General features: G+C 72.3%; 53 protein-coding genes, 2 pseudogenes and 1 riboswitch (1 of these 56 running past the window's edge). Of the genes and pseudogenes, 23 read left to right on the forward strand and 32 right to left on the reverse strand.

Annotation, left to right across the window (positions count from 1 at the left end; genetic code table 11):
• From ACO1BR_RS12305 to ACO1BR_RS12315, 3 genes are all read left to right on the forward strand, one after another.
• Positions 1-561: DUF5134 domain-containing protein (locus ACO1BR_RS12305; protein WP_426795088.1), on the forward strand; the 561-nt coding region annotated here is incomplete at its 5' end.
• Positions 562-717: 156 nt separating this feature from the next.
• Entirely contained in the window at positions 718-1653 is a 936-nt protein-coding gene (locus tag ACO1BR_RS12310; RefSeq protein WP_426795089.1) for a M56 family metallopeptidase, read from the forward strand.
• Positions 1654-1685: 32 nt separating this feature from the next.
• Positions 1686-2459: an HAD family hydrolase gene (locus ACO1BR_RS12315; RefSeq protein WP_426795090.1), complete on the forward strand. Its 774-nt coding sequence runs from the start codon at positions 1686-1688 to the stop codon at positions 2457-2459.
• A gap of 67 nt (positions 2460-2526) precedes the next feature.
• Here the strand turns inward: ACO1BR_RS12315 and ACO1BR_RS12320 are convergent, their stop codons facing one another.
• Positions 2527-3051, reverse strand: a complete 525-nt coding sequence (locus ACO1BR_RS12320; RefSeq protein ID WP_426795091.1) for an HAD domain-containing protein — start codon at positions 3049-3051, stop codon at positions 2527-2529.
• A 189-nt stretch (positions 3052-3240) separates the two neighbouring features.
• On the opposite strand from ACO1BR_RS12320, the gene ACO1BR_RS12325 reads away from it, so the two are divergent.
• The 6 genes from ACO1BR_RS12325 to ACO1BR_RS12350 all read left to right on the forward strand — a co-directional run bounded on the left by ACO1BR_RS12325 (position 3241) and on the right by ACO1BR_RS12350 (position 12009).
• Positions 3241-4017 (forward strand): SDR family NAD(P)-dependent oxidoreductase, encoded by a 777-nt coding sequence (locus tag ACO1BR_RS12325; protein WP_426795092.1) that lies wholly within the window; start codon positions 3241-3243, stop codon positions 4015-4017.
• 385 nt (positions 4018-4402) lie between these two features.
• Positions 4403-5686 (forward strand): phenylacetate--CoA ligase family protein, encoded by a 1284-nt coding sequence (locus ACO1BR_RS12330; RefSeq protein ID WP_426795093.1) that lies wholly within the window; start codon positions 4403-4405, stop codon positions 5684-5686.
• Positions 5683-6999: an MFS transporter gene (locus ACO1BR_RS12335; protein ID WP_426795094.1), complete on the forward strand. Its 1317-nt coding sequence runs from the start codon at positions 5683-5685 to the stop codon at positions 6997-6999. The genes ACO1BR_RS12330 and ACO1BR_RS12335 overlap by 4 nt, the downstream gene beginning before the upstream one ends.
• The gene (locus ACO1BR_RS12340; RefSeq protein ID WP_426795095.1) at positions 6996-8201 is read left to right on the forward strand and encodes a GNAT family N-acetyltransferase; all 1206 of its coding nucleotides are present in this window, start codon (positions 6996-6998) and stop codon (positions 8199-8201) included. The genes ACO1BR_RS12335 and ACO1BR_RS12340 overlap by 4 nt, the downstream gene beginning before the upstream one ends.
• Complete coding sequence (locus ACO1BR_RS12345) at positions 8198-9364, forward strand: acyl-protein synthase (protein ID WP_426795096.1); 1167 nt, start codon at positions 8198-8200, stop codon at positions 9362-9364. The genes ACO1BR_RS12340 and ACO1BR_RS12345 overlap by 4 nt, the downstream gene beginning before the upstream one ends.
• Positions 9361-12009, forward strand: coding sequence for an acyl-CoA reductase (locus ACO1BR_RS12350; RefSeq protein ID WP_426795097.1), 2649 nt, complete (start codon positions 9361-9363; stop codon positions 12007-12009). Before ACO1BR_RS12345 ends, ACO1BR_RS12350 begins: the two co-directional genes overlap by 4 nt.
• An 83-nt stretch (positions 12010-12092) precedes the next feature.
• Here ACO1BR_RS12350 and ACO1BR_RS12355 read toward each other — a convergent pair.
• A pseudogene (locus ACO1BR_RS12355) lies at positions 12093-12596 on the reverse strand (NlpC/P60 family protein); the annotation flags it as partial.
• Between the two features lie 355 nt (positions 12597-12951).
• Between ACO1BR_RS12355 and ACO1BR_RS12360 the strand changes: the two are divergent.
• Together ACO1BR_RS12360 and ACO1BR_RS12365 are read left to right on the forward strand one after the other, a co-directional pair.
• Positions 12952-14169 carry an MDR family MFS transporter gene (locus ACO1BR_RS12360; RefSeq protein ID WP_426795098.1) on the forward strand — a complete coding sequence of 406 codons (1218 nt, stop codon included), beginning with the start codon at positions 12952-12954 and terminating at the stop codon, positions 14167-14169.
• 31 nt (positions 14170-14200) lie between these two features.
• Entirely contained in the window at positions 14201-14410 is a 210-nt protein-coding gene (locus tag ACO1BR_RS12365; RefSeq protein WP_426795099.1) for an MbtH family protein, read from the forward strand.
• A 190-nt stretch (positions 14411-14600) separates the two neighbouring features.
• Here ACO1BR_RS12365 and ACO1BR_RS12370 read toward each other — a convergent pair whose 3' ends face one another.
• The 5 genes and pseudogenes from ACO1BR_RS12370 to ACO1BR_RS12390 all read right to left on the reverse strand — a co-directional run bounded on the left by ACO1BR_RS12370 (position 14601) and on the right by ACO1BR_RS12390 (position 18571).
• On the reverse strand, positions 14601-15659 hold the full coding sequence (locus tag ACO1BR_RS12370) for a threonine aldolase family protein (RefSeq protein ID WP_426795100.1): 1059 nt from the start codon (positions 15657-15659) through the stop codon (positions 14601-14603).
• A gap of 40 nt (positions 15660-15699) precedes the next feature.
• Complete coding sequence (locus tag ACO1BR_RS12375; RefSeq protein WP_426795101.1) at positions 15700-16005, reverse strand: hypothetical protein; 306 nt, start codon at positions 16003-16005, stop codon at positions 15700-15702.
• Positions 16006-16120: 115 nt separating this feature from the next.
• Positions 16121-16368 (reverse strand): annotated as a pseudogene (locus tag ACO1BR_RS12380) (NAD(P)-binding domain-containing protein); the annotation flags it as partial.
• Positions 16369-16452: 84 nt separating this feature from the next.
• Positions 16453-17682 (reverse strand): MFS transporter, encoded by a 1230-nt coding sequence (locus ACO1BR_RS12385; RefSeq protein WP_426795102.1) that lies wholly within the window; start codon positions 17680-17682, stop codon positions 16453-16455.
• An 88-nt stretch (positions 17683-17770) separates the two neighbouring features.
• Positions 17771-18571 carry an ABC transporter ATP-binding protein gene (locus ACO1BR_RS12390; RefSeq protein ID WP_426795103.1) on the reverse strand — a complete coding sequence of 267 codons (801 nt, stop codon included), beginning with the start codon at positions 18569-18571 and terminating at the stop codon, positions 17771-17773.
• 509 nt (positions 18572-19080) lie between these two features.
• Here ACO1BR_RS12390 and ACO1BR_RS12395 point away from each other — a divergent pair.
• Positions 19081-19770, forward strand: a complete 690-nt coding sequence (locus tag ACO1BR_RS12395) for a FadR/GntR family transcriptional regulator (protein WP_426795104.1) — start codon at positions 19081-19083, stop codon at positions 19768-19770.
• Positions 19771-19837: 67 nt separating this feature from the next.
• Here ACO1BR_RS12395 and ACO1BR_RS12400 read toward each other — a convergent pair whose 3' ends face one another.
• Together ACO1BR_RS12400 and ACO1BR_RS12405 are read right to left on the reverse strand one after the other, a co-directional pair.
• Positions 19838-20617: a pyridoxal-phosphate dependent enzyme gene (locus tag ACO1BR_RS12400; protein WP_426795105.1), complete on the reverse strand. Its 780-nt coding sequence runs from the start codon at positions 20615-20617 to the stop codon at positions 19838-19840.
• Between the two features lie 53 nt (positions 20618-20670).
• Positions 20671-22065, reverse strand: a complete 1395-nt coding sequence (locus tag ACO1BR_RS12405) for a peptidase C39 family protein (RefSeq protein WP_426795106.1) — start codon at positions 22063-22065, stop codon at positions 20671-20673.
• A 177-nt stretch (positions 22066-22242) separates the two neighbouring features.
• Here ACO1BR_RS12405 and ACO1BR_RS12410 point away from each other — a divergent pair, with 177 nt between their 5' ends.
• Positions 22243-22827, forward strand: coding sequence for a uridine kinase family protein (locus ACO1BR_RS12410; protein WP_426795107.1), 585 nt, complete (start codon positions 22243-22245; stop codon positions 22825-22827).
• Between the two features lie 497 nt (positions 22828-23324).
• Entirely contained in the window at positions 23325-25226 is a 1902-nt protein-coding gene (locus ACO1BR_RS12415) for an AAA family ATPase (protein ID WP_426795108.1), read from the forward strand.
• Positions 25227-25281: 55 nt separating this feature from the next.
• Here the strand turns inward: ACO1BR_RS12415 and ACO1BR_RS12420 are convergent, their stop codons facing one another.
• The 10 genes from ACO1BR_RS12420 to ribD form a co-directional block, all read right to left on the reverse strand.
• Positions 25282-26406 (reverse strand): hemolysin family protein, encoded by a 1125-nt coding sequence (locus tag ACO1BR_RS12420; RefSeq protein WP_426795109.1) that lies wholly within the window; start codon positions 26404-26406, stop codon positions 25282-25284.
• Positions 26403-27761, reverse strand: a complete 1359-nt coding sequence (locus tag ACO1BR_RS12425; protein WP_426795110.1) for a hemolysin family protein — start codon at positions 27759-27761, stop codon at positions 26403-26405. Before ACO1BR_RS12425 ends, ACO1BR_RS12420 begins: the two co-directional genes overlap by 4 nt.
• A gap of 174 nt (positions 27762-27935) precedes the next feature.
• Positions 27936-28406 carry a PH domain-containing protein gene (locus ACO1BR_RS12430; RefSeq protein WP_426795111.1) on the reverse strand — a complete coding sequence of 157 codons (471 nt, stop codon included), beginning with the start codon at positions 28404-28406 and terminating at the stop codon, positions 27936-27938.
• A 57-nt stretch (positions 28407-28463) separates the two neighbouring features.
• Positions 28464-29312 carry an ATP phosphoribosyltransferase gene (gene hisG / locus ACO1BR_RS12435; RefSeq protein ID WP_426795112.1) on the reverse strand — a complete coding sequence of 283 codons (849 nt, stop codon included), beginning with the start codon at positions 29310-29312 and terminating at the stop codon, positions 28464-28466.
• Between the two features lie 54 nt (positions 29313-29366).
• Positions 29367-29639 (reverse strand): phosphoribosyl-ATP diphosphatase, encoded by a 273-nt coding sequence (locus tag ACO1BR_RS12440; RefSeq protein WP_159504879.1) that lies wholly within the window; start codon positions 29637-29639, stop codon positions 29367-29369.
• Between the two features lie 129 nt (positions 29640-29768).
• A complete protein-coding gene (ribH, locus tag ACO1BR_RS12445; protein ID WP_159504878.1) occupies positions 29769-30254 on the reverse strand; it encodes a 6,7-dimethyl-8-ribityllumazine synthase in 486 nt (161 codons plus the stop codon).
• A 45-nt stretch (positions 30255-30299) separates the two neighbouring features.
• The gene (locus ACO1BR_RS12450; RefSeq protein ID WP_426795113.1) at positions 30300-31628 is read right to left on the reverse strand and encodes a bifunctional 3,4-dihydroxy-2-butanone-4-phosphate synthase/GTP cyclohydrolase II; all 1329 of its coding nucleotides are present in this window, start codon (positions 31626-31628) and stop codon (positions 30300-30302) included.
• Positions 31625-32281 (reverse strand): nicotinamide mononucleotide transporter family protein, encoded by a 657-nt coding sequence (locus tag ACO1BR_RS12455; protein WP_426795114.1) that lies wholly within the window; start codon positions 32279-32281, stop codon positions 31625-31627. The genes ACO1BR_RS12450 and ACO1BR_RS12455 overlap by 4 nt, the downstream gene beginning before the upstream one ends.
• Entirely contained in the window at positions 32278-32913 is a 636-nt protein-coding gene (locus ACO1BR_RS12460) for a riboflavin synthase (RefSeq protein ID WP_426795115.1), read from the reverse strand. Before ACO1BR_RS12460 ends, ACO1BR_RS12455 begins: the two co-directional genes overlap by 4 nt.
• A 1-nt stretch (position 32914) precedes the next feature.
• Complete coding sequence (gene ribD, locus ACO1BR_RS12465) at positions 32915-34042, reverse strand: bifunctional diaminohydroxyphosphoribosylaminopyrimidine deaminase/5-amino-6-(5-phosphoribosylamino)uracil reductase RibD (RefSeq protein ID WP_426795116.1); 1128 nt, start codon at positions 34040-34042, stop codon at positions 32915-32917.
• Positions 34043-34193: 151 nt separating this feature from the next.
• Positions 34194-34324, reverse strand: a riboswitch (FMN riboswitch).
• Positions 34325-34515: 191 nt separating this feature from the next.
• Here ribD and ACO1BR_RS12470 point away from each other — a divergent pair.
• Together ACO1BR_RS12470 and ACO1BR_RS12475 are read left to right on the forward strand one after the other, a co-directional pair.
• Complete coding sequence (locus ACO1BR_RS12470) at positions 34516-35292, forward strand: SDR family oxidoreductase (protein ID WP_426795117.1); 777 nt, start codon at positions 34516-34518, stop codon at positions 35290-35292.
• Positions 35293-35410: 118 nt separating this feature from the next.
• Complete coding sequence (locus tag ACO1BR_RS12475; RefSeq protein WP_426795118.1) at positions 35411-36637, forward strand: MFS transporter; 1227 nt, start codon at positions 35411-35413, stop codon at positions 36635-36637.
• Between the two features lie 10 nt (positions 36638-36647).
• Here ACO1BR_RS12475 and ACO1BR_RS12480 read toward each other — a convergent pair whose 3' ends face one another.
• Positions 36648-37145 carry an acyl-CoA thioesterase gene (locus tag ACO1BR_RS12480; protein ID WP_426795119.1) on the reverse strand — a complete coding sequence of 166 codons (498 nt, stop codon included), beginning with the start codon at positions 37143-37145 and terminating at the stop codon, positions 36648-36650.
• Positions 37146-37447: 302 nt separating this feature from the next.
• On the opposite strand from ACO1BR_RS12480, the gene ACO1BR_RS12485 reads away from it, so the two are divergent.
• Positions 37448-37681, forward strand: a complete 234-nt coding sequence (locus tag ACO1BR_RS12485) for a hypothetical protein (protein ID WP_426795120.1) — start codon at positions 37448-37450, stop codon at positions 37679-37681.
• A gap of 280 nt (positions 37682-37961) precedes the next feature.
• On the opposite strand, the gene ACO1BR_RS12490 is transcribed toward ACO1BR_RS12485, so the two are convergent.
• Positions 37962-38309, reverse strand: a complete 348-nt coding sequence (locus tag ACO1BR_RS12490; RefSeq protein WP_426795121.1) for a hypothetical protein — start codon at positions 38307-38309, stop codon at positions 37962-37964.
• 553 nt (positions 38310-38862) lie between these two features.
• Here ACO1BR_RS12490 and ACO1BR_RS12495 point away from each other — a divergent pair.
• The 3 genes from ACO1BR_RS12495 to ACO1BR_RS12505 are packed head-to-tail and all read left to right on the forward strand — an operon-like array spanning position 38863 to position 40219.
• Entirely contained in the window at positions 38863-39375 is a 513-nt protein-coding gene (locus tag ACO1BR_RS12495) for a hypothetical protein (RefSeq protein WP_426795122.1), read from the forward strand.
• A 37-nt stretch (positions 39376-39412) separates the two neighbouring features.
• Entirely contained in the window at positions 39413-39922 is a 510-nt protein-coding gene (locus ACO1BR_RS12500) for a hypothetical protein (protein ID WP_426795123.1), read from the forward strand.
• A gap of 45 nt (positions 39923-39967) precedes the next feature.
• Positions 39968-40219 carry a hypothetical protein gene (locus ACO1BR_RS12505; protein ID WP_426795124.1) on the forward strand — a complete coding sequence of 84 codons (252 nt, stop codon included), beginning with the start codon at positions 39968-39970 and terminating at the stop codon, positions 40217-40219.
• Positions 40220-40249: 30 nt separating this feature from the next.
• Here ACO1BR_RS12505 and ACO1BR_RS12510 read toward each other — a convergent pair whose 3' ends face one another.
• Positions 40250-41641 (reverse strand): uracil-xanthine permease family protein, encoded by a 1392-nt coding sequence (locus ACO1BR_RS12510; protein ID WP_426795125.1) that lies wholly within the window; start codon positions 41639-41641, stop codon positions 40250-40252.
• 157 nt (positions 41642-41798) lie between these two features.
• The gene (locus ACO1BR_RS12515; protein WP_426795126.1) at positions 41799-41999 is read right to left on the reverse strand and encodes a hypothetical protein; all 201 of its coding nucleotides are present in this window, start codon (positions 41997-41999) and stop codon (positions 41799-41801) included.
• 238 nt (positions 42000-42237) lie between these two features.
• Here ACO1BR_RS12515 and ACO1BR_RS12520 point away from each other — a divergent pair, with 238 nt between their 5' ends.
• The gene (locus tag ACO1BR_RS12520; RefSeq protein WP_426795127.1) at positions 42238-42993 is read left to right on the forward strand and encodes a DUF5995 family protein; all 756 of its coding nucleotides are present in this window, start codon (positions 42238-42240) and stop codon (positions 42991-42993) included.
• A 137-nt stretch (positions 42994-43130) separates the two neighbouring features.
• Here ACO1BR_RS12520 and ACO1BR_RS12525 read toward each other — a convergent pair whose 3' ends face one another.
• The 3 genes from ACO1BR_RS12525 to ACO1BR_RS12535 form a co-directional block, all read right to left on the reverse strand.
• On the reverse strand, positions 43131-44837 hold the full coding sequence (locus tag ACO1BR_RS12525; RefSeq protein ID WP_426795128.1) for a flavin monoamine oxidase family protein: 1707 nt from the start codon (positions 44835-44837) through the stop codon (positions 43131-43133).
• Positions 44838-45103: 266 nt separating this feature from the next.
• Positions 45104-45934 carry a carbon-nitrogen hydrolase family protein gene (locus ACO1BR_RS12530; RefSeq protein WP_426795129.1) on the reverse strand — a complete coding sequence of 277 codons (831 nt, stop codon included), beginning with the start codon at positions 45932-45934 and terminating at the stop codon, positions 45104-45106.
• 519 nt (positions 45935-46453) lie between these two features.
• The gene (locus ACO1BR_RS12535; protein WP_426795130.1) at positions 46454-47368 is read right to left on the reverse strand and encodes a LysR family transcriptional regulator; all 915 of its coding nucleotides are present in this window, start codon (positions 47366-47368) and stop codon (positions 46454-46456) included.
• A 54-nt stretch (positions 47369-47422) separates the two neighbouring features.
• Here ACO1BR_RS12535 and ACO1BR_RS12540 point away from each other — a divergent pair, with 54 nt between their 5' ends.
• Positions 47423-49018, forward strand: coding sequence for an MFS transporter (locus ACO1BR_RS12540; RefSeq protein ID WP_426795131.1), 1596 nt, complete (start codon positions 47423-47425; stop codon positions 49016-49018).
• A gap of 60 nt (positions 49019-49078) precedes the next feature.
• A complete protein-coding gene (locus tag ACO1BR_RS12545; protein WP_426795132.1) occupies positions 49079-49774 on the forward strand; it encodes a nuclear transport factor 2 family protein in 696 nt (231 codons plus the stop codon).
• Between the two features lie 112 nt (positions 49775-49886).
• Here the strand turns inward: ACO1BR_RS12545 and ACO1BR_RS12550 are convergent, their stop codons facing one another.
• From ACO1BR_RS12550 to ACO1BR_RS12575, 6 genes are all read right to left on the reverse strand, one after another.
• Positions 49887-50342: an Lrp/AsnC family transcriptional regulator gene (locus ACO1BR_RS12550; protein WP_043263468.1), complete on the reverse strand. Its 456-nt coding sequence runs from the start codon at positions 50340-50342 to the stop codon at positions 49887-49889.
• A 10-nt stretch (positions 50343-50352) separates the two neighbouring features.
• On the reverse strand, positions 50353-51840 hold the full coding sequence (locus ACO1BR_RS12555) for an amino acid permease (RefSeq protein ID WP_426795133.1): 1488 nt from the start codon (positions 51838-51840) through the stop codon (positions 50353-50355).
• A 354-nt stretch (positions 51841-52194) separates the two neighbouring features.
• On the reverse strand, positions 52195-53658 hold the full coding sequence (locus tag ACO1BR_RS12560; protein ID WP_426795134.1) for a GuaB1 family IMP dehydrogenase-related protein: 1464 nt from the start codon (positions 53656-53658) through the stop codon (positions 52195-52197).
• 164 nt (positions 53659-53822) lie between these two features.
• Complete coding sequence (locus tag ACO1BR_RS12565; protein WP_426795135.1) at positions 53823-54266, reverse strand: barstar family protein; 444 nt, start codon at positions 54264-54266, stop codon at positions 53823-53825.
• Positions 54267-54375: 109 nt separating this feature from the next.
• Positions 54376-54849: a ribonuclease domain-containing protein gene (locus tag ACO1BR_RS12570; RefSeq protein ID WP_426795136.1), complete on the reverse strand. Its 474-nt coding sequence runs from the start codon at positions 54847-54849 to the stop codon at positions 54376-54378.
• Positions 54850-54977: 128 nt separating this feature from the next.
• Positions 54978-55923, reverse strand: partial view of a sugar-binding transcriptional regulator gene (locus tag ACO1BR_RS12575; RefSeq protein ID WP_159509932.1) — the 3' portion only. It continues 44 nt past the right edge of the window; only the last 946 of its 990 coding nucleotides appear in the window; its start codon lies beyond the right edge, outside the window; the stop codon is at positions 54978-54980.

Consider the following 55923-nt stretch of genomic DNA (forward strand, 5'->3'; position numbering starts at 1 on the left):
GGCGCGTACTGCCTGTCTCGTATGCGTACCGGTCCGGCCGCGGTGCGCAGGACGGCGCGCGGCGAGGGCCTGATGGCGGTGGGCATGGCGGTGATGGCGCTGCCCGCGTCCGCCGTGGCGCCGCCCGCGTGGTCGCCCTGGCTGTTCACCGCGGTCTTCGGCCCGGCCGGGCTGTGGGCGCTGGCCCGCCGCCATCTGCACCATGCCGTGGGCATGGCGGCGATGGTCTACATGGCGCTCGCGATGGCCGGTATGAGCGGGACGCACGGCGCCGGCGGCATGGCCGGGATGGCCGGAATGGCGGGCGCGGGCGGCATGGACGGTATGAGCGGAGGGGCGCATGCGGCCCCGGCCGGGGTGCCGCTGCTGACCGGAATGCTGCTGGCGTACTACACGGTGTACGTGATCGCCGCCGGGATCCGGCTGGTCCCGGCCGCCGGAACGGCCGCCGGAACGGCCACCGGTCCGGCGGCCGGAGCGGCGGCCGGACCGCCCGTCGTGCTGCGGGCCTGCCAGGTGGCCATGGGCATCGGCATGCTCGCCATGCTGCTGGCGCTGTGAACGCCCGGGCGGAGCCGGGGCATGCCGTCCTCGTCGGACCGTGGAGGCCGCACCGCTCCGAATCGGCCACGCGCGACACCTCCGCCACGCGTGGCGTGCGTCACATCCTCGGTGCGACCGTACCAACCGGTAGCGGGCCGCTCATAGGGTGACGGCATGATGGTCCCCCTCGCGCTGATGGTTCTCGGCGTGCTGGCCGCGGCCACCGCGCCCCGGCTGATGGCCCGTTCGGACTGGCCCGACCGCGAGCCGGTACTCGCCCTGTGGGTGTGGCAGTGCGTGGTCGCCGGAGTCCTGCTGTGCTGTGTGCTGGCCATGGCGCTGACCGCCGCCGCCGCGTGGGAGCAGGTCCGCAGCCCGGTGTTCGGACCGGCCCCGCGGGCGGTCGTCGAGGCGTACGCCCTCAACACGTACGGGCCCTGGGCCGGGGTGCTGGCCGTCCTGCTGGCGGGCGGCGGCGCGTGGACGGCGTTCGCGCTGACCCGCGAGGTGGGGGCGGCCCGCGCCCGCCGCAGGCAGCGCCGGGCCGATCTGCTGCGGCGCTCGCCGCTGCTGCCCGGCGAGGGCCCCCGCGACGGCCGACTGGTGGTACTGGAGGACGGCCGCCCGGGCGCCTGGTGGCTGCACCACTCCTCGCCCCAACTGGTCATCACCACCTCGGCGTTGCAGCGCCTGAGGGGGCGTCAGCTCGATGCGCTGATCGCTCACGAGCAGGGTCATGCCCGGGCCCGGCACGACGTACTGCTGCACTGCGCGTCGGCGCTGGCCGTCGGCTTCCCGCAGATCCCGGTCTTCGCCGCCTTCCGCGACCAGGTGCACCGGCTGGTCGAGATGGCCGCCGACGATGTCGCCTCACGCCGGTTCGGCCGGGTCACGATAGCGCTCGCCCTGGTCCAACTGAACGAGGACCGCGGGGTGTTCGGCCCCTGCCCGGACCAGCAGGCGCAGGTCCCGCAGCGGGTCGACCGGCTGCTGGCCCCGGCCGCCCGCTTCACCCCGGCGCGGCGGCTGCGGATGACCGCGTGCGCGCTGCTGGTCCCCGCGATCCCGCTGCTGGTGACGTTCATGCCGGGCCTGCGCGCGCTGACCTGACCGACCGCCGCCGACCCGCGAGGATGGCGACCATGACGACGAGCGAGGACGACGGCACCCCCGGGACCGCAGGCCGGATCCGGGGTGTGCTCTTCGACTTCTCCGGCACCCTGCTGCGTATCGAGTCGGCCGAGTCCTGGCTGCGCGCGGCCCTGGCTGCGTCCTGTGCGGCCGGTGCGTCCGGTGCCGCTGTGCTGGACGACGCCGAGATCGCCCGGCTGGCCGCCGCACTGGAGCGCGCCGGCGCCCTCCCCGGTGGCGCCTCCCCCTCCCTGGCCGAGCTGCCCGCCGGGCTCCGCGCGCTGTGGGAGGTCCGGGACCGCGACGCCCGTTGCCACCGCGCGCTCTACACCGCGCTGGCCCGCCGGGTCCCGCTCCCCCGGCCCGAGTTGCCCGACTCCCTCTACGACGCGCTGTACGACCGCCACCGCACCCCGGACGCCTGGATCCCCTACCCCGACGCCGCCGGGGTGCTGGCGGAACTGCACCGCCGCGGTATCCGTACCGGCGTCGTCAGCAACATCGGCTGGGACCTGCGCCCGGTCCTGCGCGCCCACGGCCTCGACCGCTATCTGGACGCCTGCGTGCTCTCGTACGAACACGGCCGCCAGAAACCCGACCCGGCCCTCTTCGCCCTCGCCTGCCGGGAGCTGGGCCTCGCCCCCGCCGGCGTCCTGATGGTCGGCGACGACCGCACCGCGGACGGCGGCGCCACGGCCCTGGGCTGCGCCTACCTGCCGGTGGACCATCTGCCCGTGGACCGCCGCCCGGACGGTCTGCGGCCGGTGCTGGACCTGGTCGGCTGAGGCGGGGGCGGGCACCCGCGCGGCGGGGAGCGCCGTACGGGACCGGCCACGGCCCAGCGGACGGGCGCTACGCCCCCGCCGTCTGCCCCGCCGCCCACTCCCGCAGCGCCGCGAAGTCGTCCGGCCGCAGCCCGGTGGCCGGATCGACGCGGTAGGGGAGGGCGGCGCCCGGGTGGTGGCGGGCGATCCACGCCGTGTCCCGCCGACCGATCTCGTCGTCCACCCAGGCGAACGGCCGCCCGGCCGCCACGTCGACGAGGTGCCGGGTCTTCCAGTGCACGCCTTCCGGGTCCCGCTGGTGCAGCTGCGGCCAGTGCACCACGGGCAGTTCCGGCAGGCCCAGCACCGGCGCTATCCAGGCGTTCGCCTCCGCCTGCCAGGTCGTGGCCCAGACCAGCCGGCAGCCCAGCCCCATCAGCAGCGGACCGTGGTCCGGATTCAGCCATACCCGCAGCGGCGGGCGCGGCGGCTCCCAGCCGGTGGGACGCATCCGCAGCGCGGTGTACCCGTCGGGACGCCGGTGCGGCTTCGCCATCCACGGGTTGAGCGGTCCGTCGACGTCCAGGAAGAGGACCGGCAGCGTGGGCTCCATCGCGTGATGATGCCCCGCCGGGCGCGGAAGCACGTGTTCCGCCGGTCCCGATCGGCGTCGCGCGCCGGCGCCGGGACGCCGACCGCCCGGCGCGCGGCGGCTTCCGGCCGCCGGCAGGGTGTGTGATCGTCGGGGCACAAGCCGCCCCGGACACACCCTGTTCCGTACCCCGCAGGAGGTCAACTCCCCATGTCCGCCGCCTATCTTGACGCGCTCTTCTCCCTCACCGGCCGCCGGGCCCTGGTCACCGGAGGCAGTTCCGGGATCGGCCGGGCCATCGCCGAGGCCCTGGGCCGCGCCGGGGCCGAGGTGGTCCTGATGGCCCGCCGGGAAGGTCCGTTGCGCGCCGCCGCCGGGGAGTTGCGGGCGGCGGGCTGCGCGGTGGGCTGGGTCGCCGCCGACCTGGGCGACCGGGACGCGCTGCGGGAGGGCGCGGCGGAGGCGGTGCGGCGCTTCGGGGAGCCCGACATCCTGGTCCATGCCGCCGGCGTCAACCCCCGCCCGCCGATGGGCGAGTTGAGCACCGCCGACTGGGATCGCACGATGGCCGTCAACCTGGATGCCGCGTTCCTGCTCGGGCAGCGCTTCGGCCCCGGGATGGCGGACCGCGGCTGGGGGCGGATCCTGCACATCGCCTCCCAGCAGTCGGTCCGGGCGTTCGGCAACAGCGGTGCGTACGGGGTCTCCAAGGCGGGGCTCGCGGCCCTGACCCGCTCCCAGGCGGAGGCGTGGTCCCGGCACGGCGTGAGCGTCAACGCCCTGGCGCCCGGCTTCGTCCACACCCCGCTCAACGAGGCGGTCTTCGCCGACCCGGTGCGCGCCGCGGCGATGGCCGGCCGCACGATGGCCCAACGCAACGGCGAGCCGGCCGATTTCGCGGGCGCCGCGGTGTTCCTGGCCGGTCCGGGTGCGGCGTACGTGACCGGCCAGACGGTGTTCGTGGACGGCGGCTTCTCGGTCACCTGACGCGCCCCGGCGCATGGTTATGCAGGTCGCGAACTCTTTTTGCAGTTAACGGTGTTCGACATTCGGCCATTCAACGACACCCGGCCGACGCGCACTAAAGCCGCTTGGTGAGGTACGTCACCACGACCAAAGGAACCGGATGGATGCGTGGGGCATCCACTGTAATGCGTCTGGTATAAAAAACCCGTTGACGACGGAGTCGGTCGTCACCCGGAACATCGTTCATGACATAACATCACCGATCGAAGCGGTCGCCATCGAAAGCCGCTCCGGAGAAGCCCCGACCGGGATTTCCCGAGCGGCCCGCCGCTGACACCACGCCAAGAACTGGCGCCGCACACCCCGTGGCGCCAGTTGCTTCCGAATGCCAAAAAACAGGAAACCAATGCCCGTTCAACAATTAACGGAACTCATACGCTTCGTGCGGCGCAACTCGCCGTTCTACCGGGAGCTCTACGCGGGACTCCCCGACCGCGTGGACGAGTTGACCGCTCTGCCGGTCGTCCCCCAGGACGCATTCTGGCGGGCCAACACCCCGCGCGAGAACCGTCTTTTGACCGGACCGCTCGACGAGGCGGTGGTTTTCAAGAGCGGCGGCACCACCGGCTCCCCAAAGTTCTCCGTCTATACCCGTGAGGAATGGCGGGAATTCACCTCCGCGTTCGGTGGTGGACTCGTCGAGGCCGGGCTGCGCCCCGGCCACCGGGTCGCCGACCTCTTCTACGCCGGCGAACTCTATGCAAGCTTCACCTTCATCCTGGATTCCCTCCACCGCGCCCCCGTCGCCAACGTCCGGCTGCCGATAGGAGGCGCCGCACCGCTCGAATCAACGGTGCACACGCTCGAGGAATTCGACGTCGATGTGATCGCCGGCACGACAACGACGCTCTGCACCCTCGCCGACCATCTCGTACGGTCCCGGCGCCAACTTCCCGGCGTGCGGATCCTGTTCTTCGGCGGCGAGGGGCTGTACGAGGACCAGCGGCCGCTGCTCCGCAAGGCGTTCCCGCGGGCGCAGGCCCGCTCCATCGGCTACGCCGGCGTCGACTCCGGGCTTCTCGGCCAGGCCGTACCGGGCACCGACCCCCGCGTCCACCGGGCGTTCACGCCGCACACCGTCGTCGAGATCCTCGACGAGAACACCGGCGAGCCCCTCACCCGCGAGGGCGTCGCGGGCCGCGTCGTCGTCACCGACCTGCGCCGGCGGCTGATGCCCGTCATCCGCTACCCCGTGGGCGACCGGGCCGAATGGACCGACACCGCCGCCGGGCACTTCCGGATCCTCGGCCGGGCCGACGAAGGCGTCCGCATCGGCGCGGTGTCCCTCTACACCCAGGACGTGCACGACCTGGTGCGCGCCGCCGACCCGACCGGCCTGGTGATCGGCATCCAGCTCGTGGTACGCCGCTGGGACGGCCGGGACGGGCTGGTCCTTCGGCTGGCCGTCGACGGGGATCCGGCCGGCGGCGACGCGGAGGCGGCGGGGCTCGGGCATCTGGCCGGCGCCATCGCCAAGGAGATCCTCGCGGCCCGGCGGATGTACGCCGAGGAGGTCGAGGCGGCCCGTATCCACCCGCTGACCGTGGAGTGGGTCCGGCACGGCGAGCTGGCCGTCAACCCGCGTACCGGCAAGCTGAAGCGGGTCATCGACGAACGGCCGCACTCATGACGTCGGTTGCGGCCCCGCGCCGCCTCCCGGTCGTGCTGCGCAACCGGGCCTTCGGGGCCGTCTGGGCCGCGCAGGTGCTCACCCAGGCCGCGGGCCGGATGTTCCAGGTCGGCGTGGTGTGGTGGCTGGTCAGCCAGGCCGCCGGCGGCGAGGGCGGTCGCGGCCTCGCGTCGGGCGCGTTCCTCGCGGTGAGCACGCTGCCCGCGGTGGCGCTCGCCCCGCTGGTGGCCACCGTCATCACGCGCTGCCCGCACCGCACGGTGCTCGGTTCGGCCGCCGCCGTGGCGGGGCTGGTCGCCGCCGCCACCGCCGGATGGTCGTACGCCGCCTCGCCCCCGACGGTCGTCGCCTACGGGGCCGCGCTGCTGCTGGCCGGCTGCCAGGCCCTCTTCGACCCGTGCCTGACCACGTCGGTCCCCGAACTCGTCGACGACGCCGACATCGAGGCCGCGACCGGGTTCGAGCTCGCCACCCAGTCCCTGGCCGGCCTGGCCGGCGGACTGCTCGGACCGCTCGTCGTGGACGCCTGGGACCTGACCGGCATCGTCTCCGGATGCGCCGGCGCGTACCTCGCCGCCGCCGCGCTGGTGGCCCTCACCCGCTTCCCGCGCGGGACCGCGGTGGGGGACGCCGACGCCCCGTCCGACGGTGCGGCGCCCCGGCGGACGCTCCGTCAGATCCTGGCCGACCACCCGTTCATCCGGCGGGTGCTGCTCTGCTTCGCCGCGACGAACCTCTTCACCACCGCGATCTACGTTGTCATGCCGCTGTACACGCGGTCCGTGCTGCACGCGAACGGTTCCACCGTGGCCGCGCTGGAAGCGGCCCTGGGCGTCGGCACACTGCTCGGCTCGTTCACCGGCGCGCGGCTGCCGGGATCGGCCACCACGCTCGGCGGGGCCTGCCTGGCGCTGATGGCCGCGGCCCTCGGCACGCCCGGCCTGCTCGCCGACCGGACCGCGGCCGTCGCGGCCCTGGTCGTCGCGGGCTGGTGCGTGGGAGCCATCGGGGTGCGGTTCGTCGCGCTGTTCCAGCGGCTGGTCCCGGCGGAGGACAAGCCGGGCTTCTTCGCCATGATGCAGGCGCTGCTCGGCGCGACCTTCCCGCTGTCCTCACTGGTCTTCGGCGCGCTCGGCGACCACCTGTCACCGCGGACCCTGTGCCTCCTCCAGGCCGCCGGGCTGGTCCCGCTCGCCGCGGCGCTGTGGTGGTCCGGCAGGCGTACCGCGGGCCCGCCGGACACTTCCGCCGGCGCCCCCTCGGAGGCCCCCGGTGCCGCCGCCACCACCGCGCCGCTGGAGGACGCCCGATGACCGCCACGATCCTGCCGGCCGCGCCCCAGGACATCGCCGAACTCCGGCAGTTGTACTTCGACGTGTACGGCCACGGCTATCCGGTGGCCCTGGGCAGCGACCCCACCGAGATGCACCGCCTGATCACCGACCCGCACTGCCACTGGCTCACCGCGCGCCGGACCGACACCGGCGAACTGGCCGGGTCGGTGGTCGTCCAGACCGACCGGGGCAACCGCGTCGGCAAGCTCGTCGGCCTCGCGGTCCACCCGCGCCACCGCCAGCACGGGCTGGCGGGCCGGCTGACCGGTGCGGTCACCGCCGACGCCTTCGCGACCGGTGCGCTGGATTCCGTCCACACCACCGTCCGCATGGTCACCCAGGCCCCGCAGCGCGTCGTCGCCCGCAACGGGTACCGGCCGCTCGGCCTGCTGCCCAACGCCGCGGACGTGTCCGGCTGCGAGACCCTGGCCCTGTTCGCCTGCTACGCCCCCGGGGTCCTCGACCGCCGGGAGCCGGTCGCCGCCGTCCCCGGCGCGCTGCTGCCGCTGCTGGGCGCCGCCGAGGAGAGCACCGGGATCTCGTACGCGTGCGGGGAGCTCCCCCGCGCCACCGCGGAGCCGGCCGCACCGCTGAGCCCCAGCGGCGGCGGCACGGCCCCGGGGGCGCTGCTGGCCCCTCCCGCGGCCCCGCACACCAAGACCCGTACACCGATGGAAGTGATCACCGCGCCCGGCTTCGTCCGCCGCCGCTTCCACGAACGCTTCCCCGACCCCGCGGGCGCCTACTCCCCGCTGCGCACCCCGAACACCGTACTGACGCCGCCGGACGGCGAGTTCGAGATCTACGCCGACCTCGACCCGGCGGCGGGCAGCTGCGCCCTGGTCGCGGTGCAGCCGTCCGCGTCGGCCGCCACCGCGGCCCTCGATTCGGTCATGGCCGCGCTCGGCCGGGCCGGCGCCGACTACGTCGAGACGCTGGTGCCGCTGTCCGACACCGCCGGGCTGCACGCGTTCCTCTCCGCCGGTTTCGTGCCCAGCGCGGGCTACCCGGCCATGCGCCGGATCGGCGACCGCTTCCACGACTACGTCGTCCTGTCCCGTACCGACCGCCAGATCGACTTCCGGACCACGGCCGTCAGCCCGCTGCTCCAGCCCTACCTGAGCGCGTACCTGACCGCCTGGGCGTCGACCTACCTGCCCCACCACGAGGTTGTCCGATGAACCCGCATCTCGCTCCCGTCGAGGTCCCCGACCCGGTGGCCCTCGCCGCCGTCCAGCGCCTGTGCGACATCCCGTCGCCCTACACCAACGGCCCTGAGACGGACGCCCTGTTCGCCGCCGCGATGGCCGAGTCCCACGCCTGGCACGCCGAACGCTCCCCGCTCTACCGCTCGCTCCTCGCCGACACCCCGGAGGCCCCGGCCCCCACCGTCGGCGAGCGGACCCGCACCCCGCTGCTGCACGCCAACTTCTTCAAGCGGCACGAGGTGCTCTCCGTCCCGCGCGACGAGGTCTTCCTGCACCTCACCTCGTCCGGGACCACCGGGCAGAAGTCGCAGATGTTCTACGACCGGTGGACCATCCGCTCCGCACAGCGCATGGTGGCCCGGATCTTCGAGCACTACGGCTGGATCACCCCCGACCAGCCCGTCAACTACCTGCTCTACAGCTACGAGCCCGCCCCCGAGGTACGCCTGGGCACCTCGTTCACCGACAACTACCTGTGCGACTTCGCCCCCGCGCGGCACACCACGCACGCCCTGCGGCACACCGGCAGCGGCCATGAATTCGACGTGCACGGCTGCATCGCCGCCCTCCGGCGCTACGCCGACGACGGCCTGCCGGTGCGGATCCTGGGCTTCCCGGCGTTCCTGCACTTCACCCTGGAGCGGATGCGCGCCGCCGGCCTGCCGCCGCTCCAGCTCCCGGAAGGCTCGCTGGTCGTCCTCGGCGGCGGCTGGAAGGGCCACGCCGACCGGCAGATCGCCAAGGAGGACTTCTCCGCCGAGGTGACCCGGCAGCTCGGCATCCCCCCGGAGCGGATCCGGGACACCTACGGCTCCGTCGAGCACTGCGTGCCCTACATCGAGTGCGCACACCACCGCCTGCACGTACCGGTCTGGTCCCGTGCCGCCGTACGGGACACCCGCACCCTCCAGCCGCTGCCCTACGGACAGCCGGGCTACCTGCACCTGGTCTCCCCGTACATCACCTCGGTCCCGGCGCAGAGCGTCGTGATGGGCGACCTGGCCTCACTGCACCCGGGGGACGCCTGCGGCTGCCCCCTCACCACCCCGTGGTTCACGATCCACGGCCGCGCCGGGGTGAGCCGCAACCGCAGCTGCGCGGTGGCCGCCGCGGAACTCCTGAAGGGAATGGCATGACCTCCGAACTCCACTTCTGGCAGGGCGCGTTCATCGACGGCGCCGAGGCGGCCGGCCGGCTCGCGGAGCTGCCCGCCCTGGTTGTCCGCGCCCTGGCGGAGCCGCTGTCGACCGAGACGGTCCTGGCGGCCTGCGACACGCTCAGCCGCGCCCTGCGCACCCCGGACGGCGCGGTCCACACCCGGCTCATGGGCCACCTGACCGGCGCCGGGGACGCGACCGGTGCGGGGCGCGGCGTCCCGCCCACCGGCCACGAGGAAGCCGCCGCCACCCTCGCCGAGATCGCCGACGCCCTCGCCCGGCCGGCCCTCGAACGCAAGGTGCGCCGCGAACTCGGCGGACCGCGCCCCGAAAGGCTCACCCGCCCCGACGCGCGCGAGACGACCTACGAGGCATGGGCACCGGTCGGCCTGCTCGTCCACATCGCGCCCGGCAACGCCGCGGCGGTCGCCCCGCTGAGCGTCGTGGAGGGCCTCCTCGCGGGCAACGTGAACGTCCTCAAGACCAGCAGCGGCGACACCCCGCTCCCCCTGCACCTGCTCGCCGAACTCGCCGCCGCCGACCCCACCGGGGCGGTCGGCCGCCGGATCGTCGCGCTGCGGTTCCCCTCCAGCCGCCAGGACCTGATGCGGCTGATGTGCGCGCCGGCGGACGCGGTGGCCGTATGGGGCGGCGAGGGCGCCGTGGAGGGCGTCGCCTCCCTCGTTCCCCCCGGGTGCCGGCTCGTCGAATGGGGCCACAAGATCTCGTTCGCCTATCTGGCCCGCGACGCCTGGACGGACCGGGCCGCCCTGACCGCGCTCGCCGCCGACGTCTGCCGGTTCGAGCAGCAGGCGTGCTCCAGCCCCCAGGTCGTCTACCTCGACACCGGGGCCGACGAGACCGGGTCCGACGACACCACGACCGGCGACGCCGGCACCCCGGGGGCCTCCCCCTCCGCTGAACTCTTCGCCTTCGCCGAGGAGTTCGCCGCCGTACTGGACGAGGTCTCCGCGAAGTTCCCCGTACCGGCGGGCGTCACCGACAGAACCGACCGCGCTCAGGCAGCCGAGCAGGCCGAGATCACCACCACCGAAATGGTCGCCCGCGCCGAGCAGCACCTAGGGCTGACCAAGGTCATCACCGCCGGCGACGGCAGCTGGCGGGTCCTCGCCGACACCCGCCCGGCGCTCGCCGCCTCCCCCCTCCACCGCACCGTCTGGATCAAACCGCTGCCCCGCCGCGAGATCACCGCGACGCTGCGGCCGATGCGCCGCTACCTCCAGACCGCCTCCGTGGGCGGCAGCCGTACCGACATCGCCGCGCTGGCACGGACGCTGATCACCGCGGGCGTCCAGCGCGTCACCCCGCTCGGCGCCATGCTCGACAGCTACCACGGCGAGCCCCACGACGGCGTCTACGCCCTCCAGCGCTACAGCCGGCGGGTCAGCGTGCAGGCCACCGGCGCGGAGTTCGCCGCCACTCCGTGCCTCGACGACCTGATCGCCCCTGCCACCCCGCCCGCCGCACCCACCGGCTCGCTCATGGACAAGGCGGCGGCCCAGGACCAACTGCGCTCCCTCGCACCGGAACACGCCCAGCTGTACTTCCGCAGCGGCGGGACCACCGGCGCCCCCGCGCTGTCCGTCTTCACCTGCGACGACTACGACACGCAGATGCGCGCCTCGGCGCACGGCCTGCTCGCCGCGGGCTTCGACCCGGCCCACGACCGCGCCGCCAACCTCTTCTTCTGCGGCGGCATGTACGGCAGCTTCATCAGCTTCTTCTCCATCCTCGAACGCCTCGGCGCCACCCAGATCCCGATGGCCGCCGGCCCCGACCACGAGGCGATAGCGGAAGCCCTCGTCACCTACCGGGTCGACACCCTCTTCGGGATGCCGTCGTACCTGTGGCAGCTGTTCCACACCCAGGGCGAGCGGCTGCGCTCCTACGGCGGCATCCGCAAGGTGTTCTACGGCGGCGAGCACTTCACGAGCGAGCAACGCCGCATCCTCACCGAGACGTTCGGCGTGGAACTCATCCGCTCCGCCGCGTACGGAAGCACCGACCTGGGCCCGCTCGGCTACCAGTGCACCCACGCCCGCGGCACGGTGCACCACGTCCTGACCGACCTGCACACCCTGGAGATCCTCGACCCGCAGCAGGACCGCCCGGTCCCCGCCGGGCAGCCCGGGCGGCTGGTCTTCACCACCCGCACCAGAGCCGGCCAGCGCCTGGAGCGCTACGAGATCGGCGACCTGGGCCGGGCCGTCGACGGTGTGTGCCCCTGCGGCAGCCACACCCCCCGCATCGAACTCCTCGGCCGCTACGGCGATGTGTTCCGCATGGGCAGCTACCACTTCAACTACCGCCGCTTCACCCAGGTCGCCGAGGAACACCTCGGCTACCGCGGCGAGATGCAGCTCGTCCTGACCTCACAGGCCGACCGCGAACACCTCACCGTCCGCCTGGACAGCCGCTACGCACCGGACCCGGACGAGGCCCGTACGGCGCTGCTCGACCGGATCCCCGAACTCGGCGCGGCAGCCGGCACGGAGGCGCTGCTGACCTGCACGGTCGAGACCGCCCCCACCGGCGCCTTCGAACGCACCCCGACCAGCGGCAAGCTGCGCACCGTCATCGACCGCCGCGCAGCGACCGCCTGACGCCCCAGCACACCGGCACGGGTCGGGGGAGGCCGCGGCGGGGAGCCGCTGCCTCCCCCCTCCCCCACCCACCAGCCGTACCGTCAGGCCCGCTTGGCGTTGCGCGGCAACCGGGCATGGAACCCGTTGCCGTCGAGGCGTGACGCTCCGCCCTTGTCGTCGATGGTCGGTTCGTTGACCTCCTCGCGGCTGGAGAGGAAGACCTTGTGCCCTTCGGTGTCCGGGCCCAGGTACAGGCCGACGTGGTCGAGGCGGTCGCCCGTGCGGTGGTCCATCGTGAAGAACACCAGGTCTCCGGGCTGGAGCACGTCGATGTGCTGCGGGCGCTCGTACCACGGGGCGGGACCGGACAGCGGGATGACCTCGGCACCGAGGTGGGAGCGGCCCATGCCGTTGGTGGTGCGGGGCAGGCCGTCGCCTCTGCCGTCGCCGGAGGCCAGCAGGTAGCGGGTCCGGTAGCCGAACACCATCCCTATGAAGCCGGAGCAGTCGACGTCACGGCAGCGGACCGCCTCAGGCTGCTTGGTGGTGCCGTCGCGGAAGGTGTAAGGGATGCCCAAGTGGTCGAAGAAGTCGGACTGTTCGAGGACGACCCGGGTCGCGGTGTGCGCGGCCTCGTTGAAGATGCGGGCCGGTGAGCGGACGGACGGATCTATATCTGCCGTCCGTTGCGGTGGGCGAACCCGCGTCCCACACGAACGTGCCGGCCACGTCCTTCGAAGGCCCCGCGGTCGCGGCCGAGTTGCGCCGCCACGCGTCGTGATGCTGCCGGACTACATGATGCCCGCGGCCTATGTGCCCTGGACGCACTTCCGGGCCGTGTCGGAGCGGCCCCGGGGCGCAAGGAACAACTGGCCGTCCACCGACGGCCCTGGAAAGACGACCATGGACAAGGGGTGGCTCAATGAGATCCGTAACCGGGATTGATCGGCGGGTTCTGCGGTGAGGTGGAGGGGTTTTCCCGCCGCGTACTGGTGGGTCTGGGTCGGCAGCCTGATCAACCATGCCGGCTCGTTCGTCATTCCGTTCTTCGCGTACTACCTCACCGGTCAGCATCACTTCAGCCCCTTGCAGGTCGGCTTCGTCGCCACGCTCTACGGGGCCGGCGGAGTGGTGTCGACGGTGGTCGCGGGGGTGGCCGCGGACCGGTTGGGACGACGGCCGACCCTGCTGGTGTCCCAGCTGGTCGCCGCCGCCGCGATGCTCGGCCTGGGTTTCGCGGAAGAGACGTCGCTCATCTCCGTTCTCGCGTTCGTGCTGGGCTTCGCCTCCTACGCGGCCGGCCCGGTCTTCTCCGCGATCATCGCCGACGTGGTGCCGACACAGGACCGCAAGAGGGCGTACGCCATCCACTACTGGGCGGTCAACCTGGGCTTCGCCATCGCCCCCGTCCTGGCCGGCGTCATGGCGGAACACGGATACGTGTGGCTCTTCACCGGCGACGCGATCACCACGCTGGTCTGCGCCGTGCTGATCGCCTGGCGTGTGCCGGAGCACCGGCGGGTTCAGGAGTCCGGCGAGTCGGCCGACGAGACCTCCGCGGACCAGGGGCTGGGCAGCGTGCTGAAGGACCGGGTCTTCGTGGGACTGCTGTTCATCGTGGTCGGGGTCGTCGCGGTCTTTGCGCAGTTCCAGGTGACCCAGCCCATCGCCATGCGCGACATCGGCCTCTCTCCCCTGGTGTACGGACTGGTCAGCGCGGTCAACGGAGCACTCGTCGTGGTGATCCAGCCTCCGGTCACCCGGGTGATCGAGCGCTATGACGACAGCCGCCTGCTCGCCGCCGGAGCGCTCCTCCTGGGCGTGGGCATGGGACTGTCCGCCTTCGCCCACAGCGCCGCACTGTTCGCCGTCTCCATCGCGGTCTGGACGGTCGGTGAGGCGATAGCCATGCCCACCGGCAACGCCATCGCCTCCAAGCTGGCGCCCGATCACCTCCAGGGCCGGTACCAGGGCCTGTACGGGATGGCCTACGCGCTCGCGGTGGTGGTCGGCCCCCTGGGCGGCGGCTGGATGTTCGGCCACTACGGAGGCGTGCCCGTGTGGACGGGCTGCGTGCTGGTGGGCACCGCGTGCGCCATCGGTGCGCTGGCGATCGGCCGCGGAGTGCGTCGACGTGACGTGCCGGGCCACCAGGAACCCATGGCCGCCATCCGGTGATCATGCGACTCATCCCAGGAAGGACGGAACGGTGAGCAGCCCTTTCGAAGACGACAGCGCTCAGTACCGCGTGCTGGTCAATGACGAAGGCCAGCACTCGTTGTGGCCGGTGTTCGCAAAGACACCGGCCGGATGGACCGTGGTACACGGTCCCGCCACGAGGCAGGACTGCCTCGACCACGTCGAGCGGGTCTGGACCGACATGCGACCGGCGAGCCTCGTCCAGGCGATGAACGCGTAACTCCGGGACGGCTTCGCGCCCTCCGGGAAAGCCGTGAACGGGGCGTGTGCGGTGAAGGGCACGCCCCGTTCACGGATATCCGCCGCTCAGCGGCACGGAGGGCCAAGGGCCGCCGGCGGGGATGTTCCGCGGCGGTGTACCGCAGCCCCGTCGGAGCCGATGACATGTGCCGTGCCGTGGGGCCCGTGGCTCAGCCCGCCGTCAACTCCTCCTTGATCGCCACGGCGAAGGCATCCACGTCGGCCTCTGTGGTGTCGAACGACGTCATCCAGCGCACCTCGCCGACGCGCTCGTTCCAGGTGTAGAAGCGGAAGCGCTTCTGGAGGCGCTCGGTCGCGTCCGCGGGGAGGATCGCGAAGACCTGATTGGCCTGCACCGGGCGCGGGATCTCCAGACTCGGCAACTCGCGCACGGCCTCGTACAGGCGCTGTGCCATCGCGTTGGCATGGGCCGCGGAGCGCAGCCACAGGTCACCGCCGAGCAGGGCCTCGAACTGCACGGAGAGGAAGCGCATCTTCGACCCGAGCTGCATGGCGGACTTGCGGATGTGCGGGATCCCGTGCACCGCGGCCTCGTTGAGGACGGTGACCAACTCGCCGAAGAGCAGGCCGTTCTTGGTGCCGCCGTACGACAGCACGTCGACGCCCGCTTCCGTGGTCATCTCCCGCAGCGACACCCCCAGGGTGGCCGCCGCGTTGGCGAGGCGAGCGCCGTCCAGGTGCACCAGCATGCCCAGGCCGTGGGCGTGGTCGCAGATGGCGCGGATCTCGTCCGGGGTGTAGCAGGTCCCCACCTCTGTGGACTGGGCGATCGAGACGACCTTGGGGGTGGCCCGGTGCTCGTCGTCGAAGCCCCATGCCTGATGGTCTATCAGTTCGGGGCTGAGCTTGCCGTCCCGGGTGGGCACGGTCAGTAGCTTGATACCGGCGACCTTCTCGGGCGCGCCGCACTCGTCCACGTGGATGTGCGCGGTGTCGGCGCAGACCACGGCCTCCCAGCGGCCCAGCATGGCTTGGAGGGCGACCACGTTCGCACCCGTGCCGTTGAAGACCGGGAAGGTCCGGGCGGCCGGGCCGAAGTGACCGTGTATCACCTTCTGCAGACGCTCGGTGTAGACATCGGCGCCGTAGCTGATCTGGTGGCCACCGTTGGCCAGGGCGATCGCCTCCAGCACCTCGGGGTGGACGCCCGCGTAGTTGTCGCTGGCGAAGCCGCGTGCGTCCGGGTCGTGTCGTCGCTCTACCGTCATCGTGCTGTGCTCGTCCTTTCGGTCCGACGTTTCCACAGTGTCAGGAGTGGGCCCGGGCCCGGGACTTCTCCAGGCCCCGCACCAGCGGCGGTCCGGCCAGACCCAGCAGTGCGAACAGCACCGCGAGGACCACCCAGCCGGTCGGGGCGGCGCCGACGACGAGCGACGTCATCAGCCAGGGCCCGGCGAACTGCTGGAGACCGCGCCCGAGTGAGAACACCGCCTGGTACTCCCCGTGCCGGCCCTGCGGGGCCAGGCCGAACGACAGCCCCCACGCCGCCGATGCCTGGGACAGCTCGCCCAGGACCAGGATCAGTGCACCGCCGATCAGCACCGCGCTGTCCACGAGCCCGCCGTTCCCCGCGCTCAGCGCGAAGACCAGGCAGGACGCCCCCAGCGCCCAGGGTAATGGAGGGCCATCGTGAAGCTGGGGGTGTAGTCCCGCGTCAGGAAGGCGTCCCGGCGGCCTCTCCGCCGACCGTGATCGACAGTGTGCCGTCGACGGGGCACGCTTCGCCGCCCGCGACCGGAGCGTCCAGGACATGGATTCCCCGCTCGGCGGCCTGGCCGGCCGGCGCGATCGAGGTCTGTGGGGCGATGGTGGACATGTCGATCAACAGGGTTCCCGGCCGGGCATGGGCCAGAATTCCGTCCGGGCCGTAGGCGACCTCCTCGACCTGGGGGAATGCGGAAGCATGGTGATGACGACACAGCACTCCTTCGCAGTGGTGTACGCCCCGCAGCCGTCGGTGCGGGGGGGCTTGTCGTCTTCCTGCCGATGAATGTGTCTGCCCTACTGCGCCTTGTGGGTGGGTGCCGCTTCGGCCAGTGGCGGGGATTGCGGGTCGGGCGCGCTCGGGGTGCGGTCGGGGAGCCGGACGGCCATGACCACGGGCACGACGAAGACGGCGAGCAGTGCGTAGAAGACAGCGGGCAGGCCACTGGAATCGGCCAGCCATCCGAACGCGGGAGAGCACAGGCCGCCGGCTGCCATCGCCAGCCCCAGGGTCAGTCCGCTCGCCGTACCCGGACGATGGGGCAAATAGTCCTGGGCGAGGGTGACTTGCGCGGCGAACGGCAGGAACATCGCCACGCCGAACACCGCCGCACTCAGCACCAGGACCGGGTACGCCGGGGCCCAGGCGATACCCAGCAGGGCGGGCAGCGCCACGAGGTAGCCGACCCGCACCGAGGTCATGCGGCCGTGGCGGTCACCCACCCAGCCGCCCAGCAACGTACCGACCGCACCCGCCGCGGTGTAGGTGCTGAGCACGGCGGCGCCCGCGGCCGTGGACTGGCCCAGATCGCGCTGCGCGTGCAGCGACACCATCGACGTGACCGTGACGTACGGGATGGACCATCCGACGATGACGGCTACCAGGCGGGCGAAGGATCGCCAGTCGTCCGCCCGTCCCGTACCGCCGGTCCCTGTCCTGGCCGATGCGCCGGTGACCAGCGGAGCCGCCGCCATGTGGCCCCGCGCACGCATCCAGGGCCCCTTGAGGCCCCACAGGACGGCCATGACCAGGGCGGGGATCACCAGCAGATAGCTTCCGGCGAACCCCGCCGCCCCGATGACGAGGGTGATCAGCGTCGGAGCGAGAGCGCCGCCGACCGTTCCGCCGACGGAGAAGACGCTCATGGCCTTCTGCGAGGAACCGCCGGCGGCCCGGGCCTGACTGGTCGCGGGCGGGTGGTACGCCGCGATGCCGATCCCCGCCAGCGCCACACATAGCCAGGTGACCAGGTAGTTCCCGGACAGCCCCGCCGCGGCCACGCCGAAGGCCGCGGTGCAGAACCCGGTCGGCACCAGCCAGGACCGTGGCTTGCGGTCGGAGAGCGCACCGAACAGCGGCTGGAACAGGCTGGATATGCCGCTCGCCGCGAACGCCAGGCCGGAGACCGCCGCGTAGCTGTAGTGACGCTCGGACATCAGGAACGGCAGCATCGCGGGGATCGCGCCCTGATAGAGGTCGTTGACCATGTGTGTACCGGCCAGGAAGCCGAGTTGTCCTTTTTTCATGCGGAAACGTCCGCTCACTTTCTCCGTGGGGCTTCGCGGTTCTACGGGGTGGTGCCGGGTGGTTCGGGGTTCTTCGGGTTCGCGGGATCTACGGTCCGGTCGGGCGGTGTGTGCGCACGCTCCACCGCCCGTCGGTGCGCGTGAGGCGAATCGGGTGGTCGAAGCACTTGCTGATCTGGTCGCTGGTCAGGACCTCATCGGCCGGCCCGGAGGCCAGGCAGCGCCCGTCGCGCAGCAGCAGCACATGCGTCGTACCGGGAGGAAGCTCCTCCAAGTGATGGGTGACCAGGACCGATGCCAGCTCCGGGTAGGTGTGCTGGAGCGTGTCGATCCGTTCGATCAGCTGCTCCCGGCCCGCGACATCCAGTCCCGTTGCCGGTTCGTCGAGCAGCAGCAGCCGCGGACTGGGCATCAGCGCCCGCGCGATCAGCGTCCGACCCCGTTCGCCCTGGGACAGGGTCGGCCACCGTGCCGCGCGGCGGTCGCTGAGTCCGAGCAGACCGATGAGGCGGTCCGCCATCGCCACGTGCTCGTCCGTCGGGCTCCAGCGGGGAACGCGTTCGATGGTGTTGGTCAGCCCGGTCAGCACGACGTCCTGGACCTTCAGGGGCGAGCGCAGCGGATGCCGCGGGTCCACGTGGCCGACGTAGGAGCGGAGCTGGCGCATGTCCACCCGGCCCAGCTCGTGGCCCAAGACCTGGACGGTACCCCGGGTGGGATGCGCGAGTGCTCCCAAGAGGCTGAGCAGGCTGCTCTTGCCCGCGCCGTTGGCACCGAGCAGCGCCCAGTGCTCTCCGGGCCGTACGGTCAGCGAGATCTCCTGCAGGAGAGGATCACCGTCGCGGACGAGGTCCACGTTGTTCGCGTGGAGGACGGCAGTCGTGTTCACGGTCAGCTCCGTTCGGGGCGGTTGACGGCGGCCATGACGGCGTGAACCGAGGCGGCCGGAAGATCCCGCCTCGGCGCATCCGCCGGAACATCACCGGACGGGGTGCGCGATGTGGGGAACGTCGGGGTTTCACAGCACGCCACGTGGGAGAACTTCTCTCGGTCGGCCGTTGGACGACCAGCACAGCCTGATACCCCGCTGCGGGGTGCCGGTCGTGTCAGACCCCACAGCGGCAGCCGAGAAGGAGCGGCACGCGCAGCAACACGCCGCGTACGCTAGCCGCAATCAACTCCTCAGACAACCTGAGGGGCTGAGGAACGGGAGTCCGAGTGCCGGCAGGTGTCGTACCGTCAATCGCCTGGTGCGACTGCCTTTGCTCCACAGGCCGTTGGGGGTCCGAGCGAAAGGCTTCCACAGGGCTCGCGCGGCCGGCTCCCGCTTCACCTCGCCTCGGCTCACGCCGAGTACACTCACCAGAAATCATCAGACAACCTGAGAGGTGATTGCGGATGCCGCTCGATGCCCTCCGCCCCAGCCCTCTGATCGAGCAGGCCACCCAGCACCTTCGCGACCAGATCTCCCAGGGGCAGTGGCCGGTCGGGACCAAGCTCCCGGCCGAGACCGCCCTGGCCAAGGCCCTCGGTGTGGGCCGCTCCACCGTGCGCGAAGCCTTGCGCGCCCTGGCCGGCGCCGGTCTGCTGAAGGCCCGTCAGGGTGCCGGCGTCTTCGTCATCGCCACGGAGCCCGAGGAGGACTGGGCCACCCGGCTGCGGCATGCCGCGGTCACCGATGTCTACGAGGTCCGCATGCTGATCGAGGTGCAGGCCGCGCGCCTGTCCGCACAGCGGCGCACCAAAGTCGATCTCGCCGCCATGCGGGCGGCCTTGGAGGCCCGCCGCGCCGCGGCCGACGGCGACGACGCGGCCTTCGTCGATGCGGACATCGCGCTGCACGGGGCGGTGGTCGCCGGAGCGCACAACCCCGTCCTGACCGACCTGTTCGTCGAGTTCACCCCCGCGCTGCGACAGGGGCTGATCGATCTGCTGGACATTCTCGCCCTGCGGGTCCACGAGCCGAATCACGGGGACGAAGCCCATGACGCCCTGGTGCGGGCCATCGAGCGCGGTGACGCCGACACCGCCAGCAGCGTTCTCCAGACCGAGCTGGAACAGACCCTCACCCGCCTCCACCGCCTGTGAATCGCGGCGGAGGCGGGACGGCGCGTCAACCTCCCCGTGGCACGGCCGACTTCACCTCCCAGCGCGCTCACAGCAGGAAGGAGAACCACGGCGATCCCGGCGCGATCCGTTCGATCGTCAAGGGACTTTCCTGCATGCGCCGCAGCAGGCTGTCGAGGTCCTGGGGGCACTCCAACTCGATGCCCACGAGGGCCGGACCGGTCTCCCGGTTGTTCTTCTTGACGTACTCGAAGGCGACGATGTCCTCCCCCTTGCCGAGGACTCCATCGAGGAAGTGTCGCAGGGCACCCGGCTGTTGGGGGAACGTCACGAGGAAGTAGTGGCGCAGGCCCACATGCACCAGGGAGCGCTCCACCACCTCGGCATGGCGGCTCACGTCGTTGTTGCCGCCGGAGACGATGCACACCACCGTGCCCGGCCCCGTCCCCGGCAGGACCTTCCTGGCCGCCACGCTCGCCAGCGCTCCGGCGGGTTCGGCGATGATTCCGTCGCTCTGGCAGAGGTCGAGCACCTCGGTGCACAGCGCGCCCTCGTCGACCGTGACGATCTCGTCCACCAACTCCTTGACCAGCCAAAACGCAGGAGCGCCCACCTTGCCCACCGCCGCCCCGTCGGCAAACGAGTCGAGCGCGGGCAGGGCCACCGGGCCGCCGTGCTCCCAAGCGGCCCGCATGCCGGCGGCGCCGGCCGGTTCGGCGCCGACGATCCGGGTGTGCGGCGAGTGCGCGCGCAGCCAGACGGCGACGCCGCTGATCAGGCCACCACCCCCGACCGGCACCACCGCGGTGTCCAGAGCGCCGTCGGACTGCCGCGTGATCTCCCGGGCGACCGTGCCCTGACCCTCCATGGTCGGCGAACGCCGCCGTCAGGTCATCGAGGCCACCTTCGGGGTGCACATGCTCAGCGGATTCCCAGCTCCGCGAGTACCCGGCGCTGAGTTGGTGCTGGCTCAGCCGGGAAGTAGAGGTAGCAGACACCCCCGGAACCGCTCTTGACCTGGCCTTTCGCGTCGTGGCGCTTCGTCCTGAGCCAGATGGTTTCAAACTGCCGGCGTGGGTAGACGCGGCGGACGGCCGGGTCGTTCGGGGACGCCGGGTCGTTGGCGATGACGTCGCCGGCCTTGGTGAAGCCGATGACGGTCATCAGGTGGCCGGCGGTGCCGTAGCCCGCGCCGTCGAGTTCGGTCTTCAGGAAGGACTGCGAGGTGATGACCGGGATGCCCGCGTGGACCAGGCGCTCGATGTCGTTGAGGGAGGCGAGGCGGGTGACGACGGACTGCATGTCGCGGTAGGTGGCGGCGTAGGCGGCGTTGAAGGGCCAGTTGCCGCAGCCCTTGTACTGGTAGTCGAAGGTGTGGCGGGCGGCGTTGCAGACCTGGGGGTCGGCGTAGGCGGGGTCGACCCAGGCGAGCTGCTCGCGGGTGGGCCGGCGGCCCCAGTACTCGATGATCATCTCGGAGGAGGTGGGGCTGCACCACGCCTCTCCCCCGTTGTCGTACTCGGGGTACTGGCCCTTGTGGATCTCCTGCGAGTAGCGGGGGACGTGCAGCTCGCGGCCGACGGTGCCGGGCCGGGACGCCGGTACGTCGAAGCGGTCGGGGATGTCCGAGCCCATCGCGCCCATCCGCCAGACGGTGGGGGTGAGCAGGGTGGCGGGCCGGCGGTAGAGGGTGAGCCGGAGCTGGTACGCGGCCAGGCGCAGACCGCTCGACGGGGTGTCGATGGCGAGGGTGTCGGTGGAGATGCTGCTCTTGCCGTCCTTCTGGCCGTCGACGGAGGTGCGCCGGATGTCGGCCTCCCCGTCGCCGGCAGTCCAGCGGCCCATCACGTACCAGGGCGTGTGACCGCCGTCGCTGTAGGTGCCGCGCAGCTCCACGGCGATCCAGGTCCCGGCCGGGGTGTGCGCGTTCCAGGAGGCGACGACCTCGGTGGCGGGGACCGCGAGGCGGTGCACCGGCCCGGTCCAGGTGGCGTACTCCCAGGGGGCGGCCCTGCCGGTGTGCGGGTCGTGGTAGACGGCGATGCCGGCGGCACGGCCGATCCCGACGCCGGGGCGGGGCCCGCGCAGGACGGTGGCGCCCTCGCTCCGGCCGTGGTTCCAGTCGGCTGCGGTGGTCCAGGCGTGATAGTCCACGAGGCTCTTCGGTCGGTGCGGGGCGGCGGCTTCGGGCGTGGTGGCGGCGGTCGGGGCCGCCGGGCCGGGCTCGAAGGCGGCCAGCGCCAGGGGGGTGGCGGCGCCCGCCGCGGCGGCGAGCGCGGCGGCCAGGACGGTGCGCCGGGGCGCGGAGCTGGTCATGTGTGGTCCCCCAGTCGGATGCGTACGAGCGGATGGCGGCGTTCGGTACAGAGCGGCATTCGGGCACGTGCATGTCAGCAGGGGTCAACTATCTCCGTTCCACCCGGCCTTCGGAAGCCGGTCCGGCGCGCGTCGCGGCACGAATATTGGTGTGGACCATTGACGTACGCTGACGGCATGGACCCCGCGCTGACCTTGCTCGCCGCCCGACTGCACACCCTTCCGCCGTCCTGCGGACCGGTGCGGCTGATCGCGGTGGACGGGCACGCCGGGTCCGGCAAGACCACCTTCGCCGGCCGGCTGGCCGAGGCACTGGGCGGGGCGCCGGTGGTGCACACCGACGACCTGGCGACGCATGACGAGCTGTTCGCCTGGAGCGACCGGTTCCGCGAGCAGCTGCTGGCACCGCTGTCCCGGGGCGAGCCGGCGCACTACGGGGTCTACGACTGGGTGCGCGGGGAGTTCACCACCGTGCGGGAGCTGCCGCCGGCCCCGGTGGTGCTGGTGGAGGGCGTGGGCGCCGGGCGGCGGGCACTGCGGCCGCATCTGGCGTGCCTGCTGTGGATGGAACTGGCGAGCGAGCATTCATGGGAACGGGGTCAACTCCGCGACGGGCCCGGGCTGTCCGCGTTCTGGGATGGCTGGATCCCGGCGGAGCGGGCGCACTTCGCGGCGGACGCTTCGCGCCCGTACGCCGATCTGCTGGTGCACCAGGGGAAGTTGGGGTACGAGGTGCTCGTGGGTCCCGCCACGAGCCCATGACTGGGCCCGGATTTCACTCTGGGTAGCCGACCATGGCGGACACGCCGCGCATCGCCGACCGGGACCCGCCGAGTCCGCCAACTCGGCTTGACCTGGGGGGCGTACAGGACTTACGTTCTCAATGTGCGGTTCAACGGACCGCCCGCAGACGCGAAGCCCCCGGTTGTTCCCCCGTGATCGGGGGCTTCGTTCTGTGCGGAATCCCCTCCGCCGCCGTCGCCGCACGGCGTCTCCCTCACCCAGGGTCACCGCATTCTTCACGCCGATGCGCCCCCTTCCGCGCCCCCACTTCTGCCCCGTGCGGCCCTCTACGACCTGCGCCGACAGCGCAGGTACGATGCGAGTCTGTGCCACCGCAGGATCCGCACCGGGCTGCGCGGTGACGGCAACTCCCGCCCGCCGCAGGCCGGTTCGGCCAGGGCCGGCCAGGCCCTGGGCCCACGGCCCGGCACACGTCCGGTGGTACACCACGGGGGGACGTTTTGTAGGGGGACGGGATGGATGTCGGCACTCAGGGTTCGCCCGCCCCGGCCGAACTCGCCTGGCTGCGCGCGGTCGACGCCTACACCGTGGGCGCCTACCCCCAGGCCGAGGAGGAGTTCCGGGCCGCGGTACGGCTCGATCCGACGATGGCCGACGCCTGGCTGGGGTTACACGCGCTGCGCGCCGACACCTCCATGGCCCTGCTGCGGATGCACCAGCACCGCGACCGCTTCGGCGAGCAGCGCGCCCGCCACCGACGCACCCTCAACTCCTGGTACTGGCTGGGCTGGTGGGTCCAGCCGGTGCTGGAGACCGGCCGCGACCTACTGCTGGCGCACGCCTCCCATTGGCTCGACGGCCGCCATGTCGCCGAGCTGGACCAGGCGTTGGCCGGCTGCCCGCCGGTGGACACCGACCCCCAGGTCCGCTTCCTGCACGCCTGCCGCGCCTACCTCGTCAAGGACTGGGACCGGCTCGTACGGCACACCGAGCCGCTGCTGGGCGATCCGGTGCTGGGCATCGAGGCCGGGCTGTTCGGCGGGATGGCACGGGTGCGGCTGGAGATGTACGGGCAGGCCGAGCCGCTGCTGTCCGCCGCGCTGATGCGCTGCCGCAGCGAGCAGCCGCAGCGCAAGGAGCTGCGCTACTGGCTCGCCCGCGCGCATGAGGGCACCGGCCGCAGTGCCGCCGCGCTCCCCCTCTACCGGGCGGTGCACCGGGTCGACCCCGCGTTCATGGACACCGCGGCCCGGCTGGCCGCCATAGCGGAGGCGGACGGCCTGGACGAGGGCGCCGATCTCGCGGCGGTCTCCGCCGCGGGCCCGGCCCAGGAGGCCGGCGGTGATCTCGATCCGCTGGCCCCGCTCGATCCGGTCGACGGCCGTGAGCTGCTGGTGGCCGGGGAGGCGGACGGGCTGGAGGGCGAGCCGGCCGGCGGGCTGACCGGGGGCGAGACCGCGGCCCGGGTCAAGTCCGCGGTGCCGGGGCGGCGCGGCGCCGAGCGGCTGCCCGCCGGCCCTGCCGACCCGGTGCTGCTGGAGCGGGCGCTGGCCGAACTGGAGCGGATGGTCGGCATGGAGCCGGTCAAGCGACAGGTGCGGGCGCTGTCGGCGCAGTTGCGGATGGCGCGGCTGCGGGCGAGCCAGGGGCTGCCGGTGGCGCCCCCGAAGCGGCACTTCGTCTTCTCCGGCCCCTCGGGCACCGGCAAGACGACCGTGGCCCGGATACTGGGCCGGGTCTTCTACGCGCTGGGGCTGCTCGGCGGCGACCATCTCGTGGAGGCCCAACGGGCCGATCTGGTCGGCGAGTTCCTGGGCCAGACCGCGGTCAAGGCGAACGAGCTGATCGACTCGGCGCTGGGCGGGGTGCTCTTCGTCGACGAGGCGTACAGCCTGTCCAACTCCGGCTACAGCAAGGGCGACGCGTACGGCGACGAGGCCCTACAGGTGCTGCTCAAGCGCGCCGAGGACAACCGCGACCGGCTGGTGGTCATCCTCGCCGGCTATCCCGAGGGCATGGACCGGCTGCTCGCCGCCAACCCCGGCCTGTCGTCCCGTTTCACCAGCCGCGTCGACTTCCCCAGCTACCGGCCGCTGGAACTGACCAGGATCGGCGAGGTGCTGGCCGCCGAGAACGGCGACCGCTGGGACGACGAGGCCCGCGACGAGCTGTCCAGCATCAACGGCCATGTCGTCGAGCAGGGCTGGATCGACGAGCTGGGCAACGGCCGCTTTCTGCGCACCCTTTACGAGAAGAGCTGCGCCTACCGCGACCTGCGGCTGTCGACCTGGCAGGGCACCCCGACCCGCGACGACCTCGCCACCCTCCGGCTGCCCGACCTGATGCAGGCGTACGGCGAGGTGCTGTCCGGCCGCGGCCCGGGACCGCAGGCACCGCCGAAGGGGCTGGACCTGTAGAGCGGCAGGGCGCGCGCCGGGCCGAAACGGCGGCCGGCGCGCGCCCGGTGGCCGGTCAGCCGGCCAGCGCCGGGTCCTCGGCCGGCCGCGGCGAGCCCTCGCGCGGTTCACCGACCCGCTCGTTGCGCGGCGCCGCGCCGACCGCCGGCCCGGCCCGGTGCGCCGGATCGCGCATCTCGCCGACCAGCATCTCCAGGACGTCCTCCAGCGCCACCAGGCCGAGCACCCGCCCGGCCGGATCGGCCACCGCCGCCAGATGGGAGGCGGCTCGGCGCATCGCGGTCAGGGCGTCGTCCAGGGGCAGTTCGGCGCGGAGGGTGGTCATCGGGTGCCAGATGCGCTGCGGCACCGCCCGGTCCCGCTCCTCCAGGTCGAGCACGTCCTTGACGTGCAGATAGCCCATGTACGTGCCGCCGGGCGCGCACACCGGGAAGCGGGAGAAGCCGGTCCTGACGGTCAGCTGCTCCACCTGGCGGGGCGTCACGGTCGGGTCGACGGTGATCAGCCCGGCCCGGTCGAGCAGGACGTCCGTGACGGGGCGGCTGCCGAGTTCCAGGGCGTCGGACAGCCGCTCCTGTTCGACGGGGTCCAGCAGGCCCGCCTGCCCGGAGTCCTCGACGAGATGGGTCAGCTGCTCGCTGGTGAAGACCGCCTCGACCTCGTCCTTCGGCTCGACCCGGAAGAGCCGCAGCACCCCGTGGGCCAGCGCGCCGAGCAGCGCGGTGACCGGGCGGCACAGCCGGGCGAAGGCGACCAGCCCCGGGCTGAACCACAGGGCGGTCTTCTCGGGCGCGGCCATCGCCAGGTTCTTGGGGACCATCTCGCCGATGACCAGGTGGAGGAAGACCACCAGCGCGAGGGCGATGACGTAGCCGAGCGGATGGATCAGTGCCTGGGGCAGCCGGACGGCCGCGAACACCGGCTCCAGCAGGTGCGCGACGGTCGGCTCGGCGACCGCGCCGAGGGTCAGCGAGCAGACGGTGATGCCGAACTGGGCGGCGGCCATCATCTGCGGCAGGTTCTCCAGGCCGTGCAGCACCCGGCGGGCCCGCTTGGAGCCCAGGGTGGCCAGCGGCTCGATCTGGCTGCGGCGTACCGACACCAGGGCGAACTCGGCCCCGACGAAGAAGCCGTTGGCGAGCACGAGCAGCCCCGCGAAGAGGAGCTGGGCCACGGTCATCGGGCCACCTCCGCACCGGCTCCGACGGGCTCCCGGGGCTTCTCGGCGGCGGGCGCCATCCGTACCAGCCTTATCCGCTCGGCGCGGTGGTGCGAGACCAGCCGCACCCGCAGCCGCCAGCCGTCCAGCTCCGCGGTGTCGCCGGGCGCCGGGATCCGGCCGAGTATGTGCGCGACCAGTCCCGCCACCGTCTCGTACGGGCCCTCCGGGGCGTCCAGGCCGATCCGCCGCAGGGTGTCGACCCGGCAGCCGCCGTCGGCGTCCCACGCGGGGCGGCCGTCCTCGGCCGGGGCCTGGCCCAGTTCGGGCAGGTCCACCCGGTCGTGCTCGTCGCGGACCTCGCCGACGAGTTCCTCGATGATGTCCTCCAGGGTCACCACGCCGGCGGTGCCGCCGTACTCGTCGACCACCACGGCGATCGGCTGCTCGCTGCGCAGCCGTTCCAGCAGCGGCTGCACCGGGAGCGTCTCGGGCACCAGCAGCGGCGGTACCGCTATCCGCAGCGCCGGGGTGCGCAGCCGGTCCTCGGCGGGGACGGCGAGCGCGTCCTTGAGGTGGACCATGCCGACGATCTCGTCCAGCCGGGTGCGGTAGACGGGGAAGCGGGAGAGCCCGGTGGCGCGGGTGAGGTTGACGACGTCCTCGGCGGTCGCGGTCGCCTGGAGGGCGCTGACCCGTACGCGGGGGGTCATCACGTTCTCCGCGGTGAGGTCGCCGAGTGAGAGGGTGCGGACGAACAGATCCGCGGTGTCCTGCTCGATGGCGCCGGCCCGGGCGGAGTGCCGGGCCAGCGAGACCAGCTCGCCGGGGGTGCGGGCGGAGGCCAGCTCGTCGGTGGGCTCCACGCCCAGCGCGCGGACCAGGCGGTTGGCGACGGTGTTCAACAGGCTGATCACCGGCCGGAAGAAGCGGGAGAAGGCGCCCTGCGGGCCGGCGACGAAGCGGGCCACCTGGAGCGGTTTGGAGACCGCCCAGTTCTTGGGCACCAGCTCGCCGACGACCATCTGGACGGCGGAGGCCAGCAGCATGCCGATGACGACGGCGATGCCGGGGACCGCTCCCGTGGGCAGGCCGGTGGCGCGCAGCGGTGCCGACAGGAGCCGGGCCAGCGCGGGCTCGGCGAGCATACCGACCACCAACGAGGTGATGGTGATGCCCAGTTGGGTTCCGGAGAGCTGGAAGGAGAGTTCACGGAGTGCGGAGACGACGGTGCCGGCGCGGCGGTCGCCGCCGGCCGCGGCCCGTTCGGCGTCCGCCTTCTCGACGGTGACGAGGCCGAACTCCGCGGCCACGAAGAAGCCGTTGGCCAGGATCAGCGCGAGTGCCGCCGCGAGCAGGAGCAAGGGGCCGGTCATGCCGCCGCCTCCGTCGTATGCGGGGGATGGGGAGGGGCGGCGCAGGTACTACAGGACGATCCGTCCATTGCCGGAGGGAGTCACTCCTCGGGTTGTCGTGGTCCCACTGAGGGGCGGGGTGCGGGGCGCATCCCGGAGAACAGAGTAAACAGCGGGGCCCGCGTTAGGGCAGGCTCACCCGGCCGTGTGGTCGACGGCACCATGGTTCTCGGCGAGGTCGCGCAGCGCGCGGGCGTCCCGGATGGCCTGGTCCTTCGCGATACCGGGCTGGATTCCCATCGCGGGCAGGCTGGTGCCGTCGGCGAGGTCCAGATGGACCCAGGGGTCGCCGGCCCGGAGGTTGACGCGTACGACCTGGGCCCAGGCCAGTTCGCGCTTGGTGGTGAGGTTGACGACGGTGATGCCCTCCTGCCGCGCGACCACCTTGGGGCGGGCGAGCAGCAGGAGGACGGCGGCCACCACGACGCCGACCACGACGAAGCTCATCCGCTCGCCGCCGCTCAACTTCGGCAGCAGCAGCGCGATCACCACGAGGGCGGCGAGCTGGGCGATGCCGACGGCGTACAGGACGGCCCTGGTACGGGCCGGCCGGAACGTCACCGGGAGGCCGGGCAGCGAGGCGGCGGGAGAGGCGGGCGCGGACACGTGTCGTCTTCCGTCAGGGGGTGTGCGAGTGGCGGCCGGGGGTGCGGGTGCGGTGTCTCAGAGCCGGCAGGCGTGGATGCCGGTGGTCAGGATCGCGCGGGCGCCGAGGTCGTAGAGCTCGTCCATGATGCGCTGGGCGTCCTTGGACGGAACCATCGAGCGGACCGCGACCCAGCCCTCGTGGTGCAGCGGGGAGACGGTCGGCGACTCCAGTCCGGGGGTGAGCGCGACGGCCTTTTCGACCTGTTCGACCCGGATGTCGTAATCCATCATCACGTACCGGCGGGCCACCAGAACGCCCTGCATGCGGCGCAGGAACTGGCGCACCTTCGGGTCGTCGTCCGGTGCGCCGGTGCCGCGGATGACCACGGCCTCGGACTTGAGGATCGGCTCACCGATGATCTCCAGACCGGCGTTGCGCAGGGTGGTGCCGGTCTCGACGACATCCGCGATGATCTCGGCGACGCCGAGCTGGATGGCGGTCTCGACGGCGCCGTCGAGGTGGACGACGGAGGCGTCCACGCCGTTGTCGGCGAGGTGCCGGGTGACCAGGCCGGAGAAGGACGTGGCGATGGTCATGCCGCCGAACTCGCTGACGTCCTGGGCGGTGCCGGGGCGGGTGGCGTAGCGGAACGTCGAGCCGGCGAAGCCGAGCTGGAGGATCTCCTCGGCCGGCGAACCGGAGTCGAGCAGCAGGTCGCGGCCGGTGATGCCGATGTCGAGCTTGCCGGAACCGACGTAGACGGCGATGTCGCGGGGGCGCAGGAAGAAGAACTCGACCTCATTCTCCGCGTCGACCAGGACCAGTTCCCTGCGGTCCTTGCGCTGGCGGTAGCCGGCCTCATGCAGCATCGCCGACGCAGGCTCGGACAGTGAACCCTTGTTGGGGACAGCGATGCGCAGCATGAGAGCGGATTCCTTTGCAGCTAAAGGGAGTTGGTGGCGGAACCGGGGGCGGGATCAGAGGTGGGCGTAGACGTCGTCGAGGGAGATGCCCTTGGCGATCATCATCACCTGGAGGTGGTAGAGGAGCTGGGAGATCTCCTCGGCGGCGGCCTCGTCGGATTCGTACTCCGCGGCCATCCACACCTCCGCGGCCTCTTCGACGACCTTCTTGCCGATCGTATGGACACCCGCCTGCACCAGCTCGGCGGTGCGGGAGGTGGCCGGGTCGCCGGTGGCGGCCTTCTTCTGGAGCTCGGCGAAGAGCTCCTCGAACGTCTTCTTGGACATGATGCCGCCTACCCTACGCGGTGAGGTCACAGCGGCGCGCAGCGCCTCATACGAAGGGTGGTGGTGGGAGACGGGCGGGCGGCGCGCAGCGCCTCATATGAAGGGTGGTGGCGGGCGGCGCGCAGCGCCTCAGCGCCAGGGCTCCGAGACGGTGCGCAGGGTGGCCGCGGTGGCGACCGCGGCGGTGACCGCTTCGTGGCCCTTGTCCTCGGCGGATCCGGGCAGGCCCGCGCGGTCCAGCGCCTGCTGCTCGGTGTCGCAGGTGAGCACGCCGAAGCCGACCGGTACGCCGGTGTCCACCGCGACCTGGGTCAGGCCCTGGGTGACGCCCTGGCAGACATAGTCGAAGTGCGGGGTGCCGCCCTTGATGACCACGCCGAGGGCGACCACCGCGTCGTAGCCGCGGCCGGCCAGCACCTTGGCCACCACCGGCAGCTCGAAGGCGCCGGGCACCCTCAGCAGCGTCGGCTCGTCGATGCCCAGCTCGGCGAGGGCGCGCAGCGCGCCGTCCACGAGGCCGTCCATGATCTGCTCGTGCCACTGCGCGGCGATCACGGCCACCCGCAGGTCGCCACAGTTCTTCACGGTCAGTTCGGGTGCGCCCTTGCCGCTCACGTTTCTCCTCGTACGGGTGATGGTGCTGAATCTGGCTGACGGTGGTTACTGGTTGCCGCAGGTGCCCGCGCCAGCAGCGGGCGCGGCGCCGGCCGCTCCGGTGGAGCCGGTGCTTGCACCGGGCAACCAGGGCAGGTCGTGCCCCATCCGGTCGCGCTTGGTGCGCAGGTACCGCAGGTTGTGCTCGCCGGCCTGGACGGGCATCGGCTCGCGGCCGGTGACCTTGAGGCCGTGCCGCACCAGGGCGGCGGTCTTCTCGGGGTTGTTGGTCATCAGGCGCAGCGAGCGCACGCCGAGGTCCCGGAGCATCTGCGCGCCAGCGCCGTAGTCCCGCGAGTCGGCGGGCAGCCCCAGTTCCAGGTTGGCGTCGAGGGTGTCCCGGCCGCGCTCCTGGAGTTCGTAGGCGCGCAGCTTGGACAGCAGCCCGATGCCGCGCCCTTCGTGGCCGCGTAGGTAGATGACCACGCCGCGGCCGGCCTCGGTGATCCGCTGCAGCGAGGCGTCCAGCTGGGGGCCGCAGTCGCAGCGGAGCGAGTGGAAGACATCGCCGGTCAGGCACTCGGAGTGGACCCGGACCAGGACGTCCTCGCCGTCGCCGAGGTCGCCGGCGACCAGCGCGATGTGCTCGACGCCGTCGACCGCGGAGCGGTAGCCGTACGCGGTGAACTCGCCGTGCGCCGTGGGCAGCCGGGTCTCGGCCTCGCGGCGGACGGTGGGTTCGGACGACCGGCGGTAGGCGATCAGGTCCTCGATGGAGATGATCGCCAGGCCGTGCTTGCGGGCGAACGGGACCAGCTCGGGCAGCCGCAGCATGGTGCCGTCCTCGCCGGCGATCTCCACGATGGCCGCGGCCGGGCGCAGTCCGGCCAGCCGGGCGAGGTCGACCCCGGCCTCGGTGTGGCCGTTGCGGACCAGGACGCCGCCGGTCCGGGACCGCAGCGGGAAGATGTGGCCGGGCCGGACGAAGTCGGCGGGGGCCGCCGCACCGGAGGCGAGCAGCCGCAGGGTGGTGGCGCGGTCGGCGGCGGAGATGCCGGTGCTGACGCCGTGCGCGGCGGACGCGTCGACGGAGACGGTGAACGCGGTGCGCATCGACTCGGTGTTCTGGTCGACCATCTGCGGGAGTTCCAGCCGGTCCAGCTCGGCGCCCTCCATGGGGGCGCAGATCAGTCCGCGGCACTCGCTCATCATGAACGCGACGATCTCCGGGGTGGCCATCTCGGCCGCGACGATCAGGTCGCCCTCGTTCTCCCGGTCCTCGTCGTCCACCACAACGACCGGCCGGCCGGCGGCGATGTCCGCGATCGCGCGCTCCACGGGATCCAGCACCAGTGCGTCCTCGGTCTCGTCGTACCAGCTCTGCAACGCGGTCATGCCGCAACTCCTTCCAGGACGGGACCGGCGTCCGCGCTCCGCGAGCGCAGCCACCAGTCGCGCATGCCCCACACGACGAGGGCGAGATAGACGACGTAGACGAGGCCGGAGAAGGCTAGCCCGCTGCTGAAGGCGAGCGGGACGCCGACGACGTCGACCAGCAGCCAGGCGAACCAGAACTCGACCAGACCGCGGGCCTGCGCGACCATCGCGGCGAGCGTGCCGACGAAGATGTAGGCGTCCGGCCAGGGGTTCCAGGACAGTTGGGGGACCAGGGTGAACAGTCCGCCGACGGCCGCGGTGCCCAGGGCCGTCCCGCCGATCAGCAGCCCGCGCTCGCGCCAGCCGGCGAACCGTACGGCGATGGAGCCGTCCTGCGCCTGCTGCCGGCCGCGCTGCCACTGGCGCCAGCCCCACAACGCCACACCGATGACGAGCAGTTGCTTGCCGACGCCGCCGCTGAGATGGGCGGAGGCGTACGCGGCGACGAGGATGACGCCGGAGAGGAACTGGGCCGGCCAGGTCCATATGGAGCGCCGCCAGCCGAGCGCGAGGGCGGCCAGCCCGACGGTGTTGCCGAGCATGTCCGACCAGATGACGTGCTGTCCGAAGGCCGTGAAGGCGGTGCCGTTCAGCCAGTCCAGGACGCTCACCGGTCCATCTCCTTGAGTTCCGCGAGGTCGTCGGTGTCCCGGGAGCCCCGGCCGAGCAGCCGCTCCACGTACTTGGCGAGCACGTCGACCTCCAGGTTCACGGGGTCGCCGGACTGCTTGATGCCCAGGGTGGTCAGCGCGAGGGTGGTGGGGATGAGGCTGATGGTGAAGGAGTCGTCGGCGGCCTCGACGACGGTGAGGCTGACGCCGTCGACCGTGATGGAGCCCTTCTCGACGACGTAGCGGGCGAGTTGGCCCGGCAGCGAGATCCGCACCAGCTCCCAGTGCTCCCCCGGGGTGCGCTCGACGATCGTGCCGGTGCCGTCCACATGGCCCTGCACGAGGTGCCCGCCGAGCCGCCCGCCGAGCGCCATCGGGCGCTCCAGGTTGACCCGCGAACCGGTCGTCAGCGCGCCGAGGCTGGAGCGCTTGAGGGTCTCGGCCATCACGTCGGCGGTGAACTCCCCGCCTGCGGTGTCCACGACGGTCAGACAGACGCCGTTGACGGCGATCGAGTCGCCGTGCTTGGCGCCTTCGGTGACGAGGGGGCCGCGGAGCCGGAAGCGGGCGGCGTCACCGAGGTCCTCGATGGCGGCGACCTCACCCAGTTCTTCGACGATTCCGGTGAACACTTCAGTTCTCCTCGGGACGGGAGTGGCGAATGGGAGTGGCGGTGATGCGCAGATCGGGGCCGAGCCGGGCGGTGTCGGTCACATCGAGGCGCAACGCCTCGGCGATCGTGGTGATTCCGGCGTCGCCGACGGCGGCCGGGCCGGCGCCCAGCAGTACCGGCGCGAGATAGCCAACGACCTTGTCGACGGCCCGGGCGGCCAGGAAGGCCCCGGCGAGCGTGGGCCCGCCTTCGAGCAGTACGGAGCGCACATCGCGTGCGTACAGGGCCTGGAGCAGTGCGGGGAGGTGCAGCCCGCGCCCCTCGGCGGCGCGCGGCAGCCGCAGGATGGGGGCGAGCCCTTCGAGGTGGGCCGCGTCGGCGTCCTCGGCGACCGCGATCAGGGTGGGCGCGGTGCCGTCCAGGACGCGGGCGCCCGCCTTGACGGCGCTGGCGCCGGAGTCCACCACCACTCGCAGCGGCCGGCTGACCTCGTCGTCGGACAGCCCGGCGATCCGCACGCCGAGCTGCGGATCGTCGGCGCGGGCGGTGCCGGAGCCGACGATCACCGCGTCGGCGGCGGCCCGCAGCCGGTGCACGTCGGCCCGCGACTCGGGCGAGGAGATCCAGCGGCTGGTGCCGTCGGCGGCGGCGACCCGGCCGTCCAGGGTGGCGGCGTACTTCCACAGCACGAAGGGGCGCCCGCGCAGCACCGACGTCAGCCACGCCTCGTTGCCGGCCGCGGCCTCGTCGGCGAGCAGGCCGCCCTCGACGTCGATCCCGGCCTCGGCCAGGGTCAGGGCGCCGCCGGTGGCGGTCGGGTTGGGGTCGGCGACGGCGTAGACGACCCGGGCGACACCGGCGTCGATCAGCGCCTGGGCGCACGGCCCCGTACGCCCGGTGTGGTTGCAGGGCTCCAGGGTGACCAGCGCGGTGCCGCCCCGGGCCCGCTCGCCCGCGGCGCGCAGCGCGTGGACCTCGGCGTGCGGCCCGCCGGCCCGCTGGTGCCAGCCCTCGCCCGCCGTACGGCCCGCGGAGTCCAGGACGACACAGCCGACGACCGGGTTGGGGCTGGTGTGCCCGAGGCCGCGGGCGGCGAGCTCGATGGCTCGGCGCATCGCCGCGATCTCTACGGGGGCTGCGGTGGCCACCGGGTCCTCCTGCCTCTCAGGGCACGGACTCCGGGGCTGTCTGGACGACAGAAGCGGAAACAGAGCCACGGGGACACCGAGGCCGGAAAAGAGGGCCCGTCCGGAACACGACCGGACGCGCCGCCGACGGCGGTGTACCGAAGCTCGCCCGCCGCGCACTGCCTCCCATCCGGACTTTCACCGTCGGTGCAGGAATTCCACCTGCTCAACCGGCCGCTGGCTGCGGACGGGTCGCGGACTGTTACCGCCGGTTCGGAATTACACCGACCCCGGAGTGCGCTGCTGCTGTTATGTCAGTACAGGGTCAGTGTGCCACGGCTGATCGTGACCCATGCGGGCGAAGCCCTGTGGGCTGGCTCACAGACCCCGGCGCGCCGCCTGTCACAGCCGCCACCGGTGTTCCGTCATGGGGGCCGTATCCCTCTGGTTTCCCCCTCAGTTTTCCCGTCCCCCACCTCAAGGACTGATCCGCGATGACGACAACGGCGACAATTCTCGTCACCGGCGGCACGGGCACACTCGGACGCGCCCTGGTCGACCGGCTGCTCCGCGACGGGCACGACGTACGGTCGCTCAGTCGGCGCCCCCATACGGGCACCGCGCGGCCCCGGCTGCGGTCCTACGCCGTCGATCTGCGCGACGGCACCGGACTGGCGGACGCACTGGCGGGCGTGGACGCCGTGGTGCACTGCGCCACCGCCGCCACGGGCGGCGACCTGGAGTCCGCGGAGCTGCTGGTCGAGGCGGTGCGGCGGGCGGGCGTCCGGCACCTGGTGTACATCTCGATCGTCGGCGTGGACCGGATCCCGCTCGGCTACTACCGCACCAAGCTCGCGGTGGAGCGCCTGATCGAGGAGTCCGGCGTCGGCTGGACGGTGCTGCGGACGACGCAGTTCCACAACCTGGTGCTGGGGATCGTCAAGGCGCTCGCCAAGTCACCGGTGCTGCCGGTGCCGGCGGGCGTCCGCGTCCAGCCCGTCGAGGTGGGCGAAGTGGCGGACCGGCTGGCCGAGTTGGCGCTCGGCCCGCCGGCCGGCCGGGTGCCGGACATGGGCGGGCCCGAGGCGCTGGAATTCCGGGAGCTGGCCCGCCTGACCCTTGAGGCGGGCGGACGGCACCGGCTGCTGCTCCCGCTGCCGCTGCCCGGCGCGAGCATGGCGGCGCTGCGGCGGGGCGCGAACCTCGCACCGGACCACGCGGACGGGCGGCGGACCTACGCGGAATTCCTGGCGGAGCGGGTGGCCCGCTGAGCGGCCGGGGAGGCGGTGCCGCCGGCGGCCGCCGCGCGCCGTCCCGCATGGCGCGATCACGCCTCCGCACGCCCAAATCCCCTTAGTTCCAGGCGGAGTTCCCGATAATTTACCGCCCATGTCTGACCACGGCGGTCCCGACGCCACCCCGCTCCCCCGCCCCGTTCTGCGCCGCGCACGCCGGTCCGTCGCCGCGGTGTTCCTCGTACACGGCGCGGTCACCGGGAGCTTCGCCACCCGCATCCCCTGGATCCAGGACCACACCGGCATCTCCCCCGGCCAACTCGGCCTGGCCCTGGCCTTTCCCGCGATCGGCGCCTCGCTGGCGATGCCCCTCGCGGGCCGGATCAGCCATCGCTTCGGCGCCCGCACCGCGCTCCGCGGCCTGCTCGCCCTCTGGACGCTGTCCCTGCTCCTGCCCGCCCTCGCCCCCGACGTCTTCATACTGTGCCTGGCGCTCCTCGCGTACGGCGCGAGCTCGGGCATGGCGGACGTCGCGATGAACGCGCTGGGCGTGGAGACCGAGGACCGGCTCGGCCGGCCGATCATGTCCGGGCTGCACGGCATGTGGAGCACGGGGGCGCTGCTGGGCTCGGCGGCCGGCACCGCCGCCGCACACGCCGGAACCGACGCCCGGCTGCATCTCGCCGGTGCGGCCCTGATCCTCACCCTGCTCGGCGCGCTCGCCTGCCGGGGCGTACTGGACCTGCGCAGCGCCCCCGAGGAGCACCCCCCGCCCCGCTTCGCGCCACCGCCCAGGTCGGCCCTGATCATCGGCGCCATCGGGTTCTGCGCGGTCTTCGCGGAGGGCTCCGCCCTGGACTGGTCGGCGGTCTACCTCCGGGACCGACTGGGCACCGACGCGGGCCTGGCGGCCGCCTCCACCACCGCCTTCGCCTGCACGATGGCCGCCGCCCGGCTGGCCGGCGACAAGGTGGTGGCCCGGTTCGGGCCGGTGCGCACGGTCCGTGCGGGCGGCGCGCTGGCCACGGCCGGCGGCCTGCTGATCGTCGCGGCGCGGCACCCGGTCCTGGCGATGGCCGGGTTCGGCCTGGTCGGGCTGGGCGTCGCGGTCGTGGTCCCACTTGCCTTCGCCGCCGCCGGGCACAGCGGCCCCAGCCCGAGCCAGGCCATAGCGGGCGTCGCCACGATCACCTACACCTCCGGTCTGATCGCCCCCTCGGCCATCGGCGGCATCGCCCAGGCGACCTCGCTGACCGTCTCCTTCATGCTGGTCACGGCGCTCGCCTTCGGCCTGGTGGTGGGCGCACGGGTGCTGCGGGTCCCGTCCCGTACCGCGTCCGGGGGCGCGGCGGCCGTGACCGGCGATCTGGAGCGGTCCTGACCGCGGCCCGTCAGGCGGCGTCCGCCTCCGTGCCCGCCGCTCCGTCCGCCCGCTCCGGCCTGAGCAGTTCCGCGGCGATCGCGCGGGCCCGCTCCGACCAGGGGGTGGGGCGCAGCGTCCGCGCATCGACGCGGACGAGCACCCGGTGGCCGTGGGCGTAGCTGCCGGCGCCGTCGGCGTCGCATATCCGGAAGCCGTACGTGAGCCCCGTACGGCCCAGGCGCTCGACCCACAGGTGCGCGGCGTAGCGGCCGGCGCTGGTGACCGGCCGCTCGTAGGAGACCCTCATCTCCTTGATCACGTTGCACATGTCGCCGGCGGCGGCCCAGTCGCCGTCGAACCCGAACCCGAAGCCGTGCCAGTACTCGGCCCAGGCGCGCTCGACCAGCAGCGGGTAGCGGGAGTTGTGGAGCATGCCGAGCGCGTCGAGGTCGTCGAAGTGGACGGTGACGGGGACCAGCCGCCCGTAGGGGGCGGGGGTCGCGGCCTGCAGGGGTTCGACGCTCACTGCTGATGCTCCTGGATCTCTGCGCACGGTGACCGGTGCTCGTGGCACCGGCGGGGCTGCTGTGATCAGCCCGAGCCATCGTAAGCGACCGCTTAGGATGCTTTGTGCGGCGAGCCACCGGCGGCAACCGCGACCCGAGTCGGCCGACCGCCCACCGCCCGCGCCTCGCCGAAGCCCGGCACGCGCGATCGGGCACTGTAGCGAAGTCAGGACATCCGCCGTGGTGCACGCCGGGTCGGGGCGGGAATGACCCGATGTGACAGTCAACAGCGAGCTCACAAACCTCAGTTGGAGGCGAACAGATGGCTGACAGGGTCAGTGGCGTGGTCCGGTGGTACAACCAGGTCCGGGGCGTCGGGTACATCGACGGGGACGACGGCCGCGAGGTGAGGGTGGACAGCCGGTCCATCGAGGACGGAACCTTCGTCGTCGAGGGCTTGCGGGTGACCTACGTACCGGTGGAGGACGAAAGCGGCTGGCACGCGGAACACCTGAGCATCGTCAGGCACTCCCCGGGCGCCGCCCACCACGAGTAACCCGCACATCCGGCAACATCCGGGGGTGAGCGGACACGCCCGTTCACCCCGCAAGGGCGCAAGCCCGTCCGGCTGGAGTCCAGGGGTCGGAGGCGATGCCGAGCAGCCGCTACTCGGCATCGACACCCGACGGCAGGCGACCCGGTCCGCCATGGACCCGTGTGCCGACCGCGGCAGCCCGGTGGACTGCGCACCCGACCCTCACCGGAGCACCCGCCGGCCCCTCACGGCCGACGTCGTGACCGCCCCGCGGCTCCGGACAGGGCCTGCCTTCTGCCGGCTACCTGCCGCACAGCGCGTAGACGGTGCCCACCACATGCGGAACCGAAGCCCGGTTGCCCATTCCGGGATCGGTGATCGTCACCTTCCAGGAGGTGGGCGTGTCCGGATACGACTCGGTGATGCTGCCGTTGGCGTCCTGGCCCCGAGAGGCGAAGCCGCCGCCGGTCACCGTCTTCCCGCGCGGGCATTTCGCCGTAGCGGTGAACGTACCCTTCGCATTGCCCATCAGCGGCACGGTCGCCGTCACCCGGTCCGACCGCTCCTGCGCGGATGCCGCCATCGGGACCGCCGTCACCAACGCCGCCACCGCGAGACCCAGCATCATCCGGCTCACTGCTGCACGCATCAGTCCAACCCCCACCTTCCGTCGGGAAACGGGCCCCGCCTCTCGCGGATGCCCCACCCATCTCTGCGCAGCACGAGCGCCCCTTATGCGAATGCCCCCGAAATGCGGATAACCGTGATTATCCGATCGACCAACGTCGCCTGTTCCTCGCGGTGCTGGACGCAACGCCCGCCCTACCCTCGGGCGTCACACACCGGGGAAACCCCTGACGCACACCACAACAGCCAACCGCCGCACTGCACTTCACCCCCCACATCGCCGGACACCCCACCGCACACGCATGTGGTCACCACGACGCGCGTCGGCAGGTGGCAGGTGGCAGGTGGCAGGTGGCAGGTGGCAGGTGGCAGGTGGCAGGTGGCACGAGCCGGGATGTACGTCGGCGTGCAGCTCAAACCGGCGGGCATGGAGACCAGACCGGCGCGCGCTCCCCGCCGAACGCGCCCTATGCCCCCGCACGCCGGAACGGTCCCGTCACTCACTGCACTAGATTCGCTGCTCACCGTCATGCCGCCCGGTCCCGTACCCGGCGGTGGGACCTGAAGGGATCGCCATGAGCAGTCCGCGGACCACCCCCGGAACCACCCCTTCCGCCCCTTCCAACCCAGCTGCCTCTTCTGCCCGCTCCACCCCCGCACCGACGACCGCCCCCACCCCCGGGCAGCCGCGGGCCCGCGGGCGCCGCGCGCTGCGGTCGGCCGCCGCACTGTCCGTGCTCGCCGCCACCACCCTCTTCGCCACCGGCGCCGCCCCGACCCCTGCCACACGGGCCGGCCTCACCTGCACCTCGATCGGCCGCACCAGTCAGGACGGCACCACCGTCTCCGGCTCCGGCGCCATCACCGCGCCGTGCAGCGGAGGGGCGACGCTCGTGGTCCAGCGCTCACGCTGGTACGGCTGGGAGGACATGGCCACCCAGAACTTCACCGGGCAGCACGCACAGACCATCACCTACGACTGCGCGCACACCGGCATCCACGACTTCCGCGTGTACATCAACTCCCAGCACGCCGACGGAAGTTACGAGTTCCACGAGTCCAACCACATCAACGCCAACTGCGGTTGACCCCACCGGGCCCCAGGGCCGCCGGAGAGGAGCCCCCGTGTACGTCCCATCCCAGACCGCCCGCCGCTGCGCCACGCTCACGGCCACCGCACTGCTCGCCCTGACCGCCACCACCGCCACCGCCGCCCCGGCGCGCGCCCCTTCCGCCGCCGCCGTGCGGGACGTCGCCGTCTGCACCGCCCAGGTCGACAACCCGCACTTCTCCAACGGCGCGGGCAGCGTCATCTTCAAGGCCCGGATGAGCTGCACGACCAACGGAAACGTCCCCGAGGTCAACCTCCGGGTGTGGGGCACCCTGGGCGCCGTCTCCGGCGGCTCGCCCGGCCACCCCGCACAGGGCCCGCCCGTCCCCGCCGCGGCCTCCGACCAGACCCAGACGGTGCCGACCAACGGCCAGCAGGTGACGTACTACACCCCGGCACCGGACGCCCCCAAGAAGATCACCGGGTCCGGGACGTACGTCGGCTCGGTCACCTTCCAGATCGTCGCCCCCGCCCCGGGCACCGTGGGCCGCCAACAGGGCACCTACGTCTACGTACAGCGGTGACCGGCCTCCCGCGCCCCGCGACCGGCGACCGCTACGGTGGCTGCCATGGCCGACGCCGAGCACTGGGTCCCCGACGGCAGAACTCTCCTGTGGTGCTTCGGCCGCGCCGACGAGCACCGGGTGATGCCGGCGATCCGGGACGATGTGCGGCTCCGGTCGCAGGGCGTGGAGCCGGGTTCGGAGGCGTACTGGCTGCTGGTCTCCGAGGCCGCGATCGAGGCGGTGCTGTACGACCTGCTGGAGCGTGCCAGGGCGGAGGGCACCGTGTTCGACGACCGGCCGTCGCCCCCCGCGTGACGTTGCTTCCGGCGGTCGGCCGAAAGCCCCTCAGCCTCGGTCCTTGCGGTCGGCGGGCCCGTCGTCACCGCTGGTTCCGACGTCGAGGAGCGGCATGCCGCGCTGTCCGGCCGACCGGGAGAGCCAGCGCAGGGAGTGGTAGCCGGTCAGCACGATGAGCGTCCCCAGTGCGATGCCGCTGAGTTCGAAGTGGTTCGTGAACTTCAGCGAGACGCCGCCGATGGCGATGATGATGCCGGCCGCGGCGGGGATGAGGTTCAGCGGCACGGTGAAGTCCACCTTGTTCCGGATCCAGATCTGGGCACCCAGCAGGCCGATCATGCCGTAGAGGATGACGGTGATGCCGCCCAGCACCCCGCCGGGAATCGCGGCCACGACGGCGCCGAACTTCGGGCACAGTCCGAACAGCACCGCAAAGGCCGCTGCCGCGGAATAGGCGGCGGTGGAATAGACCCGGGTCGCCGCCATCACGCCGATGTTCTCGGCGTACGTCGTCGTGGCCGGGCCGCCGACCGCGGTCGAGAGAACCGTCGCCGTGCCGTCGGCGACGATGGCCATGCCCATCTTGTCTTCGAGCGGGTCACCGGTCATCTCGCCGACCGCTTTGACATGGCCGGCGTTCTCCGCGACCAGTGCCACCAGGACGGGAAGCGCCACGAGGATCGCCGAGGCCGAGAAGTTCGGTGCGTGGAACGTCGGCAGGCCGATCCAGTCGGCCTTCTCGACAGCGGTGAAGTCGATACGCCAATGGTCGGTCACCTTCCCCGCACCGTTGGCCGAGTGAATCATTCCCGTGGCGCGGTCGAGAACCCAGGACAGTGCGTACCCGAATACCAGACCCAGGAAGATGGCGATGCGCGACCAGAATCCTCGCAGGACCACGAGAGCGAGGCCGGTGAACAGCATGGTGGCCAGAGCCGTCCACTGGTCCTGCGGCCAGTAGGTGGACGCCGTCACCGGGGCGAGGTTGAAGCCGATGAGCATCACGACCGCCCCGGTCACCACCGGTGGAAGAACCGCGTGGATCACGCGAGCCCCGAGAACGTGGATGGCGATCCCGCATCCCGCCAGGCAGGCACCCACGACGAGCATCGCTCCCGTCAGCGTGCCGGCGTCACCCCCCTGACCCGCGATCACGGCGGACACTCCGACGAAGGAGAGCGACGAGCCCAGGTAGCTGGGGATGCGGCCACGCGTCATCACCAGGAAAAGGACCGTGGCAACGCCGGATGCCATGAGGGCCAGGCTGGGGTCCAACCCCATGAGTACCGGGGCGACAAAACACGCGCCGATCATCGAAACCACGTGCTGGGCTCCGAGCGCGACGGTGCGGCCCCACGTCAGGCGTTCCCCGGGCTTGACCACTTCCCCCGGCCTCAGGTGCCGCCCGTCGCCATGAAGCTTCCACCCGAAGCCAGCCATGATCACTCTCCACTTTCCGCGACGCCCTGCACGTCACAGAGCCGAAGAGATTCATAGTCGCACCACCGCCGCAAGCCAAACTCCTCCCGAGAGCGCTGGGACCGCCACCGAACTGAGGCGATACGCCCCCCATTTACCCCATCGTTCTGCCACTGGTTCACGATCGCCGGCCACGCTCATGGATCGCGGTGAGTCTCGCGCTGCCGGCGACAACCGGCGGGCCGGTCCGCTTCCGGCCCGCCGGCGCCTGCGCCTCGTCCGCGGGCGCGGTGCGGACCGTGGCGGCGGCCACCACCGGCGCGGTCACCGCCATGAGCGGGGCGCCGGGTACGGCGGACAGTCTCGGGGCATGGGTCAACTTCCGGAATTCCGCACCGCGTTCATTGCGGCGTTTCCCAGGACGCCGAACGGACAGGGAATTCGCACAGCGCATTGCCGTGCGGCGCGGCCTTCCGGAAGCACGCGACAAAGGCCGTCGCACATTCCGGAATCCCGGAAGAAACACTCCGGCACGGCGCGCCGACTATTACTCCGATCCGGTCAACGGACCACGGCCAAAGGCATATTCGGGGGTTTCCCGGTGCCACGCTGAGCGGATGACGACAATTCAGCAGCAGGCCGGAAAGGGCACACGGCGCACCGTGGAGAGCCCCGCCGCACGACCCCCCGACGGTGCCGGACCCGCGACCACGGCAGGTGTGGCCGACGTCCTGGCGCGGATGCGCGCCCTGGACGCATCGCTGCCCCCGCAGGACGGGGTGGCGGTGTTCAACCGGGTCTATCTGACCGTCACCGAGGCCGTCGCCCAGCGCGTAGGGGGTGGTGCCTTCGCGGACCCGGAAGCCGCCGGTGAACTGGACATCCGGTTCGCCCGCCGCTACTTCACCGCCGTGGACGCCGACGCCGCTGGAGTGCGGCCCCCGGCCTGCTGGCGCCCCCTCTTCCAGTTGCGGCGGCATCCCGGGGTCCGCCCCCTGCAGTTCGCGCTGGCCGGCATCAACGCGCACATCGGCCACGACCTGGCGCTCGCCGTACTGGACACCTGCCAGGCACTCGACTGCGAACCATCCGCCCTGGAGGGCGACTTCGACCGGATCGGGACCGTCCTGACCAGCCTGGAGGAGGGCATCCGGGAGACCCTGATGCCCGGTCCCGACCTGCTCGACATCGCCGATCCGCTCCTGCATCTGGCCGGCTCCTGGAGCCTGGAGATGGCCCGGGACGGCGCCTGGGCCGCCGCCCGGATGCTGTGGGGCGTGCGCCGACTGCCGGAGGTGGCCGAGGAGTGCGCCGAGCGTCTGGACGCGAGCGTCGGCCTGATCGGCCGGTGCCTGCTGACACCGCTGAACTGACCCCGCCGCCAGGCACGGGACACCCCGGGGCGGCGTCGTTCCACCGCACCGGCCGCCGCCGTTCGGCCGGGCGGGGCCGACCGCGCCGCCGATCCGCACGCCCGGAGCCGCGTGGCCGGCCTCCAGCCACCGGCCGATCAGTCCTCGGGGAGTTCGACCGGGGCGATCTCGTCGTAGACGTCGCCCGGGCCCGGGTTGGCCGCGTCCGTGGCGCCGCCGAACTGGTGCATCACGCCCCACACCGCGTTCAACGCGGTCTGCACGGCGCCCTCGGCCCAGCCCGCGGTCCAGGAGATGTCGTCGCCGGCCAGGAAGATGCCGCGCTTGTCCTCGGGGAGCCGGTCCTGCATGAAGTGGGTGAACAGGCGCCGCTGGTAACGGTAGTGGCCGGGGAGGTTGGCCTTGAACGCGCCCATGAAGTAGGGCTCGTTCTCCCAGGAGACGGTGACCGGGTTGCCGATGATGTGCTGGCGGATGTCGACGTTCGGATAGATCTCCGACAGCGACTTGAGCATGACCTCCATGCGCTCGTTGGCGTTCAGCGGCAGCCACTTGAGGCTGTCGTCGCACCATGTGTACGAGAGGCAGATGACGGCCGGCCGGTCCGGCCCGTCGTCCAGGAGGTAGGTGCCGCGCGTCATCCGGTCGGTGAGCGTCATGCTCATCACGTCCCGGTCGGTGGGCTCGCCGTTCTCGTCGACGGCCTTGTCCAGCCAGAAGGGCCGGTCGACGGGCACGAAGAGCTTGCTGGACTCCATGTAGTGGGTCCGCTCCATCGCCGTCCAGTGGTCGATGGGGAACAGCTCGTCGTCACAGGCGATCTTGCTCAGCAGCATCCAGGACTGCGCGGTGAAGACCGCGGCCTCGTAGGTACGGATGTCGCCGGCGGCGTCGGTGACGGTGACCCGGTTGCCCGCGGTGCGGTGGAGCCGGGTCACGGCCGGGCGCGGCGCGCCGTCGTGCAGCGTGGCGAGGGAGGTGCCCGGCGCCCAGTACACGATCTTCTCGGGCTCGCGCTCCCACAGGCGCAGCGGGAGCTGCTGGCTGCCGCCCACGATGCCCCGGTGATGGTCGTCGGCCTCGGTGTAGACGACGCGCAGGATCTCCAGGATGGAGTTGGGGAAGTCGGTGTCCCAGCCGCCGGTGCCGAAGCCGACCTGGCCGAAGATCTCCCGGTGCCGGAAGGAGCGGAAGGCGGTGGAGTCGCAGAGGAAGCCGTAGAAGGTCTGGTTGTCGAGCTTCTCGACGAGCCGGGACCAGATCTCCCGGATCCGCGGGATGTCGCGCTCGCGCAGCGCCCGGTTCATGTCGGAGAAGTCCGCGTCCTCCTCCAGGCAGGCGTTCCAGGCGTCCATGACCTGGGTGTAGACCTCGGGCAGGTCCTCGACGGTGCGCGCGTAGTGCGACTCGCCCTTGAGGTCCACGACCGTCGACGGGGTGTCGGGGGCCAGCGGGTTGGGGAACGGCTTGGTCTCCAGACCCACCAGGTCGATGTAGTACTGGAGCGCGGTGGAGCTCGGCGGGAAGCGCATCGCGCCCATCTCGGCGGTCAGGCCCGGGTCGCAGCCCTCGAAGCCGACGGTGCGCAGCCGGCCGCCTATCTGGTCCGCCTCGTAGACGACGGGCTTGAGGCCCATCTTCATCAGCTCGTAGGCGGTGATGATGCCGGAGAGGCCGCCGCCGATGACCGCGACCTCCTTGCCGTGCTCGGTGGCGGGGACCTGGCCGAGGCCCGCGGGGTGCGCCAGGAAGTCGTCGTAGGCGTACGGGAAGTCCGGGCCGAACATGGTGATCGGCGGCTGGGCATCCGCGTGGTGGGCGGCGGTGGGCACCGTGGACGTCATCGGGGCGGACTCCTTGCGGGCGGGGGCGGTGTATCGGGGCAGGCCGGAGTGGGGTTCGGCGGGGTACGGGGCCGGGTGGCGGCGCGGCGCGGCGGGCCGGGGCGGAGCCGGCCGCCCGCGGCCCGTCGTGCGGCGGGGCGGTTCAGGTCAGGTCAGGGGTGGGTCACATCGGGGCAGGTCGTATCAGGTCGGCGGCCGGGGCGCGGCAGCCCTCCGGTCACGTCGGCGACCGGGGAGCATCCGGGGGCCGGTCGCGTCGGTGCGGGTCACGCCGGGTGGCCGTACAGCTCGGGCCGCCGGTCGTGCAGATAGGGGTTGTTCTCCCGCGACTCCTTGAGGAAGTCCGGGTCGACCGCGGCCTGCACCAGCTGTTCGGAGCGCCCGGCGCGGGTCCGTACGACACCGTCGGGACCGGCCAGGCAGCTGAGCCCCACGAACTCGAACTCGCCCTCCTCGCCGACCCGGTTGACGTACCCGACGTACATCTGGTTCTCGAAGGCGCGCACCGGGATCACGGACTCGGCGACGAACTGGAAGGGGTGCATCTGCGCGGTCGGCACCAGCAGCAGGTCCGTACCGGCCAGCGCGTGCGCCCGGACGTTCTCCGGGAACTCCACGTCGTAGCAGATCAGCAGGCCGATCCGGACGCCGGCGAGGTCGGCCTGTACGACGGACCGGTCGCCCGGCGTGAACCATTCGCGCTCGAAGCAGCCGAAGAGATGGGTCTTGCGGTAGTTGGCGAGCCGCGCGCCGTCTGGGCCGATGAGCTGTGCCGAGTTGTACACCACGGCCCGGCCGTCGCCCGCGCGGTCGCGCTCGCCTTCCGGGGCGCGCTCGGGGTAGCCGTAGAGGATCGCGATGCCGTGGGCGGCCGCGATACCGGCGACGGCCCGGGCTCCGGCGCCGTCCGCGCTCTCGGCGAGGCGGTGGACGTCGCCGCCGATGGCATAGCCGGTGAGGAACAGCTCGGGGCAGGCGAGCAGCCCGGCGCCGGTGGCGGCCGCCTCACGGGCCGCGTCGTCCAGCAGCCGCAGGTTGTGCGCGACGTCGCCGGGCCGTCCCGAACTCTGGAGCAGGGCGGTGTGCAGCGGCGGCATGGGACCCCTCGGCGGGACGGTTCGGGCGGGACGCATTGACGGTACGGGCCGCCGCCGATCCCGGACAAGGCGCCACCGTTGCGTGCCGACGGAGGATTCGTTGCGCGTTCAAGGGCTTGTCCGGCGATTCGTTGCGCCGGACGTCGGCGCAGGTGGGGCCGGGGGCGGGACAGCCCCGGCGGTGGAGACGTCGCCCCCTGGCAGGACGGCGTGATCAACCTGTGGTGCGAGCGGAGCGGGTTCCTGGTCCCACGGGTCGGCGCGCACCATCACGCCACGGTGCGATGTGCGGGTGGGGGGTGCGGCGGGAGCCTGTGAGCATCCGGCGGCCGACCGGCGGCCGCCACATCACCCCTCGTGAACCGCCGCATCGCCCCTCCTGAAAGGACGGCCGCAGTCATGACCCGCCCGCGCCTCTCCCCCGCCCCCGGCCCACTGCACCCCCGTTCCCGGGGCGGCTCCCCACTCCGGGGCAGCCGTCTGCGGCCTCCACAGTCGCGATGCACCGCGCGCACCGCCTCAGCCGACCACCGCGGCCACCGTCCTCCGGACGAGTCCGCGCAGCCACACATGCCCGGCGTCGGCGTCCTGGCGCGGGTGCCAGGCCATCGACATCGAGATCGGCGGCAGCGAGAACGGGATCGGCACGGTGTGCAGCCCCAGCCCGCGGACCGTCGTCGCCGCCATCCGCTCCATGGACAGGCCCACCGCATCGCTGTCGCGCACCATCAGCAGCGAGGCCGCGAAGGTGGGGACGGTGGCGATCACCCGCCGGCGCAGGCCGAGTTCGGCCAGCGCGGCGTCGATCGGGCCGGTCAGCCGCCCGCGGCGGGAGAAGTTGATGTGCGCGGCATCGGCGAAGCGGCGGGCGGTGACGTTCACCGTCGTGAGGGGATGCCCCTCGCGTACGACCGCGACACCGCGATCGGCGAACACCTCCTCCGTACGGATCTCCGGTTCACGCCCCTCGATGACCCCGAACTCCAGATCCGCCGCGCCGTCCCTCAGCACCGGCAGATCGATATGGCTCTCACCGAGGAAGCGCAGCACGACCCGCGGAGCCTCCTCCGCGACCCGGGCGACCAGTGCCGGGCCGACGGCGGTGACGAAGTTGTCGCTGGCGGCGATGGTGAACACCCGGGCCAGCTCCGCCGGATCGGCGGGCGCGGACGGCGTCAGCACCCCGTGCGCCTCCTCCACCAGCCGCCGCACGTCAGCCTTGATCTCCAGGGCGCGCGGGGTCGGCACCATGTGGCGGCCGGCGCGTACGAGGACGGGATCGCCGATCGTCCGCCGGATCCGGCCGAGCGCCCGGCTCATGGCGGGCCCGGAGAGGCCCAGCCGGTCGGCGGCCGCGGTCACGCTCTCCTCTTCGAGCAGCGCGTCCAGTGCGATCAGCAGGTTGAGGTCGATGTTTGCGTTTCGCGCAATCATGCAGTGCACACCTTGCAGTTGAGATCAACTCACTGGGACTCTAGCGTCCCCGCCATGACCTCGTCAGCACCCCCGCCGCCCACCGACCGCACCCGGTCCGCCGGACCCTCGACCGCCGCTCCGCAGACCGCAGATGGCCGGGCTGCCGGCGGCCGGGCCGCCGGCACACCGGCTTCCGGATCGGCCGCCGCAGGCTCCTCTGCCGGACGGCGCCCGGTGACCATCGCCATGTGCGCCTGTGTCCTCGTCGCGCAGTCGCTCGTGGCCGCGATGAACCTCGCCATTCCCAAGATCACCGCAAGCGGTCTCCATCCGACCCCGTCCCAGCTCCTCTGGATCGTCGACACCTACGTCCTGGTCTTCGCTGGCCTGCTGATCCCGGCCGGCGCCCTCGGCGACCGGTACGGCCGCAAGGGCATCCTGCTGACCGGACTGGGCGTCTTCGGCGCGGGTGCGCTGCTGAGCGCGCTGGCCCCCGGCCTCCCGGTCCTGCTGGCGGGCCGCGCCGTCTCTGGCGCCGGCGCCGCACTGCTCGTCCCGGCCACGATGTCCGTCCTGCTGTACGCCACCCCACCCGACCGGAGGGCGTCGGCAGTGGCAGCATGGAGCGCGGCGCTCGGTGTCGGCGGAATGGCGGGCAACGCCGGCGGCGCGCTGATACTCCAATACCTGCCCTGGCAGGGGCTGTTCTGGGCATATGTGCCACTGGCGCTCGTCCTGTTCGCATGGGTGGCGCGGTCCGCGCCCCGGGTGCCCCGCCAGACGGCAACGCTCGACCTGCCGGGGTCGGCGCTTCTGGCGCTCGCTTCGGTGGCGCTGCTCTTCGGCATCATCGAGGGCCCGGGACTCGGCTGGGCCTCACCCCGGGTCATCGGCGCCTTCGCGCTGACGCTCGCGCTGCTCGCGGGGTTCGTCCGCCATGGCCTGCGGGCCGCGCACCCGGTGCTGGATCCGCGGCTGTTCCGGCTGCCGCGGCTCCGGGGCGGCAGTATCGGTATCACCGTCGCCTTCTTCGGCATGTTCGCGCTGTTCTACGTCAACGCGCAGTTCCTGCAGTACGTGAAGGGCTATTCACCGCTCCAGACCGGCTTCGCCAACGTGCCGATGGCCTTCGGGATGATGGCTGTGACGAAGTACGGCATGAGCCTGGCGCGGCGGATCGGCGAGCCCGGAACGGCCGGCACGGGGCTGGCCCTGATAGCGGGCGGCCTGCTCCTGCTCTCCACCGCCGACGCCACCACCCCCTACCTCCTCTATCTGGCGTTTCTCCTGGTGCTGTCGACGGGCGCGGGCCTGGCGATGCCGACCCTCGCCCACGCGATCGTCACGTCCGTGCCGGCCCACCGATCCGGTATGGGCTCCGGACTCCAGGGCGCGGCACGGGAGTTGGGCGCGGCGCTGGGCATTGCCGTGGTGGGGACCGTCCTGTCCGTCCGCATCGGCTCGGGGGCGGGCCACGGCGCGGCCACGGCCGGCGCGTTCACCGACGCCGCGGCGCTCGGCTACCGCATAGCGGCGGGCGTGGTGCTGGTGGCGAGCGTCGTGGTGATGTCCGCCCTCCGCACCCGAACGCACCCCACCGGAACAGACCCGACCGCACCGCGCCGGCACCGGTCCGGCACCCGGTCCGAGGTCCGGTCCGCACCCTGATCCGAAGCCCGGACCCACCGCACTTGACCTCAAGTCCGCTTGAGATCGCAAGATCGCCACATGAGCACAGACGAGAACACGCCGCCGAAAACGACCCTCACCACCCACCAGACCGCCACCACCCACCAGACCGCCACCACCGACCAGGCCGTCGCCACCCACCAAACCCCCACCGGAGATCAGACCGACGCCGCGGACAGGCCCATGACCACCACCGAAGCCGCATCCTCATCCCCCGCACCGGCACAGTTCCTTGCTCAGCAGCGGCCCGAGGCCGAACCCCGGTTCCCGCCGCAGCACCAGCGCCTCATCGACCGGGCTGAGATCACCGACCTCCTGGACCGCTACCTGCGCTCCCTGGACGAGGGGATCTTCGACGAAGCCTGGGCACGCGCCTTCCACACCGAGGAGGTGACCGCCGTGATGCCCGTCGGCACCGTCCATGGTCGGGACGCCCTGCTGGCGAGCGTCAGCCAGGCGATGGCCCTGTTCGACCGGACGGTGCACCTGGGCACCAACGCCGTCATCGAGATCGACGGCGACCGGGCCACCGCCCGAGGTGCCCAGCTCAGCACCCATGTCCTGGCGGGCGGCTCCGGAGCCCTCTTCATCTCCGCGGGTCACGCGGACAGCGAGTTGGTGCGGACCCCGGACGGCTGGCGGATATCCGCGTCGTCCCTCCGGATCGCCTGGACGCAGGGAACCCCGCCGCGGATGGCGACAGGGCCGGGGACCGAGCGGCGGGACACGGCCTGAACCCGCCCGATGATCGGTCCTGGAAGGGAAGTTGCACGCACCGGGTCACAGGCCCGGACCAGGCCGGTGCCCTACCGGCCCCGTCCCCAGGGCCCGCCCTATGAGCCGTGCCCTAGCGGGGCGCCCCCGACCCGTAGCGGCGCAGCAGTGGCGAGAGGACGAGGACGGACTTGGTGCGCTCGACGAACGGTTCGCCGGCGATCCGTTCCAGGACGCGTTCGAAGTGCCGCATGTCCGAGGCGAAGACCTGGACGATGGCGTCCGCCTCTCCGGTGACGGTGGAGGCGGACGCCACCTCCGGGTAGCGCGACAGGCCGCGGTGGATCGCCTCGGGCGAGGTGTTGCGGCGGCAGTAGATCTCGATGAACCCCTCGGTCTCCCAGCCGAGGGCGGCCGGGTCGACCCGGACGGTGAATCCGGTGATCGCGCCGTCCGCCCGCAGCCGGTCCACCCGGCGTTTGACGGCCGGTGCGGACAGGCCGACCTCCTGGCCGATGTCCGCGTAGCTGCGGCGGGCATCCTCGGCGAGGGCGTGCACGATGCGTTCGTCGAGATCGTTCAGTCGCACTGCGGGCGGGTCACTTCTCTGCGGTGGCCAATCGGGAGCGGCGCAAGCCGTATCCGAAGTAGATCACAAGGCCGACGACCATCCAGACTCCGAAGACCACCCAGGTCACGGCGCCGAGACTGGACATCACGAAGACGCAGAGGAGGAAGCCGATCGCCGGGAAGAGCGGCCAGAGCCGCGTACGCGAGAGCGGCGTGCGGAAGGACCGCGGCATGGTGGGCCGGGTGCGACGCAGCACGATCACCGCGATGTTGACCAGCGCGAAGGCGAACAGCGTGCCGATGCTGGTGGCGTCGGCCAGCTGGCCCAGCGGGACCGCCGCGGCGAGCACCCCGCAGAAGAGGGAGACGATGACGGTGTTGACCCGCGGTGCGCCGCTCTTGGGGTGCACCCTGGAGAACACCTTCGGCACCAGCCCGTCGCGGGACATCGCGAAGAGGATGCGGGTCTGGCCGTAGAGGACGGTCAGTACGACGCTGGCGATGGCGACGACGGCGCCGAGGGCGAGCAGGACGGCCCAGAAGTCCTGGCCGGTGACCGACTTGAGGATCCCGGCGAGCGCGGCCTCCGAGCCCTGGAACTTCTGCCACGGCATCGCGCCCACCGCGATGGCGGCGACCAGGCAGTAGAGCGCGGTGACGATGACCAGCGACAGCATGATCGCGCGCGGCAGGTCGCGCTGCGGGTTCTTGGCCTCCTCACCCGCCGTGGAGGCCGCGTCGAAGCCGATGTAGGAGAAGAACAGCGTGGCGCCGGCGGCGCTGACGCCGGCCATGCCCATCGGCATGAAGTTGGCGTAGTTGCCGGACTTGACGCCCTGGAGCGCGACGCCGCAGAAGAGCAGCAGCGCGACGATCTTGACGGCCACCATGATCGTGTTGGCGCGGGCGCTCTCCTTGGCACCGCCCAGCAGGAAGACCATCGCGAGCATCACGACCAGCAGCGCCGGAAGGTTGAAGTAGCCGCCCTGGCCCGGCGGGGCGGAGAGCGCGGTGGGGATGGTGATGCCGAGGGTGCCGTCGAGCAGCTCGTTCAGGTACTGGCCCCAGCCGACGGCGACGGCCGCGACCGAGACGCCGTACTCCAGGATCAGACACCAGCCGCAGACCCAGGCGACCAACTCGCCGAGGGTGGCGTAGGCGTAGGAGTACGACGAGCCGGAGACGGGGATGGTGCCGGCCAGCTCGGCGTAGGAGAGCGCGGAGAACAGCGCGGTGATGCCGGCGATGACGAAGGAGATCACGACCGCGGGACCGGCGGCCGGGACCGCCTGGCCGAGCACCACGAAGATGCCGGTGCCGAGCGTGGCGCCAATGCTGATCATGGTCAGCTGCCAGACGCCCATCGAGCGGCGGAGCGTGCCTCCCTCGCCCTTGCCGCCCTCGGCCACCAGGCGCTCGACCGGCTTGCGGCGCATCAGTCGGGTGCCGAGTCCTCCGGCGGGGGGCGACGGGGCGTCGGTGTTCCCCGGGGGCGGGGCTGCGCCGTTCTCCAACACTGGGTGGCTCCTTTATCGCTGCCGGTCAGACTGACAGATTCCGACACATTTCCGTGACGGCGACCGCAGCGGCCGTGTGCGGGCAGCACGAACCACCCCAGCAGGAGACCGCCGAGCAGGCGGTCTCCGCCACTCCACGTACAGCGCATGACCTTACGGCCCCGCGTTGACCTGCCGTAATGCAGGTTCCTTGCGCAACCGCAGCTGATCATTGCGCACCGGGCCCGGCGGCGGTGGTTCGTTGCATCCAAGCGCCCGGAATCGCGGTCCGCCGGGGGACGCGAACGGCCCCGCACCGGATCGGTGCGGGGCCGTTGCGCGGCGCCTGCGGGAGCCGTACGCGGCTCCGGGCGGCTAGTTCCAGCTGTCGTGCAGCGGCTTGCCCTCGGCGTAGCCGGCGGCGCTCTGCACGCCGACGACGGCCTTCTGGGCGAACTCCTCCAGGGACGCGGCACCGGCGTAGGTGCAGGAGCTGCGGACGCCCGCGATGATCGAGTCGATCAGGTCCTCGACGCCGGGGCGCGCCGGGTCGACGAACATCCGCGAGGTGGAGATGCCCTCCTCGAACAGCGCCTTGCGGGCGCGGTCGTAGGCCGACTCCTCGCTCGTGCGGTTACGCACCGCACGCGCGGAGGCCATGCCGAAGCTCTCCTTGTACGGCCGGCCCTCGGCGGTGTGCTGGAGGTCGCCGGGCGATTCCAGGGTGCCGGCGAACCACGAGCCGATCATGACGTTGGACGCGCCCGCGGCCAGCGCCATGGCGACATCGCGCGGGTGCCGCACGCCACCGTCGGCCCAGACGTGCTTGCCGTACTTCTTCGCCTCGGCGGCGCACTCCAGCACCGCCGAGAACTGCGGGCGGCCCACACCGGTCATCATCCGGGTCGTGCACATGGCGCCCGGTCCGACACCGACCTTGATGATGTCCGCGCCGGCCTCGATGAGGTCGCGGACGCCCTCGGCCGCGACGATGTTGCCCGCCACGATCGGGACCTGCGGGTCCAGCGCCCGGACGGCCTTGATCGCGCTGATCATCGACTCCTGGTGGCCGTGCGCGGTGTCCACGACGATGGTGTCCGCGCCGGCGTCCAGCAGCGCCTTGGCCTTGCCCGCCACATCGCCGTTGATGCCCACGGCGGCCGCGATGCGCAGCTTGCCGTTGGCGTCCGTGGCGGGGGTGTACAGGGTGGCGCGCAGGGCGCCCTTGCGGGTCAGGATGCCGACCAGCATGCCGTCCGCGTCGACCGCGGGCGCCAGCTTGCGGTTGGCGGCGTCGAGGCGGTTGAACGCCTCGCGCGGGTCGATGTCCGCGTCCAGGACCAGCAGGTCCTTGGACATGACCTCGGCGACCTGGGTGAAGCGGTCCACCCCGGCCAGGTCGTGCTCGGTGACGACACCGACCGGCCGGCCGCCCTCGACCACGATGCCCGCGCCGTGCGCCCGCTTGGGCAGCAGCGACAGGGCGTCCGCGACGGTCGAGATCGGGGACAGCACGATGGGCGTGTCCAGGACCAGGTGGCGGTGCTTGACCCAGGTGATGACGTCGGTGACGACATCGAGCGGGATGTCCTGCGGAATGACGACCAGGCCACCACGGCGGGCGACGGTCTCGGCCATCCGGCGGCCGGCGATCGCCGTCATGTTGGCGACCACCAGCGGGATGGTCGTGCCCGAGCCATCGGGCGAGGCGAGGTCCACGCCCTGGCGGGAGCCCACGGCGGAGCGGCCGGGCACCATGAACACGTCGTCGTAGGTCAGGTCGTAGGGCACCGAAGAACTCTCTTCGAGGGCGCCGTTCTTCGGATTCAGGAATCGCATACCGCCAGGATACGGGCCCTGACCAGGACTCATGCGATTGTCCTACGGGCCAGCGAGCCGCATGGTGCGATCCGCCAAGCCCGTGCCCGGCCACCTGGGCGGCGGCTCACCGGGCGTGCCCGCAACGTCGCGGAACGGCGCGCGGGGCGGACGCCCGGCGGCCGCTACGCCCCCTGCCGGCCGCGCCCCCTGGCCATGATCACCGCGAGCCCGGTGTCACTGTCCCGCCAGTACCCGACCGCGTCCGCCAGCACCGCCTCGACCACGCTCCAGTCCTCCGGCACGGCGGCGGCGTAGCCCTGCCAGCCCGTGACGACCAGCAGCCGGCCGCGGCCGGCGGGGCACCACGAGAGGTCGGTGAGGCAGTCGGCCAGCGCGTCCCAGTTGCGGCCGAAGTGGTCCGGCAGCCGCAGCGAGCGCGCACAGCGGTCCATGAACTCGGCCTTGTCCAGGGCGTCTTCGAGGTCGAGCGCGGCGGCGCGCCAGCCCGCGTCCCGGGCGGCGGCCAGCGCGTCCGCCACCGGGCGGTCCGCCGGCCAGGACAGCACCCCCGCGGGCGTACTGCCGTCCAGCACCGCCGCGAGCGGCCGGGGCACCTCGGCCGTCATCGGAGCACCGCCCGAGGACCGCGTCCCCCGGAGAACGCCCTCCGGGCCCCCGGACGCGGCGCGTGTGGCCTACATCCCCCCGTGTCTCCCTCGTCGAACATCCTGCACGTCATCGGAGCACCGCCTTGAAGGTCCGGTAGTGGTCGTCGGTGTAGAACGTCTCGTGGCTCTTGCCGGTGATCAGACGGCGCGCGCCGCGGTCCCGCGCTCCCGGCGTGGAGACCGTGTACTCGTGGTAGTAACCGCGCGGCTCCTTGGGCAGCTGCCGCTCGTAGTTGCCGAAGACGGTGCCGTCCTTCGGATACGGGAACGGCCCGCCCGCGTCGATGAGCTTCAGGGTGTGCTGCGCCTCCGCGGGCAGCCGGCCGGCCTGGACGGTCGGCATCCCCTTCGCCCAGCCCGGCGCGCCGGAGGTGCCGGTCGCCCCCGTGCCCGCCGTGTTCGTGCCGGCCGGCCGGTGCGAGGCGGACGAACTCCCTTTGCCGCCACCGCCGGTGGAGCAGCCGGTGAGAACGAGAAGCAGGGCGGCGAGCAGTGCGCCGACGACGGCGGCGGCCCGCCGCGGGGCGGAGTGGATCAGCATGCGCCGATGCTGTCACAGCCGCGCCCGGGCTGCTCGCCGGTCCGCGCACCGGAGCGCACGCGGCCGGGAGCGGCGGACCGGTGCCGCGAGCTGCGCCGCTGCCCTGGAGGGCCACACGGCCCTCGCCGTCACCTGCCGTCCGGGTCCGCCCGGTCCAGGGCGGGCCGCGGCCCGGGGCCGGTCTCCAGGAGGAGGTGGTCGGCGGCGGCGGTGTCCGTCACCAGGCTGGTGACCAGCCCGGAGCGCAGCACCGCGCCGATCGCCGCGGCCTTGCGCCGGCCGCCGGCGATCGCCACGACCTCGGGGATGCGGCGCAGCCGGTCCGCCTCGACCGTGATGCACCGCTCGCCCAGATCGCGGCCGATGCGCCGGCCTTCGGCGTCGAAGAGGTGCGCGGACATCTCGGCGGCGGCACCCAGCGAGGCGTAGTGCTCCCGCTCCTCCTCCGACAGCATGTCGTAGACGGTCGAGACGCCCGGCTCCCAGGAGCCGATGGAGACGCAGGCGACGGTGACCTTGTCGAAGTACTCGAAGGCCCGGGCGATACCCGTCTGGCCGCGCAGCGCGGCGGCGGTCGCCGAGTCGGGCAGCAGCATCGGCGCGTAGATCGGGTGCGCCTCGCCGCCGGAGACGTCGGCCGCGCGGCGCACCGCCTCGACCGAGCCGCGGTCGGCGGTGCCGGCGTCGTACACACCGGTCAACTGGACGACCGTGCACGGCGGGAGCCGGTGCAGCGCGGCCGCCATGTGGATGGTCGAGCGCCCCCAGGCGAGCCCCAGGACGTCGCCCTCGGCGACCAGTTCGCCGAGCAGGTCTGCCGCGACCTCGCCGAGGTTCTCGGGGTCGGCGGCGTCCTCCGAGGCGTCCGCGGGCGATTCGACGACGACCGCGTGCCGCAGGCCGTAGCGGGCCCGCAGGGCGTCGGAGCGCTCCGCGTCCAGCTCGGAGGGCACCCGGATCTCGATCCGTACGAGATCGCGCTCCAGGGCCGTCTCCAGTACGCGGGCGACCTTGAACCGGCTGACGCCGAACTCCTCCGCGATCTGGATCTTGGACTTGCCCTCAAGATAGAAG

This window comes from Streptomyces sp. YGL11-2, assembly GCF_050054615.1.
Taxonomy (GTDB): Bacteria; Actinomycetota; Actinomycetes; order Streptomycetales; family Streptomycetaceae; genus Streptomyces.

Excerpts from the sequence above, each read along its gene's own strand:
- ACO1BR_RS12320 (WP_426795091.1), bottom strand. The coding sequence starts at position 3,051 with ATGGAGCCCACGCTGCCGGTCCTCTTCCTGGACGTCGACGGACCGCTC.
- ACO1BR_RS12525 (WP_426795128.1), bottom strand. The coding sequence starts at position 44,837 with ATGACGTCCACGGTGCCCACCGCCGCCCACCACGCGGATGCCCAGCCG.
- ACO1BR_RS12385 (WP_426795102.1), bottom strand. The coding sequence starts at position 17,682 with ATGAAAAAAGGACAACTCGGCTTCCTGGCCGGTACACACATGGTCAAC.
- ACO1BR_RS12415 (WP_426795108.1), top strand. The coding sequence starts at position 23,325 with ATGGATGTCGGCACTCAGGGTTCGCCCGCCCCGGCCGAACTCGCCTGG.
- ACO1BR_RS12340 (WP_426795095.1), top strand. The coding sequence starts at position 6,996 with ATGACCGCCACGATCCTGCCGGCCGCGCCCCAGGACATCGCCGAACTC.
- ACO1BR_RS12315 (WP_426795090.1), top strand. The coding sequence starts at position 1,686 with ATGACGACGAGCGAGGACGACGGCACCCCCGGGACCGCAGGCCGGATC.
- ACO1BR_RS12410 (WP_426795107.1), top strand. The coding sequence starts at position 22,243 with ATGGACCCCGCGCTGACCTTGCTCGCCGCCCGACTGCACACCCTTCCG.
- ACO1BR_RS12535 (WP_426795130.1), bottom strand. The coding sequence starts at position 47,368 with ATGATTGCGCGAAACGCAAACATCGACCTCAACCTGCTGATCGCACTG.
- ACO1BR_RS12425 (WP_426795110.1), bottom strand. The coding sequence starts at position 27,761 with ATGACCGGCCCCTTGCTCCTGCTCGCGGCGGCACTCGCGCTGATCCTG.
- ACO1BR_RS12485 (WP_426795120.1), top strand. The coding sequence starts at position 37,448 with ATGGCTGACAGGGTCAGTGGCGTGGTCCGGTGGTACAACCAGGTCCGG.
- ACO1BR_RS12570 (WP_426795136.1), bottom strand. The coding sequence starts at position 54,849 with ATGCTGATCCACTCCGCCCCGCGGCGGGCCGCCGCCGTCGTCGGCGCA.
- ACO1BR_RS12310 (WP_426795089.1), top strand. The coding sequence starts at position 718 with ATGATGGTCCCCCTCGCGCTGATGGTTCTCGGCGTGCTGGCCGCGGCC.
- ACO1BR_RS12520 (WP_426795127.1), top strand. The coding sequence starts at position 42,238 with ATGACGACAATTCAGCAGCAGGCCGGAAAGGGCACACGGCGCACCGTG.
- ACO1BR_RS12540 (WP_426795131.1), top strand. The coding sequence starts at position 47,423 with ATGACCTCGTCAGCACCCCCGCCGCCCACCGACCGCACCCGGTCCGCC.
- ACO1BR_RS12330 (WP_426795093.1), top strand. The coding sequence starts at position 4,403 with ATGCCCGTTCAACAATTAACGGAACTCATACGCTTCGTGCGGCGCAAC.
- ACO1BR_RS12475 (WP_426795118.1), top strand. The coding sequence starts at position 35,411 with ATGTCTGACCACGGCGGTCCCGACGCCACCCCGCTCCCCCGCCCCGTT.
- ACO1BR_RS12545 (WP_426795132.1), top strand. The coding sequence starts at position 49,079 with ATGAGCACAGACGAGAACACGCCGCCGAAAACGACCCTCACCACCCAC.
- ACO1BR_RS12405 (WP_426795106.1), bottom strand. The coding sequence starts at position 22,065 with ATGACCAGCTCCGCGCCCCGGCGCACCGTCCTGGCCGCCGCGCTCGCC.
- ACO1BR_RS12325 (WP_426795092.1), top strand. The coding sequence starts at position 3,241 with ATGTCCGCCGCCTATCTTGACGCGCTCTTCTCCCTCACCGGCCGCCGG.
- ACO1BR_RS12560 (WP_426795134.1), bottom strand. The coding sequence starts at position 53,658 with ATGCGATTCCTGAATCCGAAGAACGGCGCCCTCGAAGAGAGTTCTTCG.
- ACO1BR_RS12440 (WP_159504879.1), bottom strand. The coding sequence starts at position 29,639 with ATGTCCAAGAAGACGTTCGAGGAGCTCTTCGCCGAGCTCCAGAAGAAG.
- ACO1BR_RS12400 (WP_426795105.1), bottom strand. The coding sequence starts at position 20,617 with ATGGAGGGTCAGGGCACGGTCGCCCGGGAGATCACGCGGCAGTCCGAC.
- ACO1BR_RS12370 (WP_426795100.1), bottom strand. The coding sequence starts at position 15,659 with ATGACGGTAGAGCGACGACACGACCCGGACGCACGCGGCTTCGCCAGC.
- ACO1BR_RS12565 (WP_426795135.1), bottom strand. The coding sequence starts at position 54,266 with ATGACGGCCGAGGTGCCCCGGCCGCTCGCGGCGGTGCTGGACGGCAGT.
- ACO1BR_RS12490 (WP_426795121.1), bottom strand. The coding sequence starts at position 38,309 with ATGCGTGCAGCAGTGAGCCGGATGATGCTGGGTCTCGCGGTGGCGGCG.
- ACO1BR_RS12395 (WP_426795104.1), top strand. The coding sequence starts at position 19,081 with ATGCCGCTCGATGCCCTCCGCCCCAGCCCTCTGATCGAGCAGGCCACC.
- ACO1BR_RS12450 (WP_426795113.1), bottom strand. The coding sequence starts at position 31,628 with ATGACCGCGTTGCAGAGCTGGTACGACGAGACCGAGGACGCACTGGTG.
- ACO1BR_RS12510 (WP_426795125.1), bottom strand. The coding sequence starts at position 41,641 with ATGGCTGGCTTCGGGTGGAAGCTTCATGGCGACGGGCGGCACCTGAGG.
- ACO1BR_RS12420 (WP_426795109.1), bottom strand. The coding sequence starts at position 26,406 with ATGACCGTGGCCCAGCTCCTCTTCGCGGGGCTGCTCGTGCTCGCCAAC.
- ACO1BR_RS12345 (WP_426795096.1), top strand. The coding sequence starts at position 8,198 with ATGAACCCGCATCTCGCTCCCGTCGAGGTCCCCGACCCGGTGGCCCTC.
- hisG (WP_426795112.1), bottom strand. The coding sequence starts at position 29,312 with ATGCTGCGCATCGCTGTCCCCAACAAGGGTTCACTGTCCGAGCCTGCG.
- ACO1BR_RS12530 (WP_426795129.1), bottom strand. The coding sequence starts at position 45,934 with ATGCCGCCGCTGCACACCGCCCTGCTCCAGAGTTCGGGACGGCCCGGC.
- ACO1BR_RS12335 (WP_426795094.1), top strand. The coding sequence starts at position 5,683 with ATGACGTCGGTTGCGGCCCCGCGCCGCCTCCCGGTCGTGCTGCGCAAC.
- ACO1BR_RS12470 (WP_426795117.1), top strand. The coding sequence starts at position 34,516 with ATGACGACAACGGCGACAATTCTCGTCACCGGCGGCACGGGCACACTC.
- ACO1BR_RS12505 (WP_426795124.1), top strand. The coding sequence starts at position 39,968 with ATGGCCGACGCCGAGCACTGGGTCCCCGACGGCAGAACTCTCCTGTGG.
- ACO1BR_RS12495 (WP_426795122.1), top strand. The coding sequence starts at position 38,863 with ATGAGCAGTCCGCGGACCACCCCCGGAACCACCCCTTCCGCCCCTTCC.
- ACO1BR_RS12350 (WP_426795097.1), top strand. The coding sequence starts at position 9,361 with ATGACCTCCGAACTCCACTTCTGGCAGGGCGCGTTCATCGACGGCGCC.